We start from the raw sequence: 56,469 nt of genomic DNA, 5'->3' as shown, positions 1-56,469 counted from the left end.
CGTATCCCGGGCTCACGAAGGCCAAACGACGATTCCGCAAGACCCGCGCCAAGTTTTACAGCGACTTCGCCGACGCCATCGAGGACGGGGCGAATCCGTTCGAACTGTTCTCGCGCCGTTACGCGCGCGCGAAAGAGCGCCGCAATCCCATGGCGCCGTTGTACGCCGTGTGGCGCGATCGCGCGAGTTCGAAGAACTTGCAGAAGTCGTGGGCAGGCACGATTCCGGAGGAAGACCTCGTTGTGATCGCCGCCGGTGAGAAAGGCGATCTGCCCGGCACGCTGCGTTTTCTCGCGCGCGTTGTCACGCTCCAGCAACAGACCCGCGCGGCCATCGCCGGTGCGGTGGCGTTGCCGATCTTCATGTCCGTGCTGCTCGCCGCGATTCAACTGGGCGTGGCCTACGGCATGATGCCGATCATGACGGAGATCATGCCGCCCGAGCAATTCCCGCTCGTCGGGGCGGGGCTGTATGCGATGTCGGGATTCGTCGCGAACTGGTGGCCGCTGCTGTACGGCGTGCCGGTCGCGCTGGTCGTCCTGATGACGCTGTCGTTCAGCCGATGGACGGGGCCCTTGCGCCGTCGTCTGGACAACTTCGGCCCGTACGCGGTGTATCGCGATGTGCGCGCCGGCGAGTTCCTCGTCGCGCTCGCCGCGCTCACGAGTGCGAAGACGTCGGTGTTCGATGCCGTCTCGCTGCTGTTGACGCGTGCGTCTCCCTGGTTGCGATGGCATTTGCTGCGCATGCGCGCGTCGCTCAAGAGCGAGCGCAGCATGATCAAGGCCATGGACACGGGCATCTTCAATGAGGAGGTGTTCGACCGTCTCGTCGAATACGCCGGACGCACCAACTTCGATGCCGGGATTCGCAAGATCGGGCTGATGACCATCGAGGAGGTCGCCGAACGCATCAAAGTGCGCTCCGCGACGCTGCGCTCGGTGCTGCTCGCGATGGTCGGTCTGACGATCATCTTCACGGTCGGCGGCATGTTGCAGATCGGCCATGCGGCCGGCGAGTACGCGCAATCGATATTCCGATGATGACCACGCTCGTCGATTTTCTGTGGGGAGAATTCCGCGCGCTGCCGCGCGAAGCGATTACGGCCGCGATGGCCGTGCTGGGGCTGTTCGTCGGCAGCTTTCTGAACGTCGTTGTCTATCGTCTGCCGCGCATGCTGGAGCGGCAGTGGGCGCAGGACGTTGCGGCATGGTCGGGGCAGGTGCCGCCGGTCGCCCCCGTCTTCAACCTCGCATGGCCGCCGTCGCGCTGCCCGCAATGCGAGGCGCCGATTGCCGCACGCCACAACTTTCCCGTCGTCAGCTACGTGTGGCTGCGGGGGCGGTGCGCCGCATGCGGCACGGGCATTCCGGCGCGCTACCCGCTGGTCGAGTTGACGGTGGGCGCATTGTTCGCCGTTGTCGCGTGGACGTTCGTGCCGACGCGGCAGTACGCCGCCATGCTTGCATGGTGCGGCTTCGGTGCGACAGTGTTCACGCTTGCGCTCATCGACATGGATACGCGTCTGCTGCCGGACTGGCTCACGTTGCCGCTGTTGTGGGCCGGTCTGCTATGCAGCGTGGTGCATGTCACGCTGCCGGTCGACGAGGCCGTGCTCGGGGCTGCGCTCGGTTATGTCGTGATGTGGACGATTGCGGCGGTGTATCGGTCGCTCACGCGTCACGACGGCCTGGGCGGTGGCGACGCCAAGCTCGTGGCCGCGTGCGGGGCGTGGCTCGGATGGATCGGGGTGCCCCTGATGCTGGCGTTCGGCGCGATGGCCGCCACGCTCGCCTTCGCCGTGTTCGGGCTGATGCGCGGCCGCGCGTTGCGCGAGCCGCTGCCGTTCGGTCCGTGGCTGGTGCTCGGGGCGCTGGCGAGCGTGCTGTGGGGTGAGCCGTTCCTAAACCTGTGGCTGAGGGCGGGCGCCTGACGGGGCCGGTTCGGGCGGTGCGGACGCTGCTGCCGGTGAGCCTGATGCGATGTGTGCTTCGATCGCCGATACGTCCACAGACTCGCTGACCGTAGACGTTCGACGCGCTTCGTCGATACGGACCTCGCTCACATTCCCTCTCGTTGCCGCCGTCGCCGCCGCATTTGATGCGCTGGCCAGCATCAGATCGGCGGCCTTCTCGCCGATCATCATCGACGGCGCATTGGTGTTGCCGCCGATGAGCGTCGGCATGATCGAGGCGTCCACCACGCGCAAGCCTTCGACGCCGCGCACGCGCAGTTCGGTGTCCACCACCGACGCCGCGTCGTTGCCCATCCGGCAGGTGCCCACCGGATGGTAGATGGTGTCGGCGCGCGCGCGAATCAGCGCGGTGAGCGCTTCGTCCGATTCGATTCCCCGGCTGTGCAACTCCTTACCGCCGAACTGCGCGAGCGACGGCGCTGCGAGAATGCGCCGGATCACGCGCGCGCCGCGCAGCAGCGTGTCGACGTCCTCCTGCGCTTGCAAGAAGGCGGGATCGATGCGGGGCGCATCGCGCATGTCCGCCGATGCGAGCGTGACACGCCCCCGGCTTTTGGGGCGCAGTACGCAGGCGTGAAGCGACAGACCGCGCCGCAAATGCAGACGTCGGTTGTGGTTGTCGCAAATGCCGACGAGAAAGTGCATCTGCAAGTCGGGGCGCGCGAGCGAGGGATCGCTTTTGAGGAAGCCGCCGGCCTCGGCCACGTTGCTCGCGAAGAGTCCGCGCCGCTCGCGCAGATAGGCCATCCCCTGGGTCAGCAGATGCCATAGCCCGGCCGGCGTATAGCCCACGAGGTCGGGGTGTGCGACGTACTTGTTGATGATGAAATCGATGTGGTCCTGCAAGTTTTCGCCGACCCCCGGCGCATCGACGCGCACGTCCACGCCGTGCTCGCGCAGGTGCTCGGCAGGACCGATGCCGGAGCACATCAGCAACTGCGGCGAGTTGAAGGCGCCGGCGCTCAGCACGATTTCGGCCCGCGCGCGAAGGGTTTGCAGCGTGCCCTGACGTTGCAGTTTGACGCCGGTGGCGCGCTTGCCGTCGAAGACGATGCGCTGTGCGAGGGCGTCGGTGATCACATGCAGATTCGGGCGTGCTTTGCCGTGCAGATACGCGCGGGCGGCATTCCATCGCTGGCCGTCTTTCTGCGTCACCTGATAGATGCCCGCGCCTTCGTATTGCTCGCCATTGAAGTCGTCGCTGACCGGAAATCCGGCTTCGCGCGCAGCGTTGACGTAGTGCTGCGAGAACGGATTGACGGTACGCAGATCGGCAACGTTCAGCGGGCCGCCTGCACCGTGCCACGCGTTCGCGCCACGCTCGTTGTTTTCGTTGCGACGGAAGTAGGGCAGCACGTCGTGCCAACTCCAGCCCGTGCAGCCGGCCTGCGCCCAATCGTTGTAATCGTCGGGATGCCCGCGCGTGTAGATCATGGCGTTGATCGAGCTGGAGCCGCCGAGACCGCGTCCGCGCGGCTGGTAGCCCTGACGTCCCCCGAGGCCGGCCTGCGGTACGGTGCGATAGCCGTAGTTGCGGCGCGACGCGAACGGCACGAGCGCGGCGAGGCCTAGCGGCAACCGCACGAGAAAGCTGTTGTCCGGCGGACCGGCTTCAATGAGCGCAATCGTGCTGCCCGGCAAGCCATCGGCCAGACGCGCCGCCAGCGCGCAACCGGCCGAACCGCCGCCGACAATGACGTAGTCATAGTCCATGCTGTCATCCTCCCTTGGATGGCCCTGCATTCACTGTGTTGTTGCAGTGTTGTCGAATGCGTTTGCTGCTTTTTGCTTTTTTGTTCGGCGCGCTTGGCGATGCCGGCGTCTCGTGCTCGTTTGCCTTCCCGCACGCGTCGGCGGTCGTCACGTTGCGGCGGCACTCATTGTAGGCAGACATTGCGTGCGCCCGGGGGCGAAGTGAAGCATTCCTCTAATTTGGATGAATTCGCGGGCACGGGCGCTATGATGAAATGATCGACTTCAGGTAACCGTCCCATGTTTGGCATCGTGGCGGTCACCGACCGGGCCTGGTGTGACCGATGGGCGACCGGACGAGAACTCGGAGACACGGATGACCGAAGCCTGGCAGACGCACGACGTCACCAATCAGGTGCCGCCGCTCACGGACTACAACCTCTACGCCACCGACGCCGCCTTGCAGGCCGCCGTCACCGCGTTCGACGCCGATTGGCACGCGAAGGAACTCCACCGTCAGGGCGCACGACTCGGGGAAGCCGAGGTCCAGCAATGGGCGCAGGACGCCAATCGTCACGAGCCGGCATTGCAATCCTTCGATGCGCGAGGCAATCGCATCGACCGTGTCGAATTTCATCCCGCGTGGCATGCGCTCATGGGGCTATTGCGCGGTGCACAACTGCAATCGCTGCCGTGGGCGCATCCGCGCGGCGGGGTGATGGCAGCGCGTACCGCATCGTATTTTCTGCACGCGCAGAACGAGGCCGGCGCGTTGTGTCCCACGACGATGACGTTCGCGAGCATTCCCGTACTCGCCAGGGAGCCGGCGCTCTTCGCCACGCTCAGGGACAAATTGCTCGCACCGCAACACGACCCGCGCGACGTGCCGCTCGCCCAGAAGCACGCCATCCTCATCGGCATGGGGATGACCGAGAAGCAGGGCGGCTCGGACGTACGCACCAACACCACGACCGCGACCGATGGCGGCGACGGCAGCGTCTCGCTCGTCGGTCACAAATGGTTCTTCTCGGCGCCGCAGTGCGACGCGCATCTCGTGCTCGCGCGCGATAGCGACAGCGATGCGCTGTCTTGCTTTTTCGTTCCACGTTATGCGCCCGATGGCCGCAAGAACGCGGTGCAGATTCAGCGTCTCAAGGACAAACTGGGCAACCGGTCCAACGCCAGCAGCGAGGTCGAGTTTCAGGGCGCGTACGGCGTGCGCGTGGGCGCTCCGGGGCGCGGCGTGCCCACGATCATCGAGATGGCGACGTACACGCGTCTCGACTGCGTGATCGGCAGTGCGGCGATGATGCGCGCCGGCGTCGTGCAGGCGATTCACCACGCGCGGCATCGCACGGCGTTCGGTGCGAAGCTCGTCGATCAGGATCTGATGACGACGGTGCTTGCGGATCTCGCGCTGGAATCGGAGGCCGCGACGTGGCTTGCGATGCGGCTCGCACAGGCGTTCGATGCGAGCGTGGCAGGCGACGATACGCCGGTGCAGCGCGCGTGGCGACGCATCGTGCTGCCGGCGGCGAAATTCTGGGTGTGCAAGCGCGCGCTGGAATTCGCGGGCGAGTGCATGGAGGTGTGGGGCGGCAACGGCTATGTCGAGACGGGACCGCTCGCGCGTTTGTATCGCGAGGCCCCCGTCAATTCGATCTGGGAAGGTTCCGGCAACGTGATGTGCCTCGACGTGCTGCGCGCCATGAGCCGGGAGCCGGACGTTGCCCAAAGCTGGTTCCAGTGGCTCGCGCAGCGCACGGCGTCGCACGCGACGTTGCGCGCCGCGCTGGCGCAGTTGCATGGCTGGCTCGCCGCCGACCCGTCGACACACGCGGTGCGCGCCCGCACCATCGCGCAGCAGATCGTGTTGCTGGCGCAGGCTGCGTTGCTGCTGGAGCATGCGCCGTCGGAACTGGCGCACGGCTTCATCGAGAGCCGGTTTTCGAATGCGGGCGGACGCGTGTATGGCGTGATGCCGCAGACGCTCGCCACCGGGGTGCAGCGCGCGTGGCTCGACAGGGCATTTCTCGCGTGAGGTGGTGTGGCCGGGGCGGGGGGCTGGCATCCCGCACGTCCCGCATGTCCCACGCACCCCACTGATTGCGTGGATCGCGCCAATCGGGGCAGTCGGGGCAGTCGGGGCAGTCGGGACGATCGTGACGATCGCGCGTGCAAGGCGAGTTTTTCATAACGACAACATATCGACGGTGGCCGCTGGCGCTTGCGCGCATCGGGCCGTCGCAGGGAGGAGAGCGGTATGGGACACAAGGACGAACCGGGCGGGATGCACGACGGACTTCATGGCGAACTTCATGGAGGGCTTCATGCCGCAGCGGCATTGCCTGCGTCGCAGGACGCGCTGCGAGAGCCGCAGGAACAGGGCCACAAGCAGGACCACAAACAGGACCACAAACAGGACCACAAACAGGACCACAAACAGGACCACAAACAGGACAACGATATGGCGCGGGCGCTGATGCTGCCGCGCTTCGATGCGATGCGTCGCGCACACGAGGCATCGCCGCAGGTCGACTGGCCGACACGCAAGCATCACCTGACGGCCTTGCAGGCCATGCTGCACAAGTATCGCGACGCCTTCGCGAGCGCCATCGATGCGGATTTCGGCGGCCGTCCGGTGCAGGAAACCGACATGCTCGAACTGTTTCCGTCGCTGGGCAATCTGAAGCATGCGCTGTCGCATACGCGTGGCTGGATGCGCGGCTCGCAGGGCTGGGCGAATCTGTGGCTATTGCCCGCGCGCCGCGCGGTGGTGCCCCAGCCGCTGGGCGTCGTCGGTGTCATCGTGCCGTGGAATTACCCGCTGTTTCTCGCCGTCGGCCCGCTCACCGATGCACTCGCCGCCGGCAATCGCGTGATGATCAAGGTGTCGGAGATCACGCCACGCTTTGCGGAGGTCTTCGCGTCTGCCATTGCGGCCACCTTCCCGCCCGAGTGGGTGACGGTCGTCACCGGCGACGCGCAAATCGCCCGCGCTTTCTCGACGCTGCCGTTCGATCATCTGCTGTTCACCGGCGCGACCTCCATCGGGCATCACGTGATGCGCGCCGCCAGCGAACATCTCACGCCGGTCACGCTGGAACTCGGGGGCAAGTCGCCCGCCATCATCGGGCCGGGCGCGCGTTGGGCGCATGCCGTGGAGCGCATCATGCTCGGCAAGCTGCTCAACGCCGGTCAGACATGCGTGGCGCCGGACTATGTGCTCGTACCGCGTGAAAAGCTCGACACCTTCGTGACCACCGCGCGGCAGGTGGCCGCGCGGATGTATCCCGATGCCGTGAACAACCCGCAGTACACGAGCATCGTGTCGGCGCGCCACTTCGAGCGGTTGTCGGGTCTGGCAGCCGAGGCGGCGGCGCAGGGGGCGACGTTGCACGCACTGTTCGACACACCTGCCCAGGCGGCACGTCGGCGTCTGCCACCGGTCGTGCTGACCGGCGTGCACGACGGCATGCGGGTGATGCGCGAGGAGATTTTCGGGCCGCTGCTGCCGGTCGTGCCGTATGACGATCTGGACGCGGCGATCGCGTATGTGAACGAGCGTCCGCGCCCGCTCGCGCTGTATGTCTTCGATACCGACAATGCGCGCATCGAACGGGTAGTCGACGGCACGATTTCGGGGGGTGTGACGATCAACGACACGCTGCTGCATGTGGCCGAACATTCGCTGCCCTTCGGCGGCGTGGGGCCGTCGGGCATGGGGGGCTATCACGGCGAGGCCGGATTTCGGACGTTCTCCAAGGACAAGCCGATCTTCCGTCAGGCGCGCTGGAACGGCGCCGGGCTCCTCAACCCGCCGTACGGCAAAGTGTTCGCCGCGATGACCCGGCAGTTGATTCGCTGACGGTGCGGCAGCGATCGGTGGCCGGGCGGTCGTGACGTTCGCCGCGCCGACGTTCGGGACGTCTGCCAAAACAAAACCCCCGCCGGTTCGATCCGGGCGGGGGTTTTGTTCGCCTGACGCCGGTTTGCACCGGCATCGGGCGTCGGGCGTGCTGCCGTATCAGGCCACGGCGCGCAGGCCGGCGTCGGCCAGCAGGGCGTCGGCGCGATCGGTCGCTTCCCACGAGAATTCCGGCTCTTCGCGGCCGAAGTGGCCGTAAGCGGCGGTCTTCTCATAGATCGGACGCAGCAGGTCGAGCATCTGGATGATGCCCTTCGGACGCAGGTCGAAGTGCTTCTCGACCAGCTCGGCGATGCGCTGATCGCTGATCTTGCCCGTGCCGAACGTGTTGACCATGACCGAGGTCGGGCGCGCCACACCGATGGCGTACGAGACCTGAATCACGCACTTCGACGCCAGACCGGCGGCCACGATGTTCTTTGCGACATAGCGACCGGCGTAGGCGGCCGAGCGGTCGACCTTCGACGGGTCCTTGCCCGAGAACGCGCCACCGCCGTGCGGTGCGGCGCCGCCGTACGTGTCGACGATGATCTTGCGGCCCGTGAGGCCGGCGTCGCCCTGCGGGCCACCGATCACGAAACGGCCGGTCGGGTTGACCAGGAACTTGATATCGCCCTTGATCAGTTCGGCCGGCAGCACCGGCTTGATGACTTCCTCGATGACGGCTTCGCGCAGCGCTTCCAGTCCGATGTCCGGATGGTGCTGCGTGGAGAGCACGACGGTGTCGATGCTGTGCGGACGGCCGTTTTCGTACTTGATGGTGACCTGCGACTTGGCGTCCGGACGCAGCCAGGGCAGACGGCCGTCGCGACGCACCTGCGACTGGCGCTCGACCAGACGGTGCGACAGGTAGATCGGCAGCGGCATGAGTTCCGGCGTCTCGTCGCAGGCGTAGCCGAACATCAGGCCCTGATCGCCGGCGCCCTGATCGAGGTTGTCGTCATGCGCACGGTCCACGCCCTGGGCGATGTCCGGCGACTGGCGGTCGTAGGCCACCAGCACGGCGCAACCCTTGTAGTCGATGCCGTAGTCGGTGTTGTCGTATCCGATGCGGCGGATCGTTTCGCGTGCGACTTGCTGATAGTCGACCGTGGCGGTCGTGGTGATTTCACCTGCGAGCACGACGAGCCCCGTGTTGCAAAGCGTTTCCGCAGCAACACGCGCGTACTTGTCTTGCTTCAGGATGGCGTCGAGAACGGCGTCCGAGATCTGGTCGGCAACTTTGTCCGGGTGACCTTCGGAGACGGATTCGGAGGTAAAGAGATAGTCGTTCGCCACTTCTGGCTCCTCTAACGATATTTGGCGACTCACGTTGCCGTCATCGGAGGGGAAGCGGCGACGCTTTAGCGGAAAATTGGTCGAATGCGCTGCCTACGTAGGGTGGTGCATTCGAATCGCCCCGCAAGTTGTCAGTTAACTCGGCGATGTCGCTTATTATACGCCCCTGAAGAAATCCTGCTTGCGACATGTCGACCACTCCCAAGAAATCCCTCGGGTACTACCTCAGCGTGGGTCTGCTGCGCGGACTGAACCTGCTGCCCTATTGCTGGGTTGCCCGTTTCGGCGCGGGGATCGGCCATTTGCTGTACCGCATTCCGAGCGCCCGCAAACGGGTCGTGCATACCAATCTGCGCCTGTGTTTTCCCCATTGGGACGACGCGACCCGCGAGCGCGTGGCCAAGGCGTCTTTCGTGCACGCGATCCGCAGCTATGCCGAGCGCAGCGTGCAGTGGTTCGCCGACGCCAAAAAGCTGGAGCGCCTCGTCCAGCTGGAGACGGAGGTCGATCTGCGCGACCCGGACATGCCGCCGACGATCCTGCTTGGATTTCACTTCGTGGGCATCGAGGCGGGGTCCGTCTTCATCAATTACGCCCTGCACCGGCCTTGTGCGTCGCTTTATACGCCGATGTCGAACCCGGCGTTCGACGCGATGGCCCGCGAGCAGCGCGGCCGCTTCGACGCCGAGATGATTCCGCGCGGCGACAGCGCGCGCGAGGTGCTGCGCATGTTTCGCAAGAAGAAACCGGTGATGCTGGGGGCCGACATGGACTACGGCGAGCGTAACTCGACGTTCGTGCCGTTCTTCGGCGTGCAGGCCTGTACGCTTACGGCCGTCTCGCGACTGGCCGAGGTCGGGCGCGCGCAGGTGCTGCCGTTCGTATGCGAGGTGCTGCCGGACTACAAGGGCTACCGTCTGAAAGTGTTCTCAAAATGGGAGAACTACCCGACGCAGGACCCGGATGCTGACGCCCGACGCATGAACGCTTTCCTCGAGGAACAGATTCTCAAGATGCCGGAGCAGTACTACTGGGTTCACAAGCGCTTCAAGACGCGTCCGAAGGGCGAACCGGGCGTCTATTGACGGGCGCCGGATGCGCGTCGACCTTCTCCACTACAATAGCGGCATGAAGCTCAAATTCACCAAGATGCAAGGCGCCGGGAACGACTTCGTCGTGATCGACGGCATCTCGCAGACCATCGATTTCACGCCCGAACAGTGGCGTGCGCTCGCCGACCGCCATTTTGGCGTCGGCGCGGATCAGCTTTTGCTCGTCGAACGCCCGACGCTGCCGGACGTGGACTTCCGCTATCGCATCTTCAACGCCGACGGCGGCGAGGTCGAGCATTGCGGCAACGGTGCGCGCTGCTTCGTCAAGTTCGTGCGCGACACCGGCCTCACCGACAAGCGTACGGTGCGGGTGGAGGTGCAGCAGGGCGTGCTTGCGCTCACGATGCGCGAAGACGGTCAGGTCAGCGTGGACATGGGCGCACCGATTCTCACGCCGTCAGACGTGCCGTTCGATGCCACGGGGCTCGAAGGCCGCCGAGAGGGCGACGACACGCTCTGGCCGCTCGATGTCGGCGGCAAGACCACCTGGATTTCCGTCGTTTCGATGGGCAACCCCCATGCCGTGCAGATCGTCGGGAACGTCGATACCGCGCCGGTCGGCACGGACGGCCCGCTCGTCGAGCGTCATCCCCGTTTCCCGCGTCGCGTGAACGCCGGCTTCCTGCAAGTGGTGAGCCCGCATGAGGCGCGTCTGCGCGTGTACGAGCGCGGCGCCGGCGAAACCCTCGCCTGCGGCACCGGCGCGTGTGCGGCGGCCGTGGCGGGCATTCGTCGCGGCTTGCTCAAGGCGCCGGTGGCCGTCGAGACGCACGGCGGCACGCTCACCATCGACTGGGACGGCGCGAGCGGTCCGGTCACCATGACGGGACCGGCGACCACGGTCTTCGAAGGCACTATCGAAATTTGACGCGGCAGCAGGACTTGCGCAGCACGGCATCGGCGCCCGGGCAAATCCCGAGGCGCGGGGCATTTGGTTTCAGACGGATTCTGATTTAGCGACCCAGGCGGCCGCAGGCGCTCCTCGTGTTCGGGGAGTGGCCGGCGGCAGTTGACGAACAGCAGACGGACATTCATGAACGACCGAGATATTGCGGAATACCTGATCGCGCATCCCGACTTCTTCGAGCGCCATGCCGAATTGCTGGCCGGCGTGCGGCTGACCAGCCCGCACGGCCAGCGCGCGGTCTCGTTGCAGGAACGGCAGATCGAGATGCAGCGCGAGAAGACCAAGCAGATCGAGCGACGTCTGGCCGAGTTGATGCGCTACGGCCACGAAAACGACGATATCTCGGGCAAATTGCACCGCTGGACCCTCGGTTTGCTGGGCGAGCGCGATCCGCATGCGCTGCCCGAGGCGATCGCTCGTGGTCTGCGCGACGTTTTCAGCGTGCCGTTTGCCGCCGTGCGCCTGTGGAACGTGGCCGCACCGTATCAACCCGCCGAGTTCGCCCGTAGCGTCAGTGAAGAGGTGAAAATCTTCGCGTCGAGCCTCGCCACGCCGTATTGCGGCGCCAATACCGGCTTCGAAGCCGTGACGTGGCTGGGTGCACCGAGCGATCCCGCTTCCGTCGCCCTGCTCGCGCTGCGCGACCCCCAGGTGACCGACGGGCCGGTGTTCGGCCTGCTGGTGATGGGCTCGGACGACGCCCGCCGCTTCCACGAAGGCATGGCGACCGACTTCCTGACGCAAATCGGCGAACTGGCCGGGGCCGCCCTGGGCAAGCTGCGCGCCGACGACTGATGTCTGCCGGCGACGCAACGCCACTCGAACCGGGCATCCGCACCTATCTCACGGCTTTGGGCAGCGAGCGCAAGCTCGCCGCGCTCACGCTGGAAAATTACACGCGCGATCTGCGGCAGTTGCAGCGTCTGGCGAGCGGCCGCCCGCTCGAATCGCTGCAACACGGCGACATCCGCCGTTTCGTGATGAAGCTCCACGCCGAGGGGCTCGTCGGCCGTTCGATTGCGCGCAAGCTCTCCGCCTGGCGTGGCTACTTCGCCTGGCTCGCGCAGCGCACACCGCTCGCCGCCAACCCTGTCGAGGGGGTGCGAGCGCCAAAACAACCCAAACCGTTGCCTAAGGCGCTCTCGCCCGATCAGGCGTCGGCGCTTGTCGAATTCGCGACGGGCGCCTCCGCCGAAGCCGTGCGCAACCGGGCGATGTTCGAACTGCTGTATTCGTCCGGCCTGCGGCTGTCCGAGCTCACGGGGCTCGACCATCGTTATGTCGAGGCCGAGGGCTACCGCTCCGCGAGCTGGCTGGATCTGGCGGAGCGCGAGGTCGTGGTGACGGGCAAGGGTAACAAGCGGCGTCGCGTCCCCGTGGGCGAGAAGGCCGCGCAGGCACTGGCCGAATGGCTGGACATGCGCGCCCCGTTGGCGACGGCCGAACCCCACGCGCTGTTTCTGTCGGCGCGCGGCAAGCGCATCGGCGCACGCGCCGTGCAGCAGGGGCTGGCGCGTCACGCGCTCGCCGCCGGGTTGCCGACGCACGTCCATCCGCACATGCTGCGTCACTCGTTCGCGACGCACGTCCTCCAGTCTTCGGGCGACCTGCGCGCCGTGCAGGAAATGCTCGGGCACAGCAACATTTCGACGACGCAGATCTACACGAAGCTCGACTTTCAGCACCTGGCGAAGGTCTATGATCAGGCGCATCCGCGCTCGCGCCGGAAGACCTGAGCGGGTTGCCGCGACCGGAGTCGGTGTAGAATCGCGCCTTCCCCGCAAGTCCCGAACGCCGCCCCGGACACGATCCGCGTGCCGCGCTGGCGCCCCCCGCGCCGCGAGACTTGCCGTCACTCCGTATGCAACCGTTGGTCCGTCCCGCATGAATACCTTGACCCTCAAGCCCGGCAAAGAAAAGTCCTTGCTGCGCCGCCATCCCTGGATTTACGCCACCGCCGTGGCGCGTGTGGACGGCAATCCGGCATCCGGCGCGACGGTCGTGGTGCGTGCCGCCGACGGGCGCTTCCTCGCGCGCGCCGCGTTCAGCCCGGTCTCGGCCATTCGCGCCCGCGTCTGGACCTTCAACGAAAACGAGCCGGTCGATCACGCGTTCTTCAAGCGCCGCGTGTCGGCGGCGCTCGCTTACCGCGAAGCGATGGTCCACGACACCGGTGCAACGCGCCTGATCTTTGGCGAGGCCGACGGCCTGCCGGGGCTGATCGTCGACCGCTATCAGTCCGCGCCGGGTGAGCCCGTCACGGATCAACTCGTCTGCCAGTTCATGGCCGCGGGCGTTGAGGCGTGGAAGGATGCCATCACGAAAGCCTTGGTCGGTGCGACCGGTTGCCCGAACGTCTACGAGCGCTCCGACGCCGCCGTGCGCGAGCGCGAAGGCCTGCCGAGCATCACGGGCGTGCTGGCCGGGGCCGAACCGCCCGAAGCGCCCGAGTCGCTCACGACGCATGAGAACGGGGTGAAGTACTACGTCGACGTGCGCAACGGTCACAAGACCGGCTTCTACGTCGACCAGCGCGACAACCGTCGGCTCGTGCAGCAGCAGGCCAGGGGGCGTGACGTGCTGAACTGCTTCTGCTACACCGGCGGGTTCTCGCTCGCGGCGCTCGCGGGGGGCGCGCAAAGCGTGCTGTCCATCGATTCGTCGGGCGAAGCGCTGGCCATCGGCGCGCGCAATGTCGCGCTCAACGGCTTCGACGCGACGCGCACCGAATGGCTCGATGCGGATGTCTTCAAGACGCTGCGCGCCTTGCGCGAAGAAGGCCGCACGTTCGACATGATCGTGCTCGACCCTCCGAAGTTCGCCCCGTCGGCGCATCACGTCGAACGCGCGGCGCGCGCATATAAAGACATCAACATGGCAGGCTTCAAGCTGCTGCGAGCGGGCGGTCAGTTGCTGACGTACTCGTGCTCGGGCGCCATCGACGCCGAGCTGTTCCAGAAAATCGTGGCCGGCGCGGCGGTCGATGCCGGTGTCGACGCCCGTATCCTGCGCCGCCTGTCGGCAGGCATGGATCACCCGATGCTCACGCAATTCCCGGAAGGCGAATACCTCAAGGGGCTTTGGTTGCAGCGTATGTAAGCGCCTGCTTTGGGATTGGGCGTCGTATGCCCGATCAGCCCAGCGTCAGACCGGCCACGCCCAGCGCGATCAGCACGGCGCCGCCCACGCGGCGGTGCATCTCCCCTTCTCCCAGCACGCGCACGCCGAGCAGGGCGGCGACCATCATCGACATCTCCCGGGCCGGGGCGACGTGCGACACCGGGGCGTACTTGAGCGCCGTCAGGATCAGGAAGTAGGACATCGGCGAGATCGTCGAAATCAGCATGATCTTGCGCCAGTTCGACTGCCAGAGCACCGCGATGCGCGCCGGCCGCGTGAGCGCCGTCGGTGCCGACAGGACGACGCGCAGCACATTTTCCAGGTAGTAATAGACGAGCGGCGCGAGCATCAGCGTCCGGATCGCGTAGGCGTCGGCCAGGGTGTACGCGGCGATGAAGGCACCCGTCAGGACCCCCCAGCCGGCGCCCGCATGCATGCTGCCGCGCCGGAACAGGCGTTCGCCGCTGGCGATCACCATCACACCGGCGACCACGAGTCCGATGCCGACGAGCGCCAGCCAGCCTGGTCGCTCGCCCAGCAGCACGATGGCCCCGAGCGAGGAAAGCAGCGGTCCGGTGCCGCGTGCGAGCGGATAGACGACCGACAGATCGCCGACACGGTAGCCGCGCTGCAAGACCAGCGTGTAGCCGTAATGCAGCAGCGCGCTCACGGCGATGACCCCCCAGCCGAGCCGCGACGGCCAACCGGCGTTCGTCCCGGTCAGGAAGTACAGCGCGAGCGGCGTGTACAGAACGACCGTGACCAGCGCGTAGAGGAAAACCAGTTGCGGGCCGCCGCCTTCACGGGTGTCGATCCGTTTGGCGACGAAGTTCCAGGTGGCGTGGAGGAAAGCGGCGGTGACAACAAGGGCGAGAGCGGTGAGCGACATGACGAAAGGCGTTTTTTGTGTCAATTGTATGTCGCATCGCCTGTCCACTTTCGGTGACTTGCCGCAAAAGCCCCCGACGGGTCGGTTAACATGCCCGTCATTGCGCCATCATGCGCTTATCGTCGGACCTTCTGTGGGCCGATTCCGGCGGTCGGTTCCCCCGAAAAGCGCTCTTTTGCAACTCGGTTGCAGCGCTGACGGGGCTGTGCTTAAATCGATTCATGAGCCTTACTCAATTACAACCCTATCTGGAAGCCGCCCGCGCGAGCTTGCAGGAGCAATCGGGCCGCGTGACCTCCGGGCGCGTACGTGTGCTGGCGTTGCTGCTCAAGGCCGGGCGACCGCTTACCCATCAGGAAGTGCTGGCCGATCTGGCCACCGACGCCGATCCGCTCGACCGCGTGACGGCCTACCGCGTACTCGACTGGCTGGTCGCGCAGGGCTGGGCCACCAAGCAGGCGGGCGACGATCGCATCTTCCGCTTCGTCATGGCCGAGCACGTCGATCCGGCGCGGGCCAATGCGCCGCGCCCGCATACGCAGCACGGTCATTTCCGTTGTGTACGCTGCCATCGAACGTTTTGCCTTGACGATTGGCCGCAGCACCCCCAACTGAGTGAGCGCGAACTCAAGCGCCTGCCCAAGGGATTCGTCGGCGAACAGGTCGAACTGTTGATTCACGGCACCTGCGCGCAGTGCGCAGGCGCGACCAACTGAACGACTTCCCGGCATCCTTTCGTCACCTCGGGTACAGTGACTGTCATTCGGGGTGCGCCGGCACCCGCGTTCGTAACGCGTTGCACGTTTTTCACGCATCGCCGGGCCGCCATGGGCGGCGCCCGGCGATGCCGCTTCATAACAGGACCTTGCATTCATGACCCCCGTCACCATCCTGACCGGCTTTCTCGGCAGCGGCAAAACCACGCTGCTCAAGCGCATCCTGACCGAAGCGCACGGCATGAAGATCGCCGTCATCGAAAACGAATTCGGTGAAGAGAACATCGACAACGACATCCTCGTGCAGGACAACGCCGAGCAGATCGTCCAAATGAGCAACGGCTGCATCTGCTGCACGATCCGCGGCGATCTGGTGCAGGCGCTCTCCGACCTGAACAGCCAGCGCGACGCCGGTACGATCCAGTTCGATCGCGTGGTCATCGAGACGACCGGCCTGGCGAACCCGGGGCCGGTGGCGCAGACGTTCTTCATCGACGACGAAGTGGCCGACACCTATCGTCTGGACGCCATCATCACGCTGGTCGATGCCAAGCACGGCCAGCAGCAACTCGATCAGCACGAAGTGGTGCAGCGTCAGGTCGGGTTCGCCGACCGTCTGTTCATCACCAAGGCCGATCTGGTCACGCCGCAAGCGCTCGATGACCTGAAGCATCGCCTCGCACACATGAACCCGCGCGCGCCGCAGCAAGTGGTCGACTTCGGTCAGGCGGACCTCAAGCAGATCTTCGACATTCACGGTTTCAACCTGAACGACAAGCTCGACATCGATCCGGACTTCCTCGCCGCCGACGAGCACGCGCACGACCACGGTCACGACCATGACCACGATCATTCGCATTGCGATCACGATCATGGCAAGTGCGACCACGAAGGCCACGATCATGGGCACCACCATCACCCTCATCACGCGCACCATGACGACGCCATCAAGTCGTTCGTCTTCCGCAGTGAGAAGGCTTTCGATCCGGCCAAGCTGGAGGATTTCCTCGGGAGCATCCTACAGGTGTACGGCGAACGCTTATTGCGTTATAAAGGCGTATTAAATATGCGCGGTATCGACCGTCGGGTCGTGTTCCAGGGCGTTCACCAGATGATGGGTAGCGACGTGGGCACGAAGTGGCAACCCGGGGAGACGCCGAACACCAAAATGGTGTTCATTGGCGCCGAACTGCCGAAAGACATCATCCTGCAAGGGCTGGAACGCTGTCTGGTCTGAGCGGAATTGCCGAATCGGGTGACGGGAAAGCCCTTAATCGGGACTGTCGAACGATTCGGTTACAATACCTGCCCACTGGGACTGCCGCCAGCGAACTGACGCGGCACTCCGGGGGGTAGGCAGGGGAGCACCGTCATGGCCACCGCCTCTCGCAAGACTGCCACCGCACGCCCCACGCGCCGGTCCGAACCGGTGCCGGAAGCGGGCGCCAAGCGTGCTCCAGCAGGCAAATCGAAGACGGGCGACGAGGCCGCCGCCAAGAAGGGGCCGTCCAAATCGTCTGGCAGGAAAGTAACCCAAGAAGCCGCCCGCGGCATTGCCGGTAAGCAAGACGTGCCACCCGCTACAGGGGCATCGCCGGATCATCCGAAAGAGACGCCACAGAAACCCATGAGCAAGCAACGACTTTTGACCGAGGCCGAAATTCTGAAGATGTCCGACAAGGACTATATGAATCAGGCTCAACTCGACTTCTTCAAGAATCGTCTGGAAGAACTGCAGGCCGAAATTCTGCGTAACGCCGGTCAGACGACCGAGAATCTGCGGGAAACCATCCTCGTTCCGGATCCGGCCGACCGCGCCACGATCGAAGAGGAGCACGCTCTGGAGCTGCGCACCCGCGATCGCGAACGCAAGCTCCTGAAGAAGGTGCAACAGTCGCTCGCCCGCATCGAATCGGGCGACTACGGCTGGTGCGAAGAGACCGGCGAGCCGATCGGCGTGCCGCGTCTGCTCGCCCGTCCGACGGCAACGCTCTCGCTCGAAGCTCAGGAGCGTCGTGAGCTGCGTCAGAAGCTGTTCGGCGACTGATTGACGGCACGGACCCGATACCGCACGGTGGCGGCGATCGGGTGCCTCGGTTGATCGAAGGCATGTCTTCCCGGCATGCCTTTTTTGTTTCTTTTTTGTTTTTTCCCGACGCCGACCGGTCGGCCGCGCCTCGACCGGCCCGGACTGTCGCCTGCGCGCAACGCTACGCCAGGCTCGCGGCAAGTGCCGCTTTATGGCAAGATTGCAACTCAGTTGCAATTCGAGTCATCCATGCCGTCCATCGATTCCGCTTTCCGCCCATGGCGTGCGCGCTCGCGTGCGCCGCTCGGGCGTGGACGCAGCGGCTGGGTGGCGTGGCTCATCGCCGCCTTGCTGTGCGTGCAGATGTGGGGGTTGCAGCACGAAATCGCGCACGCGCGCGAGTTGTCCGGCATGGGGCAGCGGGGTGCGGCCCATCGCGTTGCTACGGCGACGGTCGCGAGGGGAGGCGCTACCGCCACCGCCACCGCCACCGCCACCGCCGTCACGAATGTCGCTCAGGTTGCTGACGCCGGTGATGGCAATGAGGTCGATGCCGCAGACGCCATCGATGCCGAATCGGACGCCGCGATCGCCGCCGACTGGTCCGTGCAATCCGCGCGTGCGACCCACACCGGCTTCGGCACCCATCACCACCACTGCCATCTTTTCGAGGGGGCGACACTCGCGGCGGCCATGGCCGTGGCGATGCTCCAGTGGACGAGCGCTGCCGACACGACGCAGGCGCCGCTGCGCGCCAACGGGCGCAGTCACGCGAGCGCCGTCCTCCTGCCCTTCGATTCCCGCGCGCCGCCGGTCGCGGTCTGACGCTTCAACGTCTCCGACGTTTTCCACGAATCTTTGCCAGCACTCGCTCTGACGTGCGCACCGCGCCGGTGGGCCTTTCGCCCGTTGCCGGCCAGCGTCTGCCTGCCATGTCGGCGTGTCGCCGTGCACGCGTTCGTGCCGATTTACGGGCATTCCTGCACCGTCCGAGGACGTGTGCGCCCGCGCTCATCAGACCGATAAGAAACAACCATGGCCTCTCCCGCTTTCGTCGCCGCACACGCGACGCGCTCGCTCACCCCTGACCTCCCGGCCGCTCGCTCGCGCCTTCGCCGCCCGTTGCCATTGCTTGCTCCGCTGCCGCTCGCGGCGGCGCTCACGTTCAGCGCCTTCGCAATGACCAGTCTGTCGGCGCAGGCCGCCGAAGACGCGCCCGCCCAGTCCACGGCCACGCCTGCCGCACCCACCGCACCCGTTGCAGCCGTCGCTGCGGATACCGCGCTGCCGGTGACGTTCGTGACGGGCAACCCGCTCGGGCGCGCCGCGGCCGAACTCGCCGCGCCCATCACCGAACTCGACGGCCGCGCTCTGGCGCTGCGTCGCTCGACCACGCTCGGCGAGACCCTCGATGGCCTGCCGGGCGTCTCGGCCACCTCGTATGGTCCGAACGTCAGCCGTCCGATCATTCGTGGCCTCGACGGCGACCGCATTCGCGTGCTGCAAAACGGCACGGCATCGCTCGACGCTTCGTCGCTCTCGTACGACCACGCCGTGGCGCAGGATCCGCTGAGCATCGAGCGCGTGGAAATCGTGCGCGGCCCTGCGGCGTTGCTGTATGGCGGCAATGCCGTCGGCGGTGTGGTCAACACCATCGACAACCGCATTCCGCGCGAGTCGCTCACGGGCGTTTCCGGGGCGACGGACGTCAGCTACGGCGGCGCCAATCGCGAGCGCGCCGGCGCGGCGCAACTCGAATTCGGCAATGGCCAGTTCGCATTCCACGTCGACGGTTTTGCGCGCAAGAGCGCCGACCTGCGCATTCCCGGCTTCGCCCGTTCGGCGCAACAACGCGCGCGCGACGGCGAAGACGTGCCGCAACCGTCGGGCACGCTGCCCAACAGCGACGGGCAGACGAGCGGTGCCGCCGCCGGGGCATCGTGGACATGGGCCGACGGATACGCAGGGTTGTCCTACTCCGGTTACGACTCCGACTACGGCACCGTCGCCGAAGAAAACACACGCATCCGGTTGCGTCAGCAGCGTCTCGCCCTGGCCAGTGAAGTGCGCAACCTGAGCGGCCCGTTCACGGCGTTCAAGTTCAACTTCGGGTACACCGACTACGAGCACAAGGAAATCGAGAACGGCCAGACGGGCACGACGTTCAAGAACCACGGATACGAAGGACGGATCGAGGCGCGTCACGCCCGGATCGGGCCGCTCGAAGGCGCCGTGGGCGTGCAGTTCTCGCAGAACACGTTCTCAGCCCTGGGCGAAGAAGCGTTCGTGCCGAAGAGCGACACCACCAACGTGGCGCTGTTCGCGCTCGAAGAGTGGGCCGTCAATCAGGCGGTGAAGCTGTCGTTCGGCGCGCGCATCGAGCATTCCAGCGTGAAGCCGAGCGCGGGCGGTAACGAGCGTTTCGATAATTTGCCGTCGCGCAACTTCACGCCGGGCAGCGTTTCGGCAGGCGCCGTGTTCGCGCTGGCCCCGGCATGGTCCGTGGCGCTGAACACCGCCTACACCGAGCGCGCGCCGACCTTCTACGAGTTGTACGCGAACGGTCCGCACCTCGCGACCGGCGTCTTCGAGATCGGCGATCCCCAGGCCAAGCTGGAAAAGGCCTTCTCGACGGACCTTTCATTGCGTTACGAGAACGGACCGAACAAGGGCAGCGTCGGCGTGTTCTTTAGCCGCTTCTCCAACTTCCTGGCGCTGAACAACACCGGTCGCACGGTCGACGGCGAAGACAAGCCGCTGCCGGTTTATCAGTACGCCGGTGTGCCTGCGGATCTTTACGGGTTCGAGGCGGAAGGCCGCGCGCGTGTCTGGCAGGGCTACGGCAATCTCGACGTCGAACTGCGAGGCGACTACACCATCGGGCGTAATCGCGACACGGGCGAGCCGCTGCCGCGCATCGCGCCGCTGCGGTTGACGGCCGCGCTGGTCTACGGCCTCGGACACTGGGGCGCGCGTCTCGAAATGGTCCACGCAAGCCATCAGGCACGCGTGCCCGCGAACGATCTGACGACGAACGGCTATACCACGCTCGGCGCCGCGCTCACGTATCAGTTCAAGGCGGGTGGCGCGCAGTGGCTCGCCTATCTGAAGGGCGAGAACCTGACCAATCAGGAAGTGCGTCTGGCGAGTTCGGTGCTGCGCGACATTGCGCCGCAAGGCGGTCGTGCGGTACGGGTGGGATTGCGCACCACGTTCTGAGCGGTCCGATTCTCTGCCGGGCATCTCCGATATGCCGCAAAAACGGGGCGATTTCCGAGAAATTGCCCCGCATCCTCTCGTTCGCGCGGTGCAATGCCGCGCGAATGCCACCCTCCATGCCACAGGTTCCGTTGCGGGACAGGGCATCGGCCGGGCGGTCGGCGGCGAGTCTTGTGCGACGCCGTCGACGCCCCTTGATATTCTTTCGATTGCCCTAAACTACAGTGACGTCTCGCCCGGCAGGGTGCGCCTTCCCCGTCTTGATGATCGACGGAGACGATGCGTGCGATGTCCGGGCCAATCGTTACGGGGCGCACGTCGCCCCCCGAAAAGGAACAGGCATGGAGCAATATCACGGCACCACTATCGTCTCCGTTCGGCGCGGCGATCAGGTCGCGCTCGGCGGTGACGGACAGGTCACGCTCGGCAACATCGTGATGAAGGGCACGGCGCGCAAGGTGCGTACGATCTATGACGGCAAGGTCATGGTCGGTTTCGCCGGCGCCACGGCAGACGCCTTCTCGTTGCTTGATCGTTTCGAGGCGAAGCTTCAGAAGCATCAGGGGCATCTCACGCGTTCTGCGGTCGAACTCGCCAAGGACTGGCGCACGGACCGCATGCTGCGCCGTCTCGAAGCGATGATGATCGTCGCGGACGCGGAAACCACGCTGGTCATTACCGGTAACGGCGATGTGCTCGATCCGGAAGGCGGCGTCGCCGCCATCGGTTCGGGCGGATCTTACGCACAGGCCGCCGCACGCGCACTGGTCGAGAACACCGACCTCACGCCGGCGGAAATCGTCAAGAAAGCGCTGACGATCGCGGGCGAAATGTGCATCTACACGAACGGCAATCACATCATCGAATCGCTGCCGCCGAAGGCAGTGAAGTAAACAAGACCATCGACGAAGATCGACGAACATCGACGGACGACGCGCGCGCCCCGGCAGGTGGACTCCTGTGGCGCGATTGCCGGCCGGCGGCTGATCGGGACAACGACAGCCGACCGGCCGGGCGTCACCCGCTTTGCGAACCCCTAATCTGGCGAACGTCATGACCCATATGACCCCCTCCGAGATCGTTTCCGAACTCGACAAACGCATCATCGGCCAGCACAAGGCCAAGAAGGCCGTCGCGGTGGCGTTGCGCAATCGCTGGCGCCGTCAGCAGGTGGCCGAGCCCCTGCGTCAGGAAATCACGCCGAAGAACATTCTGATGATCGGACCGACCGGCGTCGGCAAGACCGAGATCGCCCGACGTCTGGCCAAGCTGGCCGACGCGCCGTTCATCAAGGTCGAGGCGACGAAGTTCACCGAAGTCGGCTATGTGGGCCGCGACGTGGACAGTATCGTGCGCGACCTGGCGGAAATCGCCATCAAGCAAACGCGCGAAGCCGAAATGAAGAAGGTGCGCACCAAGGCCGAAGATCGCGCCGAGGATCGCATTCTCGATCTGTTGCTGCCGACTGGCCGCGAATCGTCGCGCGACATCCGTTTCGGTTCGGCATCGCACGAAGCCGAGCCGAGCGGTGAGGACAACGCGACGCGTCAGACCTTCCGCAAGCGTCTGCGCGAAGGCGCGCTCGACGACAAGGAAATCGAACTCGAAGTCGAAATCCCGGCACAGGGCATGGAAATCATGGGGCCGCCGGGCATGGAAGAGATGACCGAGCAGATCAAGGGCATGTTCGCGAATCTGGGCAACCAGAAGAAGAAGCGTCAGAAGCTCAAGATCAAGGACGCGCTCAAGATCCTGACGGACGAAGAAGCGTCGAAGATGCTCAACGACGAAGAGGTCAAGCAACTGGCCCTGCGTAACGTCGAGCAAAACGGCATCGTGTTCCTCGACGAAATCGACAAGATCGCCACGCGCAGCGAAGTGGGTGGCGGCGACGTGTCGCGTCAGGGCGTGCAGCGCGATCTGCTGCCGCTGGTCGAAGGCACGACCGTGAGCACGAAGTTCGGCATGATCAAGACGGACCACATTCTGTTCATCGCGAGCGGAGCGTTCCATCTGGCCAAGCCGAGCGATCTGATTCCGGAACTGCAAGGCCGCTTCCCGATTCGTGTCGAACTCGAATCGCTGTCGGTCGAGGACTTTGAAGCGATTCTCACGCAGACGGACGCCAGCCTCGTCAAGCAGTATCAGGCGTTGCTCGCTACCGAAGACGTGACGCTCGAATTCGCACCGGACGGCATCAAGCGTCTTGCGGAAATCGCTTACTCGGTCAACGAGAAGACGGAGAACATCGGTGCGCGGCGTCTGTACACGGTCATCGAAAAGCTGCTCGAAGACATTTCGTACAGCGCGGGCAAGCAGTCCAGCGAAGTCGTCACGATCAACGCCGATTACGTGAACCGCTTCCTCGAAGAAGTGGCGCAGAACGAAGATCTGTCGCGCTATGTGCTGTGATGGCGTGAGTTACATCGCGACATGAGAAAGGCCCCCTCGGGGGCCTTTTTTTCGTCCATCGTTGCGTGCGGCGGTGTTGTGGGCTGTCACCGCAGCGACACCCGCCGCTGCATCGTTACTGCTTGACCGGGCGCTTGAGCAACTTGCGCTGCAATGTGCGGCGATGCATGTTCAGTGCGCGCGCCGTGGCGGAGATGTTGCCGTTGTGTTCGGCCAGCACACGTTGGATGTGTTCCCATTCCAGTCGCGCCACCGACAGCGGCGACGGGTTTTCGATGGCCTCGTCGGCTTGCGCTTCGCTGGCGTCGCTACGCAACGAGGCCAGGATGGTGTCGGCGTTGGCCGGTTTGGCGAGATAGTTGTCCGCGCCGTCCTTGACGGCCTGCACGGCCGTGGCAATGCTCGCGTAACCGGTGAGCACCAGCATGCGCGCTTTCGGTTGCAGCGCCCGCAGCGGCGCGATGAGCGGCAGTCCCGAGTCGTGACCCAGATGCAGGTCGACGGAGATCAGATCGAATTGCCGCGTGCGCGCGGCGAGCAGCGCGGCCGCACTGTCGGCGGCGATCTGCACGTCGTAACCGCGACGTGTCAGCGCGCGGGCGAGCGTTTCGGCGAAGACGACATCGTCGTCGATGAGAAGGAAGTGGGAGGCGTTCATGTCTGACTCCGCGAACCGAAGAAGAAGGTGGCCAGCGGCAGGCGCAGTTCGGCGCGCGTGCCTTGCGGCGTGTTGGGGGTGAGGGCGATGTCGCCGCCGAGCCGTTGCGCGCTGGCGAAGGCGAGATACAGGCCCATGCCGTGCCCGCCGTGTGTGCTCATCACAGGGGAGTTGCCAAGACGCGCGCGAAGCTCGGCTGTCATGCCGGGGCCCTCGTCGCAAACGGTGAAGCGTACGTCCTCGGCGGCGACGGCCACGTCGAGCGTGACCGACGAGGGACTGAAGTACGCCGCGTTGTCGAGCAGGATGGTCAGGATCTGGCCGACCTGTACGGTGTCTTCGATGCGCGCCGTCAGCTCGGGCGGCACGCGCAATTGGAACTGGACCTGCGGATGGCGCAGTCGCCACTGTGTGGTGAACGCCGGTAGCCACTCGGCCAGCGGCTGACGCACCGGGGCGGCCGCGCGCGTCTGCACGTGGCCGATGGCGCTCTTGCACAACGCAATCTGCTGCTCCAGTGTCTGAAGGTCCGGCTCGAAGGGCTTGAGCGCGCTGTTGCCCAGACTTTCGCTGCGCAATTCACCGACCACCACGGCCATCGTCGAGAGCGGCGTGCCGAGTTCATGCGCCACGCTCGCGGCCTGTGCGCCGAGCGCAGCCATTCGCTCATCGCGCAGCAGACGCTGTTCGGCGCGGGCGAGCTGCGCGTCGCGTGCGCGCAGCGCGCGCGACATGCGCGACACGAACCACGCGATCACAAGCACGCTGACGACGAAGTTCACCCACATCCCGGCAAGATGCAGACGTAGCAGGTTGCCCGGATCGGCGAGATCGAGCGGCACGTACTGGAAGTTCAGTGCGCCGTAGGCGACCAGCGAGAGCAGCGCGAGTTGCGACGCGTTGCGCCACGGCAGCACGGCGGCGGCAATCGCCAGCCCCGGCAGGAACAGCGAGACGAAGGGATTGGTCGCACCGCCGGAGAAGAACAGCAGTGCGGTGAGCGCGGCCAGATCCACGAGCAACTGGCTCATCAGATCGAGATCGGTCCGGCGCTTGGCCCGTTCGACGCCGCGTCGCGCACGCACCCAGGTGAGCACGTTGAACAGCACCTCCAGCGCGACGATGGTGAGCATGGGCTCCAGCGGCAGGCGCACGCCGAGCCAGAGTTGGGCGACACCAATGGTGGCCAGCTGGCCGACGATGGCCAGACAGCGCAGCCAGAAAAGCTGAACGACGTTGGTTCGCTCGATGGGAAAATGAGTCATACGACAAGTGTACCAAGTCCGGGTCGCGCGCCATCCGGCGTCGCGCGACGATGCGACACTCTGCCGCATCGCGCAAATGGCCGATATCACGGCGTCGCCTCACGCGTTGCACGGCACGCGACTACAATGGCCGTTCACGTCCTGTGTGGCATGTCGCCGCACGAAGTCTGCGACGAATCGGCAGACAGGGACCGACGATGTTCGGCCCGTCGACGACAAAAAGGAGTTTGCATGAAGCACAAGCTTTTGGTGGCGGTCGCATTCAGTCTCGCAGCCGGGCTCGGTATGGCCTCGGCGTCTGCCGTTGCGCAGGCGACCCACGCCGCCCACGCTTCCCCAGCCGCGCAGGTCGATGTCTCCGACGCCTGGGCGCGCGGCACCGTTCCCGGCCAGACGTCGTCCGCCGTCTACATGACGCTTCAGGCTCATCAGCCGACCACCCTGCTGAGCGTGAGCACACCGGTGGCGGCCAACGCCGACGTGCACGAAATGAAGCTCGACGGCACGCTCATGAAAATGCGCGCGCTGCCCAAGGGGCTGCCGCTGGAGGCGAACAAGCCGGTGGAACTCAAGCCGGGCAGCTACCACATCATGCTCACGGACCTGAAGACGCCGCTCAAGAAGGGCGACACGGTGCCCGTCACGCTGAAGTTTGAAACCGCCGATCACAAGACGTCCGAGTTGCAGGTGCAGGCCACCGTGCGGGACCTGACGGCGGCGCCCGCCGGCGGCGGCATGGCCGGGATGGCCGGCATGGCGCACGGGGCGCACAAGTAATTCGCGCGGCCCACGGCGCGGCCGACGCTGACGTCCGGCCGGCTTATGGCGGGGGGCTGGCGTCGGTGGCGGGGTCCGCAGCCGTTACGTCGATCGTCACCCCGGCGGCGATCAGCGCCGCGCGCAGGCAGGTTGGGCACAGGCACGCGTTGACGCCCAGCCTTGCCGACGACGGCAGCGACGGCCAGTCGAGGCACCAGCATTGCACGTCGGCCCGCTCGCTTCCCATCGGCCGGGTCGCCCGGTCGGAGGCCTGACTCGCCCAGGGCCCTGGCGCGGTTATCGCGCCGCAAGTCACCGCAGCGCCGCATTGCGGGCAGCGCGACGGCGCCGACGGATCCGTCTTTTCTCCGCGCGCTGCGCTGGCCGCCGTCGCTTTCATTTTCATCCCATGAGAGCGTTGCACGCCGCCTCGCCGTCCTTTTCCCGGTCGAGTTGCGCAACTGCAACAGCGGGTTGGCTGGCTTCGGCCAGCCACACGCGGATCGCCTCGGCGCCTGAATCGACGGGGGCGACGGGGGCGACGGGGGCGACGGGGGCGACGGGGGCGACGGGGGCGACGGGGGCGACGCGTGCGGCGGGGCAGAGAAGGAAGGATGGAAAGGTGGCGAGAGGGGGCATGAGGTAAAAATCGGCCACTGAAGGGCGTCCTGCGATAAGTGAAAGGGGTGATACGCACGTGCGGTGCTGTGCCGCTGACGGGGCGAGAATCGCCGCTTTTGCGGTTGCCGCCCGGCACATGACGACAGCGATGGGCAGTCGTTGTCCGACGCGTGCGTCGGCGCCTTCCGAAACCCGTCGAAGCCCCGCACGTCAAGGCTTCTTGGCTGTACAATTCGCCCTGTTTCCTGGTCCACCTGCTTCACCTTCCGAACCTTCCCGCCATGTCCGATCAGCAACTGAACTCCATCGACGACATCGCACCCGCTCTCAAAGCCGAAATTCTGGCCGAGGCGATGCCGTACATCCGCAAGTATCACGGCAAGACCGTGGTGATCAAATACGGCGGCAACGCCATGACCGAGGAGCGATTGAAGCGAGGCTTCGCGCGCGACGTCATTTTGCTCAAGCTCGTCGGCATCAACCCGGTGGTGGTGCACGGTGGCGGCCCGCAGATCGATCAGGCGCTCAAGAAGATCGGCAAGCAGGGCACGTTCATCCAGGGCATGCGCGTGACCGACGAAGAGACGATGGAAGTCGTCGAGTGGGTGCTCGGCGGCGAAGTCCAGCAGGACATCGTCATGCTGATCAACCAGTACGGCGGCCAGGCGGTCGGTCTCACGGGCAAGGACGGCGGTCTCATCAACGCTCGCAAGATGATGATGCCCGATCGCGAGAACGCCGGCCAGTTCCTCGACATCGGTTTCGTCGGTGAAGTCGACTCCATCAACCCGGCCGTGGTGCGCGCGCTGCAGGACGACGCCTTCATTCCGGTGATCTCGCCGATCGGTGTGGGCGAAGACGGGCAGGCGTACAACATCAACGCCGACCTCGTGGCCGGTAAGCTCGCGACGGTGCTGGGCGCCGAGAAGCTGGTGATGATGACCAACATTCCGGGTGTGATGGACAAGGACGGCAATCTGCTGACCGATCTGTCCGCGCGCGAGATCGACGAACTGTTCGCCGACGGCACGATCTCGGGCGGCATGCTGCCGAAGATCTCGTCGGCCCTCGACGCCGCGAAGAGCGGCGTCAAGTCGGTGCACATCGTCGACGGTCGCATCGAGCATTCGGTGTTGCTGGAGATCCTGACCGAGCAACCGTTCGGCACGATGATCCGCTCGCACTGAGCGGGACATCGGCGGGGCACGCCGGCGCAAGCCGGCGACTCGCAAGTTTCAGGCAGCGGACCCTTTGGGGTCCGCTTTGCATTTGGGGTACAGGATCCTGCGATAGGGTGATAGGGGTGATAGGGGTGATAGGGCGATAGGGCGATAGTGCGCTTGCGGCGTGTGCGGCGCTGTCGCGACGATCCGGCCGATCAGAGATCGAGCACCAGCACGGCGGACTGGCTGCGCGAGCAGCACGGCAGGATCTGATCGTTGGCGGCGCGCTCGTCGTCGGTGAGGTAGACGTCTCGATGGTCGGGCGTGCCGTCGATCACGCGTGTGAGGCACGTGCCGCAAACGCCTTGCTCACACGACATCTGCACTTCGACGCCCTGTGCCGCCAGCGCCGCGACGATCGTCTCGCCGGCCTTCACGTCGATCACCCGGCCGCTCGAATGCAGCTTCACCTGAAATGGCGGGTCGGCTTCGCCACCGGCGTTCTCATGCGCGGGGGCGGCAAAGTACTCGCGATGCACGTTGCCTTCCGGCCATTGCGCGGCTTCCGCGCGCGCGAGCACGGCGTCGATGAAACCGGCCGGACCGCAGACATACAGATGTTTGCCGCCGGACGGTTGCGCCAGAATCGCGTCGAGATCGGCGCGTTGGCCTTCGCTGTCGAAGTACAGACGCGTGTGCGCCGCAATGCCCTCGCGCGCGAATCGTTCGCGAAATGCCGTGCGCGCCGGCTCACGCGTGCAGTAATGCACTTCGAACGACGCGCCGCTCGCGGCGAGCGCTTCGGCCATGCAGAGGATCGGCGTCACGCCGATACCGCCGGCGAGCAGAATGCTGTGCTTCGCCGCTTCGCCGCTTCGGCGAGCGGGAAGTGATTACGCGGCGCGCTGATCTCGATCTGCGTGCCGACCGCGAGCGCGTGCATGCCGACGGAGCCGCCACGCGATTGCGGATCGCGCAGCACCCCCACACAGTAGCGATGCGTCTCGCCCGGCGCGTTGCACAGCGAGTATTGCCGCACGAGGCCGTCCGCCACATGCACGTCGATGTGTGCGCCGGCGGTGAACGCGGGCAACGCGCGACCGTCCACACTCACCAGTTCGAATTCGCAGATGTCGGTGGCGACATCGCGCTTGTTCGCCAGCCGGACCTTCATGCGGCGTTCTCCATGTCGGCGCCCGCCGCACGCGCGCGCTCCGCGTCGATCAGACGGTCGAGGACCTTGCGCGACTGCACGCCTCCGGCGTCGATATTGAGCCTGAGAATCTTCTTGTCCGGATACGCCGACAGATTGCGCTGCTGCGCTTCGAGCACTTCCTGGTCTTCGGCGAAGATGCCGCCCTGGCCCTCCCTGATCGCAGCCGTCAGCTCGGCATCCTGTGGTTTGAAGTTGCGCGCCATGCCCCAGAAATACCAGATCGATTCGTCGGTCTCCGGCGTGATGAAGTCCACGACGATGCTGCCGGCCTTCTTGTCGGCCGGCGCGTCGTAACCTCCATGACCGGCGTGAGCGACGCCCACTTCGATCATCACATGGCTCGGCGGCGTGAAGCGGCAGATCTGCCAGCGGTCGCACGCGAGCTGATCGTCCAGACCGTTCGCGCGCAATGCGCTTGCCCAGAAAGGCGGCGCCTTGATGTTCTCCATGTGGCGCGCCGTGATCACCATGTCGCCCTCGACGGTCGTCTTCGGCGGGGCTTCTTCGATCTCTTCCTGCCCGATGCTCGTGGCGTGCACGTACGTCTCGTGCGTGAGATCCATCAGGTTGTCGATCATCAGGCGATAGTCGCACTTGATGTGATAAAGGCCGCCGCCGTACGCCCACTGCTCACTCACGGCCCACGCCAGATGCGGAATTTCGTCGGGATTCGCGCGCGGCGTCACCCGGCCAGACCCAAACGAAGCCATAGCGCTCGACGCACGCAAACGCGCGCGTCTTCGGAAAGCCGCCGACACGCTGACCGACCATCTTCGTGCACTTGCCACCACCGTCGACGGTGAGGCCGTGATAGCCGCACACGAGATGGCCGTCTCTGACGAAGCCCAGCGAGAGCGCGGCGCCGCGATGCGGGCAGAAATCTTCGAGCGCCGCGGCATTGCCGTTGCCGTCGCGAAAGAACACCATCGCTTCGTTGCAGATCTTGCGGCCCAACGGTTTCCCGGCGAATTCGTCCGGCGTGCAGGCGATGTACCAGGCATTTTTGAGGAACATGATCGTTTGTCTCCTTGGCGCGCCTTGTCAGGGGTGTGGCGTGCTCTCGTTTCGATGTGGGACGGTTCGGATACCGTGGCCAGACGCGCGTCAGAGCAACTGCGCGCCCATGCTGTGTTCTTGCGTCACGATGTGTTCGCGGCACATGAATTCGGCGCGATCGGGCTGGCGCGCGGCAATCGCTTCCACGATGGCGTGATGCTGCCGATGCGCGTAAGCGAGGATCCCGGCGTACTGGCGCCGGTCCTCATGTCCGAATGCGACCGTGCGAGGGGCGACGAAGGGCACCAGATTGCAGCGCGCGATGAAGCCTTCGAGCAGCGGATTGCTCGCGCCGGTGACGAGCCGGTCGTGAAAGCGCGCGTTGTGCGAGGCGTAACCGATCTGTACTTCGGGCGTCATCGTGTGGTCCGCGAGCAGAGCGTCGCCCTCGGCCAGCAGCTCGCGCAGTTGCCGGAGCAGGTCCGTGCTCGCGCCCTTCTCGGCGAGCAGACGCGCGGCGTAGCCTTCGAGCGCGCCTCGCAGGTGAAGCGCTTCGACACTCTCTTCACGCGTGTGCGCCCGCACCGCGTAACCACGCTGACCGGCGCGCACCACGAGGCCTTCTTCGGCAAGCACCGGCAGCGCCTGACGCACCGGCATGCGCGACACGCCCAGTTGTTCCGCCAGTTTGGCTTCGGCCAGGCGCTCGCCCGGCGCGAGTTCGCCCTTGAGGATCATTTCGCGCAATTGAACCGTGGTCGGCGTGGGATGCAGCATGCGTCTCCTTTCGTTTCCTTTCCTGTGAGCCAGGCAAGCGGGGCCTGGCGACATTGGCTTTTTTCATTATGGGATCCCATAATTGGTAAAAGCATTGGTAAACACCCTTATTTGTGCAATTATGGGATCCCGTTAGCGATTTGCCTGCTCGGCCCGAGCGGGCGAGAAACGACGCCCGGGCCGAGATTTTTTCGATACCTTGTATGGGGAATGTAGGGGTGTCGGGCGGTGGGGGCATGTGGCGCGGGGCGGGGCCCGGCCGATTTGTCAAAGCGGGCACCGCGCGATAGCATCTTGCCTTGCGATGACGGCGCCGAATCTCCGGGGGTGAGGGGACACTCTGTCTGGCAGCGCTGGCCATTTTCACGTATCTCCTCGCAAGAATCCGCTATCTCCGTGTCTTCTTCTCACGTTCTGAGCCGGCGACGCCGAGCGCACCGCGCCCGTAGCGAGCACGGCACGCGCGGTCCGGTCTGGTTGTTCGATCTGGACAACACGTTGCACCGCGCGTCTCACGCGATCTTTCCGCGCATCAACCGCGCGATGACCGCCTATATCGTCGAGAAGCTGGGGCTGGGGCAGGACGAGGCCAATTTGCTGCGCTCGACCTACACGGATCGTTACGGTGCGGTGTTGCTCGGCCTGATCCGGCATCACGCCATCGATCCGCACGAGTTTCTCGCGCGTGTTCACGAATTGCCGCCGCTGGCCGAGGTGTTGCGCGCCGAGCGCGGCATCGCCCGGTTGCTGGCCGGTCTGCCGGGGCGCAAGATCCTGCTCACGAACGCGCCTGCCCACTACGCGATGCCGATCGTCGAGGCGCTGGGGATCCGTCGATATTTCGAACGATGCGTGAGTATCGAGGACATGGCGGACCGTCGTGCGTGGCGCGCGAAACCGGACGCCACGATGCTGCGGCGTCTGCTCGTGCGCGAAGGGCTCGCGCCGGAAAAGACGTGGCTCGTCGAGGACACGCGTACGCATTTGAAACACCTGCGGCACTTCGGCATCAAGACGGTATGGATCACTGGACATCTACCGATCAGAAACAGTCTTGGCAAGGTAATGCCGCGAAGTGGCCGCCCACACTACGTGGATATCAAAGTACAATCTCTGCGCGAGTTACGGGCGTGCCTGGCGACCGGGGAAGGCGCGAAACGCGTGGCCCGGGCATCCCGACCCCGACAATCGAACCCCAACTGATAACGACCAGACGATGCAGCAGGAAAACTCTTCGAACGGCGCCGGTTACGGCACCGCCGATGCGCTGGAGGCCGCGCCAGCGCCGGTGAAGACCACACGTCCCAAGCCGGGCGAGCGCCGCGTGCAGGTGTTGCAAACCCTTGCCGCCATGCTCGAGACGCCCAAGGGCGAGAAGATCACGACGGCTGCGCTCGCCGCGCGCCTCGACGTCTCGGAGGCGGCGCTCTATCGCCACTTCGCGAGCAAGGCCCAGATGTTCGAAGGCCTGATCGAATTCATCGAACAGACCATCTTCGGTCTGATCAACCAGATTTCCGCGCAGGATCAGGACGGCGTGTCGCAAGCGCGCGCCATCGTGCTGATGCTGCTCGGTTTCGCCGAGAAGAACCCCGGCATGACGCGTGTGCTGACCGGCGAAGCGCTGGTCGGCGAACACGAGCGTCTGCAAGAGCGCATGAACCAGCTGCTCGACCGCATCGAGGCGTCGCTGCGTCAGGTCCTGCGTCTGGCCGCAGCACAAGGCACGTTGCCCGAAACGTTCGATGCCAACTCGCGCGCCAACCTGCTCGTATCCTACGTGCTCGGTCGCTGGCACCGCTTTGCCAAGAGCGGCTTCAAACGTTCGCCGGCGGAAGGCGCGGAGCCTCAGGTCGCTGCGCTGCTGCGCTGAGCCGGGAAGTCGGTGGTCTGCGCCGAGTGCGCAGATTACGTTATACTTTTGCAACCCGCGACGGGGCTGATGCAACACTGCCTGGCCTTGTCGCGACGATTGGCGCGCCGATTTGGTGACTCGCTTGCGGGCGCGCGAATGACTCGGCCGGAGATTTTCCGGTGTGGGACATTCACTAAAAATGCGGCTAAAGAGGTCGTTCGCGCACCCCGCCGTTTTTCCGTCGACCCCTTTTCCCGCACAGAACGCTTCAGGACATCGTCCGACGATTCGTCATGGCTGACGTATCGTCGGGGACGGTGGCCCGGCATGTTTCGGACAGGGATTTATGGAATCTTCAATCGGAATCGTCACGCCGCAGCGGATGCATTTCGCTGAGCCGCTGGCACTGCAAAACGGCAGCACTCTCGCAGGCTATGACCTGATGGTCGAGACGTATGGCGAGCTCAATGCCGATCGCAGCAACGCCGTGCTGGTGTGTCACGCGCTCAACGCGTCGCATCACGTGGCGGGCATCGCCGCCGACAACCCCAAGGATGTCGGCTGGTGGGACAACATGGTCGGCCCCGGCAAGCCGCTCGACACCAACCGCTTCTTCGTCATCGGGGTGAACAACCTCGGCTCGTGCTTCGGCTCGACCGGTCCGATGAGTCTCGACGACGCCACCGGCACACCTTACGGCGCGCGCTTTCCCGTCGTCACCGTCGAGGACTGGGTCAACGCGCAGGCGCGCGTGGCGGACGCCTTCGGCATTCGCAAGTTCGCCGCCGTGATGGGCGGCAGTCTCGGCGGCATGCAGGCGCTCGCATGGAGCATCATGTATCCCGAGCGCGTGGGGCACTGTCTGGTGATCGCGTCCACGCCGAAGCTTTCCGCACAAAATATCGCGTTCAACGAAGTCGCACGCTCGGCCATTCTGTCCGATCCGGACTTCCACGGAGGCGACTATTACGCACATGGCGTAGTGCCGCGTCGTGGACTGCGTGTCGCGCGCATGATCGGCCACATCACGTATCTGTCCGATGAAGACATGGCGACCAAATTCGGTCGCGCGTTGCGACGCGCCGAAGCGCTGGTCGACGATCTGAAGGCCGACGTCGGCGCTCATGGAAAAGGGAACGGTAACGGTAACGGTCAAGACGACGGCTATCGGTTCAGCTTCGACGTGGAGTTCGAAGTGGAATCGTACCTGCGTTATCAAGGCGACAAATTCGCCGAGTATTTCGACGCCAATACGTATTTGCTGATCACGCGCGCGCTCGATTACTTCGATCCGGCCCGCACGGTCGGCGGCGATCTGGCTAAGGCGCTGTCGCATACGTCGGCCAAGTATCTGATCGTGTCGTTCACGACCGACTGGCGTTTCGCGCCGGCGCGTTCGCGCGAGATCGTCAAGGCGCTGCTCGACACGCGTCGCACGGTCAGCTACGCGGAAATCGACGCGCCGCACGGTCACGACGCCTTCCTGCTCACCGATTCGCGCTATCACAATCTGGTGCGCGCCTACTACGAACGTATCGCCCAGGAGGTCGGGGTATGAGTCAGTCCACCATTGCAGCGAACGGCGTGGGCGGAGTGTCCACCAGCGCACAAGCGGCAAGTCTGGCCGCATCGCGCGATCGTATTTCGGCGTCGCTCGCGGATCGTCCCGACTTCCGGGTCATTGCGCGATGGATCGAGCCGTCGTCGCAGGTGCTCGACCTCGGGTGCAGCGACGGCTCGTTGCTGCGTCTGCTGACCGATGAACTCGATGTGAGCGGCTACGGCGTGGAGATCGACGACGCGGGCGTGCTGGCGTCGGCGCAGCGCGGCATCAACGTCATTCAGCAGAATATGGAAGACGGGCTGAAGCTTTTCGAGGATCAGAGTTTCGATACCGTCATCCTGTCGCAGACATTGCAGACGATTCACCGCACCGCGGACATTCTGCGCGAGACGGTGCGCGTGGGGCGCGAAGCCATCGTCTCGTTCCCGAACTTCGGTTACTGGCCGCATCGTCTGTCGGTATTGCAGGGCCGCATGCCGGTGTCGAAGAGTTTGCCGTTCCAGTGGCACAACACGCCGAACGTGCGTGTGCTGACGATCCGGGATTTCGAGGCGTTGGCGCCGGATGTCGGCGTGAAAATTCTGGATCGTGCGGTGTTGCACAACGGCCGGCTCGTGTCGGTCGGTGCGAACTGGCGTGGTAGTCTTGCGGTCTATCGCGTCAAGCGTTCCTGAACCGACGGCAGCGTGCGGGGCAGCGTAGCGTCGGGCCCCTGACGGCAGCAGACAACGGGGGCCGGGCAACGTGCACCGCAGGCGGCTGGCCCCAACTGTCCTTTCCATGACCGATTCGCTGCGGCCCGACGACGGGCGCGTCTTCCACCCCACGCGGATGCTCATCTGCGTGATTCTCGGTTTCACCTCGGGTCTGCCGCTCTTCATCCTGCTCAATCTCGTGCAGGCATGGTTGCGCAGCGAGCATGTCGATCTCAAGTCGATCGGCCTGTTTGCGCTGATCCAGTTTCCTTACACGTGGAAGTTCCTGTGGGCGCCGTTCATGGATCGCTTCGCGCCCAATCTGCTCGGCTGGAAACCGGGGCGGCGTCGCGGCTGGATGTTCGTCACGCAGTTGCTGGTGGCGGGGGCGGTCGCGATCATGGGGACTTACTCGCCGCAGCGCGATCTGATGACGATTGCGGCGCTGGCGGCGGCGCTGGCATTCTTCAGCGCGAGTCTCGACATCTGTCTGGACGCCTACCGTCGCGAACTGTTGTCCGATCGCGAGCAGGGGCTGGGCACGGCGATGCATGTGAATGCCTACAAGGTGGCGGGACTGGTGCCGGGATCGCTCGCCCTGATCATGGCCGACCATCTGCCGTGGTCGCAGGTGTTTTTCGCGACGGCGGCGTTCATGCTCCCGGGCATCGTGATGACCCTGGTCGTGAAGGAGCCGGAGATTCGCGGCACGCCGCCGAAGACGTTGCGCGAGGCGGTGGTCGAGCCGTTTCACGAGTTCGTCACGCGTGGCGGATGGTCGCAGGCGTTGCTGGTGCTGGCGTTCATCTTTCTGTACAAGCTGGGCGATTCGATGGCGACATCGCTGGCCACGTCGTTTTATCTGGATCTCGGGTTCACGAAGACGCAGATCGGCGTGGTGGCGAAGGCGACGAGCCTCTGGGCGAGCGTGGCGGGCGGCATCATCGGCGGGATCTGGCTGATCAAGCTGGGCATCAACCGGGGGCTGTGGGTGTTCGGCGTGCTGCAACTGGTGTCGGTGCTGGGCTTCGCATGGCTGGCGGAAGCGGGACCGGTGGTGGTAGGTCTGGGTGCGGTGATCGCGTTCGAGGCGTTCACGGCCGGGCTGGGCACGGCGGCGTTCACGGCGTACATCGCCCGCACGACGGACCCGCGTTACACGGCGACGCAGTTCGCGTTGTTCACGAGTCTGGCATCGGTGCCGCGCACGTTTGCGAATGCCGGCACGGGCTATATCGTGGACGGCGTGGGTTGGTTGATCTTCTTCCTCATCTGCACGGCGCTCGCGGTGCCGGGCATGCTTCTGCTGCCGAAAGTCGCCCCTTGGGGGGCTGACGACGATGGCGATGGCGTGCCCGCGACGGACGGGCCGCGCTGACACGGGGTTCGGGAGTTCGGGCGCCGCGCATGCCAGCGCGCGGCGCCCGCAGTCACTCGATACGTCAGTTCGGGAGCTTGTCGGCCAGCGCGATCACTCGCGCGGGATCCGCCCCAACGGCGACGGCAACCCGGCGACCGTACTCGGCATCCGCTTTTTGCAAGAAGGACAGGATCGCGTACTTGACGCGTTCGTTCTTCACCTGCCCGAGATCGCCGGCGAAATTAGCGACAAGATTGCTTCGCTGTTGCGCGTTCAATGAGCGGTAGAACATGCCTGCCTGCGCGAAATCCCGTGTCTTGACGATTTTCGCTTGCTGCGTGGTGCCGATGAGCGGAGAACGGCTCGCTTTGTACTGTTCGTCCGACGTCAGCGGGGCTTGCACGCTGGGCTCGTAGTTCACGCTCCCCTTGCGGCTTGCGGCATTCATCGCACCGTCCTGATGATGGTTCGAGACGTTGGCGCGCGGTTTGTTGACGGGCAACTGGTGGGCGTTCGTGCCGACACGATGCAGTTGGGTGTCGGCGTACGAAAACAGGCGTCCTTGCAGCAATCGATCTTCCGAAGGTTCGATGCCCGGAATCAGATTGGATGGCGCGAAAGTCGCCTGCTCCGTTTCCTGGAATACGTTATCCGGATTCTTGTTCAGGGTCATGGTGCCGACCTTGATCTCCGGCACATTGGGCCAGATCTTGGTAGCGTCCAGCGGGTCGAAGTCGAAGCTCGACATGCGCTTGAGTTCCAGCACCTGAACGTAAAGATCCCACTTCGGATAGTTGCCCTTGGCAATCGCGTCGTACAGATCGCGGGTCATGTGATTGAAGTCTTCGCCCTGAATTTTCCGGGCCTCGGCGGCGGACAGTGTTCTCACCCCCTGCTGACTCTTCCAATGGAATTTGACGTAGTGCGCTTCGCCCTTCGCGTTGACGAACTTGTAAGCGTGCACACTATTGCCGTTCATCTCACGGTAGGTGGCCGGCGTGCCGAAGTCGGAATAAATCCGCGTCAGCATGTGGGTGGCTTCCGGCTGGTGAGAAAAGAAGTCGAAGAAGCGATTCGGGTCCTGAAGGTTGGTGTTCGGGGCGGGCTTCAGGGAGTGCACCATATCCGGAAACTTCATCGCGTCGCGAATGAAGAACACCGGCTCGTTGTTGCCGACCAGATCCCAGTTGCCTTCCGACGTGTAAAACCTGGTGGCGAAACCGCGCGGATCGCGCAACGTTTCCGGGGAGCCGCTGCCGTGAATCACGCTCGAGAATCGCACGAACACGGGGGTCTGTTTTCCTGGCGTAAACACCTTGGCGCGCGTGAACTCCGAGAGACCGCGACTGGCGACGAACGTCCCGTACGCACCCGCGCCTCTGGCGTGGACCACGCGCTCCGGAATCCGCTCGCGATCGAAACGCTGCAGCTTCTGAATCAGATGAACGTCCTGCAACAGGACCGGTCCCGTCGGGCCTGCGGTCTGCGAGTTCTGGTTGTCTCCTACGGGAGCCCCGTTATCACGCGTGAGCGGCGTTGCATGCGCGCCGAAAGCAAGGCACATGGCAACAGTGCACAGGATGACTCCATTCTTAGAGGCCATCGGTCGATTCCTTTATTGTTGGGTACTGTGGGAACGCTGGATGCGTACCAGCGGACGATTTGATCGACGGCCTGAAGGCAGGTTGTTGGGAGTACGCCCAAACTGGCGAAGCTTCGGCGGAAATAACGCGGGCGGGGAGCGGTTTTGGGAAAAGGCGGGAATGGAGCGGCGGCAATGCCAAACTGCCGGGCGGCGCATTCACGGTGAGGCCGGCGGGCGCACGGGGCGGCGCCCGGCGCAGATGGCGAGTGGCATGCGACATCCAACGAAAAGGCCGATCTTTCGAAGATCGGCCTTTTTGCTCGGGATGGCTCGGGATGCCTGGGGGGGTTGGGGATGGCTCGCAGGACTTACAACGGGTGATCGTAGTCCACCGTCAGCGGCGCGTGATCGCTGAATTTGATGTCGCGGAACACGGAGGTCGTCTTTGCTTTGCCCGCGATCCCCGGCGTAGCGATCTGATAGTCGATGCGCCACCCGACGTTCTTCGCATACGCCTGCCCGCGGTTGCTCCACCACGTATATTGGTCGGGGCGCGGATCCAGCGTGCGGAAAACGTCCACGTAACCGTGATCGTCGAACAATTGGGTGAGCCATGCACGCTCTTCCGGCAGGAAACCCGAATTCTTCAGGTTGCCCTTCCAGTTCTTGATGTCGATTTCCTTGTGGGCGATGTTGACGTCACCGCACAGCACGACTTCGCGCCCGGCCGCTTTGAGTTCGAGCAGATGGGGCATGAAGCCCGCCATGAAACGAAACTTCGCCGCCTGACGCTCCTCGCCGCTCGACCCCGACGGGATATACACCGAGATCACCGACAGATTGCCGTAACGCACTTCGACGTAACGACCCTCGGCATCGAACTCCTCGTTGTTCCAGCCGATCACGATGTCGTCGGGCTCGCGTCGCACGTACACGCCTGCGCCGCTGTATCCCTTCTTCTGTGCGTAGTGGAAGTAGCCCTGATAGTCGTGCGGCTTGAGAAAGTCCGGCGTCATGTCCGGCAACTGCGCCTTGATCTCCTGCACGCAGAGAATGTCGGCATCCTGATTGCCGAACCACTCGAAAAAGCCCTTCTTGGCGGCCGATCGCACGCCGTTCAGATTCGCGGTAATGATGCGCATGAGTGTCGAAGTATCGCGCCGCCCTGCGGCGACACGATGGCAAAGGGGGAAAATTTGTCAGCGGCAAGGATACCGCAATCGTCGCAACTCGTCGGATCGCTCGCCGAGGAACGACGCCCCCGCGCCGCGCGCATGGACCGGCTGCCGGGCCGGATGACATTCGGTGCGCCGCCCGTTCCTACGTTCGCCGCGCGCCGCCCACGATGGCGGCCTTGGCTTCGCCATCGCCTCCGGGACCGAGAATGTCCCGCGCCAGCGCGAGCCAGCGTCGCGCCGCATGCGACAGATACGAGTCGCGCCGCCATGCCATGGCCAGATCCCAGGGAATCTCCGGGTCGCGCACGTCCGTCATGACGAAGCGCTTCGGATCGAGCCGCGCGCAGAACGGCTCGGGCAGCAGCGCAATCCCCACGCCGTTGTCGACCATCGACGCGATGAAGTCCCACTGACTGGAGCGTCCGGCGATCTTCGGCGTGAATCCCGCTCGTCGACACGCGGCAATCACGAGTTCCGACAACGCAAACCCCTCGCCATAGAAGACGAAGGGCTCGTCGCGCAATTCACCGAGGCCGACCCAGGCGCGGCCCTCCCAGCGGGAGTCGTGCGGCGCGATCAGGCGCAACTGGTAGTGACACACGGGCAGCACGTCGAGCACCGTCGGATCCACCGGCAACAAGACCGCGCCCAACTCGATGTCGCCCGCGAGCAACGCCTGCTCGATCGCGCGCGAGCCGGTCTCGAACAACTTCATCTCGATGTCCGGATAGTGCTGATGGAACGCGCCGATCACCGGAATGAACAAGTCGCCGCCGAGCGGGGGGATGCCGATCGACAACTCGCCGCGCGAGACCGTCTCCAGATCGGCCAGCTCCTGCTGCAACCGCGCATGCGCCGCGAGTACGTCCTGCCCGCGTTCGAAGACGACGCGTCCCGCATCCGTCAATTGAAGCCGGCGACCCATGCCGCGCTCCTCACGCAGCATCAGCGGCGTGCCCAGTTCGTCTTCCAGCGCCTTGACCATTTTGCTCACCGTCGGTTGCGTGACGAAAAGCGCTTCGGCCGCCGCCGTGAAGCTCTGCTGTCGCACAACCTCCACAAATCCTCGCAACGCACGCAGTTCCATTTTGGTTCTCGCGAATGCACCCTGGTGGTGCGAAATGAGCGAAACCCCCGTCCCGCAAGGCTTCGCTATGCACGATTAGGGTTAATACTTAAATTATTCCAATTTGGAATCGATTTTATACGACTAATTCATTATATTTATGTTGCGGTGCTTCCTATACTGCTCTCCATATTCGTGAAAACCCTTAGGGAGTCCGCCATGACCAAGATGATCGCGCGCCGTGTGTACACCCGCAGCAAAGGCATTGTCAGTGTGCTGTGGCAGATCGCGCTCCTGACGGGGATCTATCTGGCGGCGGATGCTGCGTCGCGTCATTTTCATCTGCCCCTGCCGGGCGGTGTGCTCGGTCTGCTCGTCGTGGTGGCGCTGCTCATGAGCGGCGTGCTGAAGACGGAGAAGATCAAGCGCGGCGCGGACTGGTTCCTGGCCGAGATGATCCTCTTCTTCGTGCCGCTGGTCGCCGCCGTCATGCAATACACCGATCTGCTGCGCCAGGAGGGCCTGCAACTGCTCGCCGTGATCGGCGTGGGCACGGTGCTCGTGATGGTATCGACCGCCCTCGCCGTGGATTTCGCCTGCCGCGCCGAGCGTCGCCTGAAGCGCGCGCTCGTTCGCATGCCGGCGCGTCGTGCCCATGCGCACGATGCCCGCTGATGCGTTGCGAGCGCTGCGTCACGCGCCCCGCGTTTAGCGCTCGACGGGACTTGTCATGAATCATACGGCGCTCCTGCTGCTCGTTCTCACCGTCTTCTTCTATTACGTGTCGAAGCGCCTGTACGCGCGCTTCGGCAAGGTGTGGCTCGGTCCGGCGATTCTCGCGCCGATCCTCGTCATCGGCGTGATGATCGGCGGCGATATTTCCTATACGACCTACATCGCCGACTCGCGCTGGCTCGTGTGGCTGCTGGGGCCGACGACGATCGCCTTCGCGGTGCCGATCTACGAGCATCGCGACATCATCCGTCGTCATGCCTTCGCGCTGACGTTCGGGGTGCTCGTGGCGATGGTCGTTGCCGTGGGCAGTTCGTATGTGCTCGCGCGTCTGTTCGAGCTGCCGCCGGAGATGGCGCGCAGCCTGCTCGCCCGTTCCATTTCCACGCCTTTCGCGCTGGTCGTCTCCGACCAGCTCGGGGGCTCGCGCGATCTCGTCGGACTCTTCGTCATCATCACCGGACTGATCGGCATGCTGCTCGGCGAGGCGTTGCTGTCGTGGCTGCCGCTGCGTACGCGCATGGCGCGCGGCGCGCCGTTCGGTGCGGGCGCACACGGATTCGGCACGGCCAAGGCGCGTCAGATCGGTGGCGAGGAGGGCGTGGTCGCCAGCCTCGTCATGATGATCAACGGCGTGCTCATGGTGCTCGCCGCCCCGTTGATCGCCCATCTTCCGCTCTGACGAAAAATAACCCTTCGGACGTCGCTCCTGACGTAACGTCGCCCATCAGTTTTGCTACAATGCCGGGGTCTTGAGGAGCGTTGCGACAGCCGAAGTGCTGCCAGGCTCAAGATCCTTCCTATTGGCCCCGCCGGCCGCCGGATTTCCCCCGGATCGTTGGCGCGTGGGCCCCAAGAACGGCGCTCACGTCCCAACTATCTAGACTTTAGAGAAAGGAGGCGTGATGAACGCCGTAGTCGATTCGAAATTCTCCGATTTCCACGTTGCCGATATCAAGCTGGCCGACTGGGGCCGTAAAGAGCTGACCATCGCCGAGAGCGAAATGCCGGGTCTGATGGCCACGCGCGCCGAGTTCAAGGCCAGCCAGCCGCTCAAGGGCGCCCGCATCGCCGGTTCGCTGCACATGACCATCCAGACGGGTGTGCTCATCGAGACGTTGACCGCGCTGGGCGCCGAAGTGCGCTGGGCCTCGTGCAACATCTTCTCGACGCAAGACCACGCCGCCGCCGCCATCGCCGCCGCAGGCATTCCCGTATTCGCATTCAAGGGCGAATCGCTCGACGAGTACTGGGAATACAGCCACCGCATCTTCGAATGGCCGAACGGCGAATTCGCCAACATGATTCTCGACGACGGCGGCGACGCCACGCTGCTGCTGATCCTGGGCAGCAAGGCCGAGAAGGACATTTCGGTCGTCGGCAATCCGACGAACGAAGAAGAAGTTGCCCTGTACGCCTCGATCAAGCGCCACCTCCAGATCGATCCGCAGTGGTACAGCAAGCGCCTGTCGCAGATCAAGGGCGTGACCGAAGAGACCACCACGGGCGTGCACCGTCTGTATCAGATGGAAAAGGACGGCACGCTGCCGTTCCCTGCCATCAACGTGAACGACTCGGTCACCAAGTCGAAGTTCGATAACCTGTACGGCTGCCGCGAGTCGCTGGTCGACGGTATCAAGCGCGCCACCGACGTGATGATCGCCGGCAAGATCGCGCTCGTGGCCGGCTACGGCGACGTGGGCAAGGGCTGCGCTCAAAGCCTGCGCGGTCTGGGCGCCACGGTGTGGGTGACGGAAATCGATCCGATCTGCGCGCTGCAAGCCGCGATGGAAGGCTACCGTGTCGTCACGATGGATTACGCCGCCGACAAGGCCGACATTTTCGTGACGGCCACCGGCAACTTCCACGTGATCGATCACGACCACATGGCCGCGATGAAGCATCAGGCGATCGTGTGCAACATCGGTCACTTCGACTCGGAAATCAACGTGGCGTCGACCCGCAAGTACCAGTGGGAAAACATCAAGCCGCAAGTCGATCACATCATCTTCCCGGACGGCAAGCGCATCATTCTGCTCGCGGAAGGCCGTCTCGTGAACCTCGGCTGCGCCACGGGCCACCCGTCGTTCGTGATGAGCAACTCGTTCACGAACCAGACGCTCGCCCAGATCGAACTGTTCGTGCACGGCGCCAAGTACAAGAACAGCGTGTACGTGCTGCCGAAACATCTGGACGAGAAGGTCGCGCGCCTGCACCTGGGGCGTATCGGCGCCGAGCTGACCGTGCTTACCGACGATCAGGCCAAGTACATCAGCGTCGACAAGAACGGTCCGTTCAAGCCGGCGCATTACCGCTATTGATCGTTCGCCGTCGACCGTCGGTCGATCGTCGATGCGACGACGGCGGACGGCTTGCCGGCGTCTCGCACGGAAGGGGTGCGGGACACCGGCGAGAGACGACAACCCGGCGCGGCGGCGTCAGTTGCCGCCGCGCTCGCATTTCCCAACGCCGATGCCGGTAAGACGTCCGTGCATCGGCATGCATCTCGGAGCTTGCCATGCGTCTGCTGCTGATTTGGCTCATCAATGCCATCGCGCTTCTCGTTTTGCCGTACATCGTGTCGGGCGTTCAGCTCAAGGGCATCGGCACGGCGCTGATCGTGGCGGTCGTGCTCGGCCTGATCAACGCGTTCCTGCGTCCGCTGCTCGTCGTGCTCACGCTGCCGGTCACGGTCGTGACGCTGGGGCTGTTCATCTTCGTCATCAACGCGCTGTTGTTCTGGCTCGCGTCGCATGTCGTCAAGGGTTTCGAAGTTTCGGGTTTCTGGGCGGCGCTCTTCGGCTCGCTGCTGTATAGCCTGATCTCGTGGATTCTGTCGGCGCTGGTGTTCGGCGAGCGCACCACCAACGTATAAGTGTCAACGTCGCCGCGCAGTCGCGTCATCGTGTGTGCGCGTCGGCGGTGCTTTGCAGGAAACCCGTCAGTCATGTCGCAAGCTCTTCGTGCCGATCAGGCCCTCGTCTCCCGGGGACTCGCCGCGTCGCGCACCGTCGCCCAACGTCTGATCGATGCCGGTCGCGTGTACTACGCGGGCACCGAAACGGCGCTCAAGAAGGCGAGCCAGCCGGTGGCGAGCGACGAAGCGCTGGAAGTGCGTGCGGCTGCCGACGGGCTGCCGGGGGAAGATCGCTACGTCTCGCGCGGCGGTCTGAAGCTCGCCGGTGCGCTGGCGCAGACGGGGCTCGACGTAACGGGGCGCGTGGCGCTCGACGTCGGCCTGTCGACCGGGGGCTTCGCGGACTGCTTGTTGCAGGCGGGCGTGGCGCAGGTCGTGGGCGTCGACGTGGGGCACGGGCAACTGCATCAACGCCTCACGGCCGAGCCGCGACTCGTGTCGCTCGAAGGGATCAATGCGCGGCATCTGTCGCGCGAGAGGCTCGACGCGCATCTCGCGAACGCGGCGTTGGCCGACGGCCTGACGGCGGTTCCGGCGGCGGGCTTCGATCTGATCGTGGGCGATGTGTCGTTCATCTCGCTCGCACTGGTGCTGCCTGCGCTCGCGCCGCTGCTGGCGACGGGGGGCGATCTGCTGATGCTGGTCAAGCCGCAATTCGAAGTGGGACGGGAGCACATCGCACGCGGTGGCCTCGTGAAAGATACCGCGCAGTACGCGCAAGTGGAGACAAAGATCCGCACCGCCTGTGAAGCGCTCGGACTGCGCGTGGCCGCCTGGCTCGACAGTCCCATCGCCGGCGGCGACGGCAACCGGGAGTTTTTCGTGCACGCCACACATGCGGCATGAGCGGCTCTCTCGATAACAAGACGATCATGACGCAACCTTCCTTCAGTTTCGAATTCTTCCCGCCCAAGACCGCCGACGGCGCGGAGAAGCTGCGCGCGACACGCCAGCAACTGTTCCCGCTCGGCCCGAAGTTCGTTTCGGTGACGTTCGGCGCGGGCGGCTCCACGCAGCAGGGCACGCTCGATACCGTCATCGAAATCCAGCGCGAGGGCGTGGACGCCGCGCCGCACCTGTCGTGCGTCGGCTCGACCAAAGAGAACATCCGCGACATTCTCAAAACGTATCAGGACAACGGCATCCGTCACATCGTGGCGCTGCGCGGCGACCTGCCGTCGGGCATGGGCGAGATCGGTGAATTTCGCTACGCGTCGGAGTTGGTCGAATTCATCCGTGCCGAGACCGGCGACTGGTTCCACATCGAAGTGGCGGCGTATCCCGAGTACCACCCTCAGGCGAAGTCGCCGCGTCTGGATTTAGAACACTTTGCCAACAAAGTGAAGGCGGGCGCCAACGCGGCGATCACGCAGTATTTCTTCAATGCAGACGCCTACTTCCGTTTCGTGGACGACGTTTCGCGTCTCGGCGTGACCGTGCCGATCGTACCGGGCATCATGCCGATCACGAATTACTCGCAGATGATGCGGTTCTCCGAGATGTGCGGCGCCGAAGTGCCGCGCTGGATCGCCAAGCGTCTGGAAGGGTTCGGCGACGATCGCGAGTCGATCCGCGCCTTCGGCCTCGACGTGGTGACGGGCCTGTGCGAACGATTGCTCAAGGACGGCGCACCGGGGCTGCATTTCTATACGCTCAATGCCGCGTCGGCCACCAAGGCGATGTGGCAGCGACTGGGGCTGTAAGCGGGACCCGTCGGCGGGACCCACGCCGATCGCGTCACGCAATCGTTTGCCAATGCATCGCTTGTCGGAAGTCAATCCTGATCATTATTGGGTGATTTCCTATGCAAAAACACCACAAATACGCGGTTTGGTAGGGATTTGGCGTGTTGTGACGCGAGTGAAGCTTAAGTAATATCCCTCGAGTGCTCGGTGACCGATCGTCGCCGGGCGTCAATTACATCTCGAGGAGCCTATGAAACAGACTTCCACCCTACGTTTGCTGTTGGCTGCAACTGTACTGGCTGGTGCGGCAGTGATCCCGCCCGCATCGGCTGTCGAGCTCCCGAACAAGACCCTCGTTTACTGCTCCGAGGGCAGCCCCGCCGGATTCGACCCGGGGCAACTCACCACCGGTACCGACTTCGATCCCGCCGACGCGATTTACAACCGTCTCATCGCCTTCGTGCCCGGTGAGACCGGCGTGCTGCCGTCGCTGGCGGAGAAGTGGGACATCTCGCCGGACAACAAGGTCTACACGTTCCACCTGCGCAAGGGTGTGAAGTTTCACACGACCGATTACTTCAAGCCGACGCGCGACTTCAACGCCGAAGACGTGAAGTTCACGTTCGATCGCATGGGCGATCGCGAAATGCCGTTCCGCAAGGCCTACCCGACGGAATTCCCGTATTACGTGGACATGGGCATGCAGGCGGACATCGACCGTATCGAGATCGTCGATCCGTACACGGTGCGCTTCGTGCTCAAGAAGGTCGACGCGCCGTTCATCCAGAATCTCGCGATGTCGTTCGCGTCGATCCTGTCGAAGGAATACGCAGACAAGCTGCTCGCGGCGAACAATGCGCGCGACATCGCGCTCAAGCCGGTCGGCACCGGTCCGTTCATCTTCCGCAGCTATACGAAGGACGCCACGCTGCGCATGGACGGCAATAAGGAGTACTGGAATACCAACCTGCCGCCGAAGGTCGGCAAGCTGGTCTTCGCGATCACCACGGACGCCAACGTGCGTATCCAGAAGCTCAAGCGCAACGAATGTCAGGTCGCGACGTATCCGCGTCCGGCGGACGTCGACGCGCTCAAGGCCGATATCCAGGCTCAGGGCAAGGCATCGAAGCTCAAGATGCCGGATCAGGTCGGCTTCAACCTCGGCTACGTGGCGTACAACGTCAAGAAGGCGCCGCTCGATCGCGTGGAAGTGCGTCAGGCGCTCGACATGGCGATCAACAAGACGGCGATTCTCCAGTCCGTGTACGGCTCGGCAGGGCAACTGTCCAACGGTGCGCCGATGCCGCCGACGCAATGGTCTTACGACAAGAACATCAAGCAGGCCGCGTACGATCCGGAAAAGGCCAAGGCATTGCTCGACAAGGCCGGCGTGAAGGGTATCGAAATCACGCTGTGGGCCATGCCGGTGCAACGTCCGTACAATCCGAACGGCAAGCTGATGGCCGAGATGATTCAGGCCGATTGGGCGAAGATCGGCGTGAAGGCCAATATCGTCACGTACGAGTGGGGCGAGTACATCAAGCGTGCCAAGGCGGGCGAGCATGACGCCATGCTCATCGGCTGGACGGGCGATAACGGCGACCCTGACAACTGGCTCGGCGTGCTGCTCGGCTGCGACTCGATGAACGGCAACAACTTCTCGAAGTGGTGCTACAAGCCGTTCGACGACCTGATCAAGCAGGCGCGTCAGACCACCGATGTGAAGGAGCGCACCAAGCTCTACACGCAAGCGCAGGAAATCTTCACGCAGCAACTGCCGTTCTCGCCGATTGCGCACTCCACGCAATACAAGCCGATGGCGACGAACGTGAAGGGCTTCAAGCTCAGCCCGTTCAGCCGTAACAGCTTCGCCGGCGTGTCGCTGGACTAAGCTGGCACCGATAAGAAGAAAGTCGACTGGCCCGGCCGCCGCGCCCGGGCCAGTTCGCAGCACCCGGACAGAACATCGTCTAAGACTGACTAACGCGGCAAAGCGTCGCCCGTCCCTGCCGGGGGTGGGTGGCGCGCGACGCCCCCACGGAACATTCCTATGTTGAGATTCGTCCTGCGACGACTAGGCATGGTGATCCCGACGTTCATCGGCATCACGATCCTCGCATTCGCGCTCATTCACCTGATTCCCGGCGATCCGATCGAAGTGATGGTAGGCGAGCGTAATCTCGACCCCGTCATGCACGCTGAAGCGATGAAGCGGCTCGGGCTCGATCAGCCGCTCACCACGCAGTATTTCGTCTATCTGAAGCACGCCGCCCAGGGCGACCTCGGACGCTCCATCGTCACCAACGAGGGCGTGCTTCACGAGTTCTTCGCCCGTTTCCCGGCCACGCTCGAACTCGCCTTGTGCGCCATGATCTTCGCGCTGGTCGTCGGCCTGCCCGCCGGCGTGGCCGCGTCGTTGCGGCGCGGCAAGATGCTCGACCACACCACTATGGGCGCCGCACTCACCGGCTATTCCATGCCGATCTTCTGGTGGGGGCTGCTGCTCATCATGCTGTTCTCCGTCGATCTGCAATGGACGCCCGTGTCCGGGCGCATCGGTGTGGAGTACGACGTACCGAACGTCACCGGCTTCATGCTCATCGACACGTTGCTCTCGGGGGAGGAGGGCGCGTTCGCTTCGGCGTTCAGTCATCTGATTCTGCCGACCATCGTGCTCGGCACGGTGCCGCTCGCGGTGATCGCGCGCATGACGCGCTCGGCCATGCTCGAAGTGCTGCGCGAGGACTACATCCGTACGGCGTGCGCCAAGGGGTTGTCGCCGTGGCGCGTGATCGTCGTGCATGCGCTGCGTAACGCGTTGATTCCCGTCATTACGGTGATCGGGCTGCAAGTCGGCACGCTGCTCGCCGGCGCGGTGCTCACCGAAAACGTGTTCTCGTGGCCCGGCATCGGCAAATGGCTGATCGACGCCATTCTCCGACGCGACTATCCGGTGGTGCAGGGCGGTATTCTGCTCATCGCGACGGGCGTGATTCTGGTCAACCTGCTGGTCGACGTGCTCTACGGCGTCGTCAACCCCCGCATCCGGCACTGAGGAGGTCATATGAGTGACACGCCTGCTACGCTGCCGCCCCCTGCCGCCATCACGGCGACGCCTCGCGCGCGCCTGGTCCGGGAGTTCCTGCGCAGCTTTACCTCCAACCGCGGCGCGACCGTTGCGGCCCTGATTCTGTTGCTGATGTTCGTCGCGGCGATTTTCGCGCCGCTGATCGCGCCTCACAGTCCCATCGAGCAATATCGCGATTACGTGAAGGTGCCGCCCGCGTGGTTCGAAGGCGGCAGCGCGAAGTTCCTGCTCGGCACCGACGAAGCCGGACGCGATATCCTGTCGCGCCTGATCCACGGCGCTCGCCTGTCGTTCTGGATCGGGCTGTCGTCGGTGGTCTTGTCGCTGATTCCCGGCATTCTGCTCGGGCTGCTGGCCGCGTTTTTCCCGCGCTGGCTCGACACGCCGATCATGCGCCTGATGGACATGATGATGGCGCTGCCGTCGCTGTTGCTGGCCGTGGCGGTGGTGGCCGTGATCGGTCCGGGGCTCGCCAACACGACTATCGCCATCGCGATCGTGACGTTGCCGGCGTACGTGCGCCTGACGCGTGCGGCGGCCATCGGCGAGTTGCAGCGCGAGTACGTCGTGGCCTCGCGCATGGCCGGGGCGGGCACGCTGCGGCTGATGTTCTCGACGGTGCTGCCGAACTGTGCGGCGCCGCTCATCGTGCAGGCGACGCTGAGCTTTTCGGTGGCGATTCTCGATGCGGCCGCGCTCGGCTTTCTCGGGCTGGGCGTGCAACCGCCGCTCGCGGAGTGGGGCTCGATGCTCGCCTCCGCACGCGATTACATGGAAAGTGCCTGGTGGATCGTGACGCTGCCGGGACTGGCGATCGTTATCTCGGTCCTCGCCATCAACCTGGTCGGCGACGGCCTGCGCGATGCCCTCGACCCCAAACTGAAGCGAATCGCATGAGTCTGCTCTCCATTCGAAATCTATCGGTCGACTTCGACGGCGCGCGCGCTGTCGACGCCATCGACCTCGACGTCGGCCAGGGCGAGATTCTCGGCGTGGTCGGCGAATCCGGCTCGGGCAAGAGCGTGACGATGCTCGCGCTCATGGGCCTGATCGACGCCCCAGGCCGCGTGACGGCCGACGAGGTGCGTTTCGACGGCAAGGATCTGCGCACCGCGTCCCGACGCGAGCGCCGCAACATTGTCGGGCGCGACGTCTCGATGATCTTTCAGGATGCGCTCACCAGCCTGAACCCGAGCTACACCATCGGCTATCAGATCGGCGAGGTGCTGCGTCGTCATATGGGATTGCGCGGACGGGCGTTGCGCGATCGCATCGTCGAACTGCTCGAGCAGGTCGAGATTCCCGATGCCGCGAACCGTCTCGGCGCCTATCCGCATCAGCTCTCCGGCGGGATGAACCAGCGGGTGATGATCGCGATGGCGATCGCCTGCCGTCCGAAACTGCTGATCGCCGACGAGCCGACGACCGCGCTCGACGTCACCATTCAGGCGCAGATCATGGCGCTGCTGCTGCAACTTCAGAAGGATTACGGCATGTCGCTCGTGCTGATTTCCCACGACCTCGCGGTCGTGGCCGAAGTCGCGCACAAGGTGGCCGTCATGTATGCAGGGCAGGTGATCGAGGTCCAGCAGGTGCCGGCGCTGTTCGATGCGCCCCACCATCCCTACACGGAAGCGTTGCTTTCCGCGATTCCCGAACACAACCGGGGGGTGCGTCGACTGCGTACGCTCCCGGGCGTGGTGCCGGGGCGCGACGACCGTCCAGCGGGCTGTCTGCTCTCGCCGCGCTGCCCTTATGCCGACGACCATTGCCGCGAGGTGCAGCCCGCGCTCGCGCCCTATGTCGGGCCGAGTGCCGTGGGGGCGCCGCGGGTGCGGTGCTTCAAGCCGTTGCCGCATGCGGTGGCGGATGTGGCGGGTGGCCGGTCGATCGGAGGTGCGCAATGAGTGAAACGGTTTTCGCAACGCCTCCGGTGCATCCGCAGGCGAGCGCACCGAGTGGTCCCGTGGTGTTGGCCGCGCAGGATTTGACGCGTTTTTACACCGTCAATCGCGGGTTGCTGCGCGGGCAGGTGAGCGTCAAGGCGCTCAATGGGGTGTCGTTCGAGCTGAGGGCGGGACGTACGCTGGCCGTGGTCGGCGAGTCGGGGTGCGGCAAATCGACGCTGGCGCGGGTGCTGACGTTGATCGAAACCCCCACGTCCGGCAGGCTTTTCGTCGATGCGACCGAGACCACGGCGGCGTCGGCGGCCGATCTGGCGCCGTTGCGCACGCGGATTCAGATGGTGTTCCAGAATCCGTATGCGTCGCTCAATCCGCGCAAGACGGTGGGCCAGGCGCTCGACGAACCGCTGGCCATCAATACGTCGCTCAGCCGCGCCGAGCGGGGCGAGAAGATCTCCGAGATGATGCGCACCGTCGGCTTGCGGCCCGAGCATGTGGCACGTTATCCGCACATGTTCTCGGGCGGTCAGCGCCAGCGTGTGGCGATTGCCCGGGCGATGATCCTGTCGCCGGCCATCGTGGTCGCGGATGAGCCGGTTTCGGCCCTGGATGTCTCAATTCAGGCACAGATCCTGAATCTTTTCATGGATTTGCAGGACCGATACGCGACGAGTTACGTGTTCGTGTCGCATAATCTCGCGGTGGTCGAGCATGTGGCCGACGACGTCATGGTGATGTACCTCGGCCGCGCGGTCGAACACGGTCCCAAGGCCACCGTGTTCGGCAAGCCGCTGCATCCGTACACCAAGGCGCTGATGTCGGCGACACCGGCGATCAAGGCGTCCGAGCGTCGTGTGAAGATTCCGCTGATCGGCGAGTTGCCTTCGCCGTTGCGTCCGCCGCCCGGGTGTGCGTTTGCACCGCGCTGTCCGTATGCCATCGACCGTTGCCGTGAGGAAGTGCCGCAATTGCGCGAACTCGAGGGACGTCTGGTTGCGTGCCATCGGGTCGAAGACATAGAGGGATAACGAGATTGGGTGGACCACCACGCGCGACACCTGTTCGCCGGGGCGTTGCTTTGACCGGCTGGCTGTTCGGCTGCTTGCTCATGACGCTCGCCGTCACGCTGGACGCGGCATCGACTGCGGCCCCGCGCGCGGTGGTGCCGCGAACCTTCCCGCTGGTGGTCCCGGAGCCCGGCGAATCGCCGCCGGGCGCCAATCTCCCATTCTATGAAGCCCGCAAGGGCGACATGACCATCTACGTGATGGGCACCCTGCACGTCGGCAAGCCCGACGACTATCCGTTTCGCAAAGTCGTGGTGGATGCGTTGCGCGTGTCGAAGGTCGTGGCATTCGAGCTGTCGCCCGACGATCTGACCATGTCGCAGGACGACGTGCAGAAGTACGGCATGTGCACGCGGGCCTGTCTGCCGCGCCTGATCCCTGCGCCGTTGTGGCGTCAGTTGCGCGCGCGTCTCAAGGACAATCCGCCGATGCTCGCGGAGATTCGCCATATGCGGCCGTGGCTGGCGGCGCTGCTCGTCGAGACGCTCGACTCGATGGGCGCCGACCTGCAAACGGAGTACGGCACGGAAAATCAGCTGGAGAACATTTATCGCGGCCGCATCGTCGGCCTCGAATCGCTCGCCGAGCAGATGGATGCCTTCACCGGCCTGAGCGGTGCCCAGCAAAACGAGTTGCTGGCGCAGGAGTTGGCGCTCACACCGAAGACGGCAACGGCACAGGTGGAAGCGTTGCATCGTCTGTGGCGCGCGGGCGATGCCGAGCTGGTGTTCGACTGGTCGCAGACGAAGGCGGCGCAGGTGCGCCGCAACGTGGCGCTGGCCGACGCCATCGACGAACGCATTCTTTACTCGCGCAACCGTCGTTTCCTGGCGCGCATGCTGCTCCTGGCGGACCCCGCCAAGCCGGTGTTCGTCGCGATCGGCACGCTGCATCTCGGCGGCCCGCACGGCGTGCTGCAAATGTTGCGCGAGCACGGGTTTTCGGTCGCACAGCGATAACTCGCATTCAACGCATCAACGTATTCAACACGACCGATGGATCGGCACGTTACGCCGGTCATCGAGAGAATGGGCGATTCGCTGAGGAATCGCCCGGGACGCTCCCGGCGCGACGGACCCGCCCGCCGGCGATGAATCAGGCAGCACCCGTGTGCGCGGCCCCTGCGCATCCTTTCACGCCAGCATTCCCCGCGCTTCGATAAAGCTGATGATCTCCTGAAGGCCTTTGCCCTCCTTCATGTTGCCCATCACGAACGGACGCATTCCGCGCATCTTCTGCGTGTCGGAGCGCATGATGTCGAGCGACGCGCCGACGTACGGTGCGAGATCGGTCTTGTTGATCACGAGCAGGTCCGATTTGGTGATGCCCGGGCCGCCCTTGCGGGGAATCTTCTCGCCGCCGGCGACATCGATCACGTAGATCGTCAGGTCCGACAGCTCGGGGCTGAACGTCGCCGCGAGGTTGTCGCCGCCGGACTCGATGAAGACGACGTCGGCATCCGGGAAACGATCGAGCATGCGCTCGACCGCTTCGAGGTTGATCGACGCATCTTCACGGATCGCCGTGTGCGGACAGCCTCCGGTCTCGACGCCGAGAATGCGTTCGGGCTCCAGCGCACCCGCGACCGTGAGCAGGCGCTGGTCTTCCTTCGTATAGATATCGTTGGTGATGACGACGAGATCGTAACGCTCGCGCATGGCCTTGCAGAGCATCTCGGTCAGGGTGGTCTTGCCGGAGCCGACGGGGCCTCCGATGCCGACACGCAGCGGCGGATTCTTCTTGGTACGACGGGCGTTGGCAGTTGTCGTCATGGCGAATGTCGTGGTGGCGGTGAAATGGAAAAAACGACGGGAACGACGCGATGCTCCGCGTCTTACGAACGGAAAAGCCGTGAGTACTGTGTTTCGTGACGCGACGCCAGAATGGCGAGCGCCGGGGAAAACGTGTTGATCCGGTCGTCCGGCAGCGACGCCGCCCGATGCGCCGCCTCGACCACGCGGGGTCGCAGCGCGACGATCACGCGTTGCGCGGCAAGCTGGCCGAGCGGGACGGCCTTGAGTGCGCCCGCGACCTGATTCTCGAGCCAGCTGAACGCGTAGGCGACGAGCGTATCCGGCAAGGGGGCGCCGTGTGCCAGCGCGGCGAACGCGAACGCCGTCGGCAGCGCGATGGGTTTGATCGTCGACAGATGCTCGCGCTGTTCGGCGTCGCCCCATTCGAGCGACAGCGCGAGTTGGGTCAGCGACCAGCCCATCTGTTCCGTTTCCGCACGTAACTCGGCGGCTTCACGAGTGGCGAGCAACCAGCCGTTCACGTGCTTTAGCGCCGCAATGTCTCGTGTCTGCCAATGACGCCACTGCCGTGCGAGCAACGCCATCTCGCCCGTGGTGAAGACACCGTCGAGCTGACTCGCGATCCATCGCTCGGCGCTGGGAGCGTCGTGCACGATGCCGTGCTCGACAGCCGCTTCGAGACCTTGCGAATAACTGAAGGCGCCGATGGGGAGCGCGGGCGACGCCAGATGCAGCAGCGCCGCGAGCGATTGCAACGACGCCGTTGCCACCGGCTCAGTGAGCGGACTGGCCAGACTTGCCGTCATCGGTCGGACTCACAGTCGTGGGCGTATTGCTTGTGCCCGTTGCATCACCTTGTGGCTCATGCGCGTGGCCGCAGTGGGGGCCATGCACATGGTCATGATCATGACCATGATCGTGCGAATGCCCATGCGAATGATCGTGACCGCAACTGGCGCCATGCACATGTCCGTGCTGATGGTCGTGGTCGTGCGAGTGCCCAAGCGAGTGATCGTGACCGCAGCCGGGACCATGCACATGGCCGTGATTGTGATCGTGGCCGTGATCGTGCGAATGTCCATGGTGCTCATGGAACACTTGCTGCGCGAGTGCGAAGTCTTCGGCGAACGTCGCATCGTGGCCGTGCTTGTGGCCACCGCCGTACGCGCCGGCTTCGGGCTCGAACGGCATCAGCGCTTCTGCCACATCGACGTCCAGGCGCAGCAGCATGTCGCGCAGCACCGGGTCGTATTCGAGCTTCAGATAACCGTCTCCCACTTCGACCGGCGTATGACGATTGCCGAGGTGATAGGCGGCGCGCGTGAGCGCGAGCGCGCTTGTCGCCGTCACCAGCAGCACCGTCTCGGGTGCGGCCTCCACGCGGATGAATCCGCCATCGTCGGCGACCAGCATGTCCCCGCCTCGCAGCACCGTGCCCCGGGGCAGGAACAGGGCCACCTCTTCACCCGTCTCCAGCGTCGCACGAAGGCGGCTTTTGCTGCGCGCGTCGAACGGCAGCACGAGGGCCGGGGCGCGGCGCGCGAGCGGTGCGGCGATGCGTCCGGCTTCGAAGCGTTTTTCAACGCGACGCAGGGCCGACGGCGAAGGGGACGAGAGGTTGTCCGCCGGAGCGGGCGATGCGGAATCTTGCGACATGGATCAGAAGAGAAAATAACGTTGCGCCATCGGCAGCACGGTCGCCGGCTCGCATGTCAGCAACTGACCGTCCGCGATGACCTGATAGGTCTCGGGGTCGACGCTGATCTGCGGCAGCCAGGCATTGTTGATCATGTTGGCCTTGGTCACTTGCCGGATATCGCGCACCGGCAAGATGCGCTTGGACAGTCCGAAACGGCCGGCCACGTCGCCATCGTACGCCGCTTGCGACACGAACGTGAGCGACGTGCGGGCCATGGCGCCCGCCCGCGCACCGAACATCTCGCGATAGTGCACCGGTTGCGGCGTCGGAATCGACGCATTCGGGTCGCCCATCAACGCCGTCGTGATCATGCCGCCCTTGAGAATCAGCGACGGCTTCACGCCGAAGAACGCCGGCTCCCACAGCACCAGATCCGCCCACTTGCCCACTTCGACGGACCCGATTTCATGCGCCATGCCGTGCGTGATCGCCGGATTGATCGTGTACTTCGCCACGTAGCGCTTGACGCGGAAGTTGTCCGATTGCGACGAGTCCGTGCCGAGCGCGCCGCGCTGCACTTTCATCTTGTGCGCCGTCTGCCACGTGCGCATGACGACTTCGCCCACACGCCCCATGGCTTGCGAGTCCGACGAAATCATCGACAGCGCGCCGAGGTCATGCAGAATGTCCTCGGCGGCAATCGTCTCGCGGCGGATGCGCGACTCGGCAAACGCGATGTCTTCCGCAATCGCCGGATCGAGGTGATGGCAGACCATCAGCATGTCGAGGTGTTCGTCGAGCGTGTTGATGGTGTAAGGCCGCGTCGGATTGGTCGACGACGGCAACACGTTCGCCTCGCCGCACACCTTGAGAATGTCGGGCGCGTGACCGCCCCCCGCGCCTTCGGTGTGATACGTGTGGATCGTGCGGCCCTTGATCGCGGCGACGGTGGCTTCGACGAAGCCGCCTTCGTTGAGCGTATCGGTGTGAATGGCGACCTGCGTATCGGTCGCATCGGCCACGCACAGGCAGGCGTCGATGGCGGCGGGCGTGGAGCCCCAGTCCTCGTGCAGCTTCAGGCCGATGGCCCCGGCTTCGATCTGTTCCATCAACGGTTCGGGCTGACTCACGTTGCCCTTGCCGAGAAAGCCGAGGTTGATCGGCCAGCCGTCCGCGGCCTGGAGCATGCGCTCCATGTGCCACGGTCCCGGCGTGCAAGTGGTCGCGTTGGTGCCGGTTGCGGGTCCGGTGCCGCCGCCGAGCAGCGTCGTCACGCCGGACGACAGCGCCTCCTCGATCTGCTGCGGACAAATGAAGTGGATGTGCGAATCGATGCCGCCGGCCGTGACGATCATGCCTTCGCCGGCGATGACTTCCGTCGCACCGCCCAGCGGAATCGTCACGCCGGGCTGGATGTCAGGGTTGCCCGCCTTGCCGATGCCCCAGATGCGCCCGTCCTTCAGACCGATGTCCGCTTTGACGATGCCCCAGTGATCGATGATGACGGCGTTGGTGATGACCGTGTCGACCACATCGGCGCGGGTGCGCTGCGACTGTCCCATGCCGTCGCGAATCACCTTGCCGCCGCCGAACTTCACCTCTTCGCCATAGATCGTGTAATCGCGCTCGATCTCGATGATGAGTTCCG

General features: G+C 64.6%; 50 protein-coding genes, 2 pseudogenes and 1 riboswitch (2 of these 53 cut by a window edge). Of the genes and pseudogenes, 35 read left to right on the top strand and 17 right to left on the bottom strand.

Going from position 1 to position 56,469, the window contains the following annotated elements:
- Window positions 1-1,043 carry the 3' portion of a type II secretion system F family protein gene (locus PAN31108_RS04395; protein WP_150667655.1) on the top strand. It extends 52 nt beyond the left edge of the window, so 1,043 of the gene's 1,095 nt are visible here — the last part of the coding sequence; the start codon falls outside the window, past its left edge; it ends in the stop codon at window positions 1,041-1,043.
- Window positions 1,040-1,933: a prepilin peptidase gene (locus PAN31108_RS04390; RefSeq protein WP_246183773.1), complete on the top strand. Its 894-nt coding sequence runs from the start codon at window positions 1,040-1,042 to the stop codon at window positions 1,931-1,933. Before PAN31108_RS04395 ends, PAN31108_RS04390 begins: the two co-directional genes overlap by 4 nt.
- Here PAN31108_RS04390 and PAN31108_RS04385 read toward each other — a convergent pair.
- Entirely contained in the window at window positions 1,904-3,688 is a 1,785-nt protein-coding gene (locus PAN31108_RS04385) for a GMC family oxidoreductase (protein WP_246183772.1), read from the bottom strand. The two genes, PAN31108_RS04390 and PAN31108_RS04385, sit on opposite strands and share 30 nt — an antisense overlap.
- 355 nt (window positions 3,689-4,043) lie before the next feature.
- Between PAN31108_RS04385 and PAN31108_RS04380 the strand changes: the two genes are divergently transcribed.
- Both PAN31108_RS04380 and PAN31108_RS04375 read left to right on the top strand, forming a co-directional pair.
- The gene (locus PAN31108_RS04380) at window positions 4,044-5,708 is read left to right on the top strand and encodes an isovaleryl-CoA dehydrogenase (RefSeq protein WP_150667654.1); all 1,665 of its coding nucleotides are present in this window, start codon (window positions 4,044-4,046) and stop codon (window positions 5,706-5,708) included.
- A 426-nt stretch (window positions 5,709-6,134) separates the two neighbouring features.
- Entirely contained in the window at window positions 6,135-7,535 is a 1,401-nt protein-coding gene (locus PAN31108_RS04375; RefSeq protein WP_370819571.1) for a coniferyl aldehyde dehydrogenase, read from the top strand.
- A 159-nt stretch (window positions 7,536-7,694) separates the two neighbouring features.
- On the opposite strand, the gene metK is transcribed toward PAN31108_RS04375, so the two are convergent.
- Complete coding sequence (gene metK, locus PAN31108_RS04370; protein WP_150667653.1) at window positions 7,695-8,873, bottom strand: methionine adenosyltransferase; 1,179 nt, start codon at window positions 8,871-8,873, stop codon at window positions 7,695-7,697.
- Window positions 8,874-9,061: 188 nt separating this feature from the next.
- Between metK and PAN31108_RS04365 the strand changes: the two genes are divergently transcribed.
- From PAN31108_RS04365 to PAN31108_RS04345, 5 genes are all read left to right on the top strand, one after another.
- On the top strand, window positions 9,062-9,958 hold the full coding sequence (locus PAN31108_RS04365; RefSeq protein WP_150667652.1) for a lipid A biosynthesis lauroyl acyltransferase: 897 nt from the start codon (window positions 9,062-9,064) through the stop codon (window positions 9,956-9,958).
- A 43-nt stretch (window positions 9,959-10,001) separates the two neighbouring features.
- Window positions 10,002-10,853, top strand: a complete 852-nt coding sequence (dapF, locus tag PAN31108_RS04360; protein ID WP_150667651.1) for a diaminopimelate epimerase — start codon at window positions 10,002-10,004, stop codon at window positions 10,851-10,853.
- Window positions 10,854-11,018: 165 nt separating this feature from the next.
- On the top strand, window positions 11,019-11,687 hold the full coding sequence (locus PAN31108_RS04355; RefSeq protein ID WP_150667650.1) for a DUF484 family protein: 669 nt from the start codon (window positions 11,019-11,021) through the stop codon (window positions 11,685-11,687).
- A complete protein-coding gene (xerC, locus tag PAN31108_RS04350) occupies window positions 11,687-12,628 on the top strand; it encodes a tyrosine recombinase XerC (RefSeq protein ID WP_150667649.1) in 942 nt (313 codons plus the stop codon). Before PAN31108_RS04355 ends, xerC begins: the two co-directional genes overlap by 1 nt.
- 148 nt (window positions 12,629-12,776) lie before the next feature.
- On the top strand, window positions 12,777-13,991 hold the full coding sequence (locus tag PAN31108_RS04345; RefSeq protein WP_150667648.1) for a class I SAM-dependent rRNA methyltransferase: 1,215 nt from the start codon (window positions 12,777-12,779) through the stop codon (window positions 13,989-13,991).
- 34 nt (window positions 13,992-14,025) lie between these two features.
- Here PAN31108_RS04345 and PAN31108_RS04340 read toward each other — a convergent pair whose 3' ends face one another.
- Complete coding sequence (locus PAN31108_RS04340) at window positions 14,026-14,901, bottom strand: EamA family transporter (protein WP_150667647.1); 876 nt, start codon at window positions 14,899-14,901, stop codon at window positions 14,026-14,028.
- A 221-nt stretch (window positions 14,902-15,122) separates the two neighbouring features.
- Between PAN31108_RS04340 and PAN31108_RS04335 the strand changes: the two genes are divergently transcribed.
- The 7 genes from PAN31108_RS04335 to hslU all read left to right on the top strand — a co-directional run bounded on the left by PAN31108_RS04335 (window position 15,123) and on the right by hslU (window position 23,277).
- Complete coding sequence (locus PAN31108_RS04335; protein WP_150667646.1) at window positions 15,123-15,617, top strand: Fur family transcriptional regulator; 495 nt, start codon at window positions 15,123-15,125, stop codon at window positions 15,615-15,617.
- Window positions 15,618-15,774: 157 nt separating this feature from the next.
- A complete protein-coding gene (locus PAN31108_RS04330; protein WP_150667645.1) occupies window positions 15,775-16,854 on the top strand; it encodes a CobW family GTP-binding protein in 1,080 nt (359 codons plus the stop codon).
- Window positions 16,855-17,244: 390 nt separating this feature from the next.
- Window positions 17,245-17,664: an RNA polymerase-binding protein DksA gene (dksA, locus tag PAN31108_RS04325; RefSeq protein ID WP_069343057.1), complete on the top strand. Its 420-nt coding sequence runs from the start codon at window positions 17,245-17,247 to the stop codon at window positions 17,662-17,664.
- Between the two features lie 231 nt (window positions 17,665-17,895).
- The gene (locus tag PAN31108_RS04320; protein ID WP_150667644.1) at window positions 17,896-18,471 is read left to right on the top strand and encodes a hypothetical protein; all 576 of its coding nucleotides are present in this window, start codon (window positions 17,896-17,898) and stop codon (window positions 18,469-18,471) included.
- 354 nt (window positions 18,472-18,825) lie between these two features.
- On the top strand, window positions 18,826-20,865 hold the full coding sequence (locus tag PAN31108_RS04315; protein WP_150667862.1) for a TonB-dependent receptor: 2,040 nt from the start codon (window positions 18,826-18,828) through the stop codon (window positions 20,863-20,865).
- A gap of 341 nt (window positions 20,866-21,206) precedes the next feature.
- Window positions 21,207-21,758: an ATP-dependent protease subunit HslV gene (hslV, locus tag PAN31108_RS04310; RefSeq protein WP_150667643.1), complete on the top strand. Its 552-nt coding sequence runs from the start codon at window positions 21,207-21,209 to the stop codon at window positions 21,756-21,758.
- Between the two features lie 160 nt (window positions 21,759-21,918).
- Window positions 21,919-23,277 carry an ATP-dependent protease ATPase subunit HslU gene (gene hslU, locus PAN31108_RS04305; protein WP_150667642.1) on the top strand — a complete coding sequence of 453 codons (1,359 nt, stop codon included), beginning with the start codon at window positions 21,919-21,921 and terminating at the stop codon, window positions 23,275-23,277.
- Window positions 23,278-23,392: 115 nt separating this feature from the next.
- Here hslU and PAN31108_RS04300 read toward each other — a convergent pair whose 3' ends face one another.
- Window positions 23,393-23,935, bottom strand: a complete 543-nt coding sequence (locus tag PAN31108_RS04300) for a response regulator transcription factor (RefSeq protein WP_150667641.1) — start codon at window positions 23,933-23,935, stop codon at window positions 23,393-23,395.
- The gene (locus PAN31108_RS04295; protein WP_150667640.1) at window positions 23,932-25,200 is read right to left on the bottom strand and encodes an ATP-binding protein; all 1,269 of its coding nucleotides are present in this window, start codon (window positions 25,198-25,200) and stop codon (window positions 23,932-23,934) included. Before PAN31108_RS04295 ends, PAN31108_RS04300 begins: the two co-directional genes overlap by 4 nt.
- Window positions 25,201-25,485: 285 nt before the next feature.
- Between PAN31108_RS04295 and PAN31108_RS04290 the strand changes: the two genes are divergently transcribed.
- Window positions 25,486-25,977, top strand: a complete 492-nt coding sequence (locus PAN31108_RS04290) for a copper chaperone PCu(A)C (RefSeq protein ID WP_370819570.1) — start codon at window positions 25,486-25,488, stop codon at window positions 25,975-25,977.
- 43 nt (window positions 25,978-26,020) lie between these two features.
- Here the strand turns inward: PAN31108_RS04290 and PAN31108_RS26700 are convergent, their stop codons facing one another.
- Together PAN31108_RS26700 and PAN31108_RS04280 are read right to left on the bottom strand one after the other, a co-directional pair.
- Complete coding sequence (locus PAN31108_RS26700; protein ID WP_246183770.1) at window positions 26,021-26,206, bottom strand: hypothetical protein; 186 nt, start codon at window positions 26,204-26,206, stop codon at window positions 26,021-26,023.
- Window positions 26,207-26,361: 155 nt separating this feature from the next.
- On the bottom strand, window positions 26,362-26,598 hold the full coding sequence (locus tag PAN31108_RS04280) for a hypothetical protein (RefSeq protein WP_150667638.1): 237 nt from the start codon (window positions 26,596-26,598) through the stop codon (window positions 26,362-26,364).
- A gap of 263 nt (window positions 26,599-26,861) precedes the next feature.
- Between PAN31108_RS04280 and argB the strand changes: the two genes are divergently transcribed.
- Window positions 26,862-27,767, top strand: coding sequence for an acetylglutamate kinase (gene argB / locus PAN31108_RS04275; RefSeq protein ID WP_150667637.1), 906 nt, complete (start codon window positions 26,862-26,864; stop codon window positions 27,765-27,767).
- A gap of 191 nt (window positions 27,768-27,958) precedes the next feature.
- Here argB and PAN31108_RS04270 read toward each other — a convergent pair.
- From PAN31108_RS04270 to PAN31108_RS04260, 3 genes and pseudogenes are all read right to left on the bottom strand, one after another.
- Window positions 27,959-28,917: pseudogene (locus PAN31108_RS04270) on the bottom strand (PDR/VanB family oxidoreductase).
- Window positions 28,914-29,973: pseudogene (locus tag PAN31108_RS04265) on the bottom strand (Rieske 2Fe-2S domain-containing protein). Before PAN31108_RS04265 ends, PAN31108_RS04270 begins: the two co-directional pseudogenes overlap by 4 nt.
- A gap of 90 nt (window positions 29,974-30,063) precedes the next feature.
- Window positions 30,064-30,732 (bottom strand): GntR family transcriptional regulator, encoded by a 669-nt coding sequence (locus tag PAN31108_RS04260; protein ID WP_150667636.1) that lies wholly within the window; start codon window positions 30,730-30,732, stop codon window positions 30,064-30,066.
- A 396-nt stretch (window positions 30,733-31,128) separates the two neighbouring features.
- Here PAN31108_RS04260 and PAN31108_RS04255 point away from each other — a divergent pair, with 396 nt between their 5' ends.
- The 5 genes from PAN31108_RS04255 to PAN31108_RS04235 all read left to right on the top strand — a co-directional run bounded on the left by PAN31108_RS04255 (window position 31,129) and on the right by PAN31108_RS04235 (window position 36,224).
- The gene (locus PAN31108_RS04255) at window positions 31,129-31,935 is read left to right on the top strand and encodes an HAD-IA family hydrolase (RefSeq protein WP_150667635.1); all 807 of its coding nucleotides are present in this window, start codon (window positions 31,129-31,131) and stop codon (window positions 31,933-31,935) included.
- Window positions 31,936-31,948: 13 nt separating this feature from the next.
- Window positions 31,949-32,605, top strand: a complete 657-nt coding sequence (slmA, locus tag PAN31108_RS04250) for a nucleoid occlusion factor SlmA (RefSeq protein ID WP_063389806.1) — start codon at window positions 31,949-31,951, stop codon at window positions 32,603-32,605.
- 328 nt (window positions 32,606-32,933) lie between these two features.
- Window positions 32,934-34,145 (top strand): homoserine O-acetyltransferase MetX, encoded by a 1,212-nt coding sequence (gene metX, locus PAN31108_RS04245; RefSeq protein WP_150667634.1) that lies wholly within the window; start codon window positions 32,934-32,936, stop codon window positions 34,143-34,145.
- Complete coding sequence (gene metW / locus PAN31108_RS04240; protein WP_246183769.1) at window positions 34,142-34,825, top strand: methionine biosynthesis protein MetW; 684 nt, start codon at window positions 34,142-34,144, stop codon at window positions 34,823-34,825. Before metX ends, metW begins: the two co-directional genes overlap by 4 nt.
- Window positions 34,826-34,931: 106 nt before the next feature.
- The gene (locus PAN31108_RS04235) at window positions 34,932-36,224 is read left to right on the top strand and encodes an AmpG family muropeptide MFS transporter (RefSeq protein WP_150667633.1); all 1,293 of its coding nucleotides are present in this window, start codon (window positions 34,932-34,934) and stop codon (window positions 36,222-36,224) included.
- 64 nt (window positions 36,225-36,288) lie between these two features.
- Here PAN31108_RS04235 and PAN31108_RS04230 read toward each other — a convergent pair whose 3' ends face one another.
- The 3 genes from PAN31108_RS04230 to PAN31108_RS04220 form a co-directional block, all read right to left on the bottom strand.
- Window positions 36,289-37,809 (bottom strand): catalase, encoded by a 1,521-nt coding sequence (locus tag PAN31108_RS04230; RefSeq protein ID WP_150667632.1) that lies wholly within the window; start codon window positions 37,807-37,809, stop codon window positions 36,289-36,291.
- A gap of 350 nt (window positions 37,810-38,159) precedes the next feature.
- The gene (locus tag PAN31108_RS04225) at window positions 38,160-38,933 is read right to left on the bottom strand and encodes an exodeoxyribonuclease III (protein WP_150667631.1); all 774 of its coding nucleotides are present in this window, start codon (window positions 38,931-38,933) and stop codon (window positions 38,160-38,162) included.
- Between the two features lie 178 nt (window positions 38,934-39,111).
- Window positions 39,112-40,056: a LysR family transcriptional regulator gene (locus PAN31108_RS04220; RefSeq protein ID WP_150667630.1), complete on the bottom strand. Its 945-nt coding sequence runs from the start codon at window positions 40,054-40,056 to the stop codon at window positions 39,112-39,114.
- Between the two features lie 198 nt (window positions 40,057-40,254).
- On the opposite strand from PAN31108_RS04220, the gene PAN31108_RS04215 reads away from it, so the two are divergent.
- The 12 genes from PAN31108_RS04215 (at window position 40,255) to PAN31108_RS04160 (ending at window position 52,387) form a co-directional block, all read left to right on the top strand.
- Window positions 40,255-40,710 (top strand): CidA/LrgA family protein, encoded by a 456-nt coding sequence (locus PAN31108_RS04215; RefSeq protein WP_150667629.1) that lies wholly within the window; start codon window positions 40,255-40,257, stop codon window positions 40,708-40,710.
- A 55-nt stretch (window positions 40,711-40,765) separates the two neighbouring features.
- Entirely contained in the window at window positions 40,766-41,449 is a 684-nt protein-coding gene (locus tag PAN31108_RS04210) for an LrgB family protein (RefSeq protein WP_069342036.1), read from the top strand.
- Window positions 41,450-41,515: 66 nt separating this feature from the next.
- Window positions 41,516-41,641, top strand: a riboswitch (S-adenosyl-L-homocysteine riboswitch).
- A 31-nt stretch (window positions 41,642-41,672) separates the two neighbouring features.
- Window positions 41,673-43,088 (top strand): adenosylhomocysteinase, encoded by a 1,416-nt coding sequence (gene ahcY, locus PAN31108_RS04205; RefSeq protein WP_150667628.1) that lies wholly within the window; start codon window positions 41,673-41,675, stop codon window positions 43,086-43,088.
- 197 nt (window positions 43,089-43,285) lie between these two features.
- A complete protein-coding gene (locus PAN31108_RS04200) occupies window positions 43,286-43,642 on the top strand; it encodes a phage holin family protein (protein WP_150667627.1) in 357 nt (118 codons plus the stop codon).
- Window positions 43,643-43,714: 72 nt separating this feature from the next.
- On the top strand, window positions 43,715-44,530 hold the full coding sequence (locus tag PAN31108_RS04195; RefSeq protein WP_150667626.1) for a TlyA family RNA methyltransferase: 816 nt from the start codon (window positions 43,715-43,717) through the stop codon (window positions 44,528-44,530).
- A 26-nt stretch (window positions 44,531-44,556) separates the two neighbouring features.
- Window positions 44,557-45,387, top strand: a complete 831-nt coding sequence (gene metF, locus PAN31108_RS04190) for a methylenetetrahydrofolate reductase [NAD(P)H] (protein WP_150667625.1) — start codon at window positions 44,557-44,559, stop codon at window positions 45,385-45,387.
- Window positions 45,388-45,619: 232 nt separating this feature from the next.
- Entirely contained in the window at window positions 45,620-47,260 is a 1,641-nt protein-coding gene (locus PAN31108_RS04185; RefSeq protein ID WP_150667624.1) for an ABC transporter substrate-binding protein, read from the top strand.
- A 159-nt stretch (window positions 47,261-47,419) separates the two neighbouring features.
- Window positions 47,420-48,424: an ABC transporter permease subunit gene (locus PAN31108_RS04180; RefSeq protein ID WP_150667623.1), complete on the top strand. Its 1,005-nt coding sequence runs from the start codon at window positions 47,420-47,422 to the stop codon at window positions 48,422-48,424.
- A gap of 9 nt (window positions 48,425-48,433) precedes the next feature.
- Window positions 48,434-49,354: an ABC transporter permease subunit gene (locus PAN31108_RS04175; RefSeq protein ID WP_150667622.1), complete on the top strand. Its 921-nt coding sequence runs from the start codon at window positions 48,434-48,436 to the stop codon at window positions 49,352-49,354.
- Window positions 49,351-50,364 carry an ABC transporter ATP-binding protein gene (locus PAN31108_RS04170; protein WP_150667621.1) on the top strand — a complete coding sequence of 338 codons (1,014 nt, stop codon included), beginning with the start codon at window positions 49,351-49,353 and terminating at the stop codon, window positions 50,362-50,364. The genes PAN31108_RS04175 and PAN31108_RS04170 overlap by 4 nt, the downstream gene beginning before the upstream one ends.
- Window positions 50,361-51,389, top strand: coding sequence for a dipeptide ABC transporter ATP-binding protein (locus PAN31108_RS04165; protein WP_174994841.1), 1,029 nt, complete (start codon window positions 50,361-50,363; stop codon window positions 51,387-51,389). The genes PAN31108_RS04170 and PAN31108_RS04165 overlap by 4 nt, the downstream gene beginning before the upstream one ends.
- A 50-nt stretch (window positions 51,390-51,439) precedes the next feature.
- Window positions 51,440-52,387, top strand: coding sequence for a TraB/GumN family protein (locus PAN31108_RS04160; protein ID WP_246183768.1), 948 nt, complete (start codon window positions 51,440-51,442; stop codon window positions 52,385-52,387).
- Between the two features lie 174 nt (window positions 52,388-52,561).
- Here the strand turns inward: PAN31108_RS04160 and ureG are convergent, their stop codons facing one another.
- The 4 genes from ureG to ureC all read right to left on the bottom strand — a co-directional run.
- Complete coding sequence (ureG, locus tag PAN31108_RS04155) at window positions 52,562-53,200, bottom strand: urease accessory protein UreG (protein ID WP_069342047.1); 639 nt, start codon at window positions 53,198-53,200, stop codon at window positions 52,562-52,564.
- A gap of 62 nt (window positions 53,201-53,262) precedes the next feature.
- Window positions 53,263-53,988: an urease accessory protein UreF gene (locus PAN31108_RS04150; RefSeq protein WP_150667620.1), complete on the bottom strand. Its 726-nt coding sequence runs from the start codon at window positions 53,986-53,988 to the stop codon at window positions 53,263-53,265.
- Window positions 53,957-54,775: an urease accessory protein UreE gene (ureE, locus tag PAN31108_RS04145; RefSeq protein WP_150667857.1), complete on the bottom strand. Its 819-nt coding sequence runs from the start codon at window positions 54,773-54,775 to the stop codon at window positions 53,957-53,959. Before ureE ends, PAN31108_RS04150 begins: the two co-directional genes overlap by 32 nt.
- A gap of 66 nt (window positions 54,776-54,841) precedes the next feature.
- Window positions 54,842-56,469 carry the 3' portion of an urease subunit alpha gene (ureC, locus tag PAN31108_RS04140; protein ID WP_150667619.1) on the bottom strand. It continues 73 nt past the right edge of the window, so 1,628 of the gene's 1,701 nt are visible here — the last part of the coding sequence; its start codon lies off the right edge, out of view; it ends in the stop codon at window positions 54,842-54,844.

This window comes from Pandoraea anhela, from assembly GCF_902459655.1.
GTDB classification, from domain to species: Bacteria; Pseudomonadota; Gammaproteobacteria; order Burkholderiales; family Burkholderiaceae; genus Pandoraea; species Pandoraea anhela.
The sequence above is the reverse complement of the archived record's forward strand: the minus strand, read 5'-3'. Positions and strand labels throughout refer to the sequence as shown.

Excerpts from the sequence above, each read along its gene's own strand:
- PAN31108_RS04390 (WP_246183773.1), top strand. The coding sequence starts at position 1,040 with ATGATGACCACGCTCGTCGATTTTCTGTGGGGAGAATTCCGCGCGCTG.
- PAN31108_RS04385 (WP_246183772.1), bottom strand. The coding sequence starts at position 3,688 with ATGGACTATGACTACGTCATTGTCGGCGGCGGTTCGGCCGGTTGCGCG.
- PAN31108_RS04380 (WP_150667654.1), top strand. The coding sequence starts at position 4,044 with ATGACCGAAGCCTGGCAGACGCACGACGTCACCAATCAGGTGCCGCCG.
- PAN31108_RS04375 (WP_370819571.1), top strand. The coding sequence starts at position 6,135 with ATGGCGCGGGCGCTGATGCTGCCGCGCTTCGATGCGATGCGTCGCGCA.
- PAN31108_RS04365 (WP_150667652.1), top strand. The coding sequence starts at position 9,062 with ATGTCGACCACTCCCAAGAAATCCCTCGGGTACTACCTCAGCGTGGGT.
- dapF (WP_150667651.1), top strand. The coding sequence starts at position 10,002 with ATGAAGCTCAAATTCACCAAGATGCAAGGCGCCGGGAACGACTTCGTC.
- PAN31108_RS04355 (WP_150667650.1), top strand. The coding sequence starts at position 11,019 with ATGAACGACCGAGATATTGCGGAATACCTGATCGCGCATCCCGACTTC.
- xerC (WP_150667649.1), top strand. The coding sequence starts at position 11,687 with ATGTCTGCCGGCGACGCAACGCCACTCGAACCGGGCATCCGCACCTAT.
- PAN31108_RS04345 (WP_150667648.1), top strand. The coding sequence starts at position 12,777 with ATGAATACCTTGACCCTCAAGCCCGGCAAAGAAAAGTCCTTGCTGCGC.
- PAN31108_RS04340 (WP_150667647.1), bottom strand. The coding sequence starts at position 14,901 with ATGTCGCTCACCGCTCTCGCCCTTGTTGTCACCGCCGCTTTCCTCCAC.
- PAN31108_RS04335 (WP_150667646.1), top strand. The coding sequence starts at position 15,123 with ATGAGCCTTACTCAATTACAACCCTATCTGGAAGCCGCCCGCGCGAGC.
- PAN31108_RS04330 (WP_150667645.1), top strand. The coding sequence starts at position 15,775 with ATGACCCCCGTCACCATCCTGACCGGCTTTCTCGGCAGCGGCAAAACC.
- dksA (WP_069343057.1), top strand. The coding sequence starts at position 17,245 with ATGAGCAAGCAACGACTTTTGACCGAGGCCGAAATTCTGAAGATGTCC.
- PAN31108_RS04320 (WP_150667644.1), top strand. The coding sequence starts at position 17,896 with ATGCCGTCCATCGATTCCGCTTTCCGCCCATGGCGTGCGCGCTCGCGT.
- PAN31108_RS04315 (WP_150667862.1), top strand. The coding sequence starts at position 18,826 with ATGACCAGTCTGTCGGCGCAGGCCGCCGAAGACGCGCCCGCCCAGTCC.
- hslV (WP_150667643.1), top strand. The coding sequence starts at position 21,207 with ATGGAGCAATATCACGGCACCACTATCGTCTCCGTTCGGCGCGGCGAT.
- hslU (WP_150667642.1), top strand. The coding sequence starts at position 21,919 with ATGACCCATATGACCCCCTCCGAGATCGTTTCCGAACTCGACAAACGC.
- PAN31108_RS04300 (WP_150667641.1), bottom strand. The coding sequence starts at position 23,935 with ATGAACGCCTCCCACTTCCTTCTCATCGACGACGATGTCGTCTTCGCC.
- PAN31108_RS04295 (WP_150667640.1), bottom strand. The coding sequence starts at position 25,200 with ATGACTCATTTTCCCATCGAGCGAACCAACGTCGTTCAGCTTTTCTGG.
- PAN31108_RS04290 (WP_370819570.1), top strand. The coding sequence starts at position 25,486 with ATGGCCTCGGCGTCTGCCGTTGCGCAGGCGACCCACGCCGCCCACGCT.
- PAN31108_RS26700 (WP_246183770.1), bottom strand. The coding sequence starts at position 26,206 with ATGGGAAGCGAGCGGGCCGACGTGCAATGCTGGTGCCTCGACTGGCCG.
- PAN31108_RS04280 (WP_150667638.1), bottom strand. The coding sequence starts at position 26,598 with ATGCCCCCTCTCGCCACCTTTCCATCCTTCCTTCTCTGCCCCGCCGCA.
- argB (WP_150667637.1), top strand. The coding sequence starts at position 26,862 with ATGTCCGATCAGCAACTGAACTCCATCGACGACATCGCACCCGCTCTC.
- PAN31108_RS04260 (WP_150667636.1), bottom strand. The coding sequence starts at position 30,732 with ATGCTGCATCCCACGCCGACCACGGTTCAATTGCGCGAAATGATCCTC.
- slmA (WP_063389806.1), top strand. The coding sequence starts at position 31,949 with ATGCAGCAGGAAAACTCTTCGAACGGCGCCGGTTACGGCACCGCCGAT.
- metX (WP_150667634.1), top strand. The coding sequence starts at position 32,934 with ATGGAATCTTCAATCGGAATCGTCACGCCGCAGCGGATGCATTTCGCT.
- metW (WP_246183769.1), top strand. The coding sequence starts at position 34,142 with ATGAGTCAGTCCACCATTGCAGCGAACGGCGTGGGCGGAGTGTCCACC.
- PAN31108_RS04235 (WP_150667633.1), top strand. The coding sequence starts at position 34,932 with ATGACCGATTCGCTGCGGCCCGACGACGGGCGCGTCTTCCACCCCACG.
- PAN31108_RS04230 (WP_150667632.1), bottom strand. The coding sequence starts at position 37,809 with ATGGCCTCTAAGAATGGAGTCATCCTGTGCACTGTTGCCATGTGCCTT.
- PAN31108_RS04225 (WP_150667631.1), bottom strand. The coding sequence starts at position 38,933 with ATGCGCATCATTACCGCGAATCTGAACGGCGTGCGATCGGCCGCCAAG.
- PAN31108_RS04220 (WP_150667630.1), bottom strand. The coding sequence starts at position 40,056 with ATGGAACTGCGTGCGTTGCGAGGATTTGTGGAGGTTGTGCGACAGCAG.
- PAN31108_RS04215 (WP_150667629.1), top strand. The coding sequence starts at position 40,255 with ATGACCAAGATGATCGCGCGCCGTGTGTACACCCGCAGCAAAGGCATT.
- PAN31108_RS04210 (WP_069342036.1), top strand. The coding sequence starts at position 40,766 with ATGAATCATACGGCGCTCCTGCTGCTCGTTCTCACCGTCTTCTTCTAT.
- ahcY (WP_150667628.1), top strand. The coding sequence starts at position 41,673 with ATGAACGCCGTAGTCGATTCGAAATTCTCCGATTTCCACGTTGCCGAT.
- PAN31108_RS04200 (WP_150667627.1), top strand. The coding sequence starts at position 43,286 with ATGCGTCTGCTGCTGATTTGGCTCATCAATGCCATCGCGCTTCTCGTT.
- PAN31108_RS04195 (WP_150667626.1), top strand. The coding sequence starts at position 43,715 with ATGTCGCAAGCTCTTCGTGCCGATCAGGCCCTCGTCTCCCGGGGACTC.
- metF (WP_150667625.1), top strand. The coding sequence starts at position 44,557 with ATGACGCAACCTTCCTTCAGTTTCGAATTCTTCCCGCCCAAGACCGCC.
- PAN31108_RS04185 (WP_150667624.1), top strand. The coding sequence starts at position 45,620 with ATGAAACAGACTTCCACCCTACGTTTGCTGTTGGCTGCAACTGTACTG.
- PAN31108_RS04180 (WP_150667623.1), top strand. The coding sequence starts at position 47,420 with ATGTTGAGATTCGTCCTGCGACGACTAGGCATGGTGATCCCGACGTTC.
- PAN31108_RS04175 (WP_150667622.1), top strand. The coding sequence starts at position 48,434 with ATGAGTGACACGCCTGCTACGCTGCCGCCCCCTGCCGCCATCACGGCG.
- PAN31108_RS04170 (WP_150667621.1), top strand. The coding sequence starts at position 49,351 with ATGAGTCTGCTCTCCATTCGAAATCTATCGGTCGACTTCGACGGCGCG.
- PAN31108_RS04165 (WP_174994841.1), top strand. The coding sequence starts at position 50,361 with ATGAGTGAAACGGTTTTCGCAACGCCTCCGGTGCATCCGCAGGCGAGC.
- ureG (WP_069342047.1), bottom strand. The coding sequence starts at position 53,200 with ATGACGACAACTGCCAACGCCCGTCGTACCAAGAAGAATCCGCCGCTG.
- PAN31108_RS04150 (WP_150667620.1), bottom strand. The coding sequence starts at position 53,988 with ATGACGGCAAGTCTGGCCAGTCCGCTCACTGAGCCGGTGGCAACGGCG.